General features: G+C 60.3%; 43 protein-coding genes and 1 pseudogene. 22 read left to right on the forward strand and 22 right to left on the reverse strand.

Annotation, left to right across the window (positions count from 1 at the left end; all coding sequences use genetic code 11):
- Positions 1 to 161: 161 nt before the first annotated feature.
- Positions 162 to 1,361: a tyrosine--tRNA ligase gene (tyrS, locus tag AACW30_RS18450; RefSeq protein ID WP_005791998.1), complete on the reverse strand. Its 1,200-nt coding sequence runs from the start codon at positions 1,359 to 1,361 to the stop codon at positions 162 to 164.
- 209 nt (positions 1,362 to 1,570) lie between these two features.
- Between tyrS and AACW30_RS18455 the strand changes: the two genes are divergently transcribed.
- Together AACW30_RS18455 and AACW30_RS18460 are read left to right on the forward strand one after the other, a co-directional pair.
- Entirely contained in the window at positions 1,571 to 2,983 is a 1,413-nt protein-coding gene (locus AACW30_RS18455) for a peptidoglycan DD-metalloendopeptidase family protein (protein ID WP_179676595.1), read from the forward strand.
- Between the two features lie 3 nt (positions 2,984 to 2,986).
- On the forward strand, positions 2,987 to 4,078 hold the full coding sequence (locus tag AACW30_RS18460; protein WP_200625581.1) for an anhydro-N-acetylmuramic acid kinase: 1,092 nt from the start codon (positions 2,987 to 2,989) through the stop codon (positions 4,076 to 4,078).
- A gap of 65 nt (positions 4,079 to 4,143) precedes the next feature.
- Here the strand turns inward: AACW30_RS18460 and erpA are convergent, their stop codons facing one another.
- Positions 4,144 to 4,494, reverse strand: a complete 351-nt coding sequence (gene erpA, locus AACW30_RS18465; protein ID WP_003176443.1) for an iron-sulfur cluster insertion protein ErpA — start codon at positions 4,492 to 4,494, stop codon at positions 4,144 to 4,146.
- A 165-nt stretch (positions 4,495 to 4,659) separates the two neighbouring features.
- Positions 4,660 to 5,694 (reverse strand): N-acetyl-gamma-glutamyl-phosphate reductase, encoded by a 1,035-nt coding sequence (argC, locus tag AACW30_RS18470; protein ID WP_200625582.1) that lies wholly within the window; start codon positions 5,692 to 5,694, stop codon positions 4,660 to 4,662.
- Positions 5,695 to 5,830: 136 nt separating this feature from the next.
- On the opposite strand from argC, the gene hemJ reads away from it, so the two are divergent.
- From hemJ to coq7, 6 genes are all read left to right on the forward strand, one after another.
- Complete coding sequence (hemJ, locus tag AACW30_RS18475) at positions 5,831 to 6,259, forward strand: protoporphyrinogen oxidase HemJ (RefSeq protein ID WP_119737710.1); 429 nt, start codon at positions 5,831 to 5,833, stop codon at positions 6,257 to 6,259.
- A gap of 24 nt (positions 6,260 to 6,283) precedes the next feature.
- On the forward strand, positions 6,284 to 7,246 hold the full coding sequence (locus AACW30_RS18480; protein ID WP_169367715.1) for an NAD(P)H-dependent flavin oxidoreductase: 963 nt from the start codon (positions 6,284 to 6,286) through the stop codon (positions 7,244 to 7,246).
- A gap of 71 nt (positions 7,247 to 7,317) precedes the next feature.
- A complete protein-coding gene (locus AACW30_RS18485) occupies positions 7,318 to 8,283 on the forward strand; it encodes a DUF805 domain-containing protein (RefSeq protein WP_200625583.1) in 966 nt (321 codons plus the stop codon).
- 62 nt (positions 8,284 to 8,345) lie between these two features.
- Positions 8,346 to 9,134 carry an SDR family NAD(P)-dependent oxidoreductase gene (locus AACW30_RS18490; RefSeq protein WP_119737706.1) on the forward strand — a complete coding sequence of 263 codons (789 nt, stop codon included), beginning with the start codon at positions 8,346 to 8,348 and terminating at the stop codon, positions 9,132 to 9,134.
- 45 nt (positions 9,135 to 9,179) lie between these two features.
- Positions 9,180 to 9,518, forward strand: a complete 339-nt coding sequence (locus tag AACW30_RS18495) for a histidine triad nucleotide-binding protein (protein WP_106575496.1) — start codon at positions 9,180 to 9,182, stop codon at positions 9,516 to 9,518.
- Positions 9,519 to 9,635: 117 nt separating this feature from the next.
- Positions 9,636 to 10,283, forward strand: coding sequence for a 2-polyprenyl-3-methyl-6-methoxy-1,4-benzoquinone monooxygenase (gene coq7 / locus AACW30_RS18500; protein ID WP_124418579.1), 648 nt, complete (start codon positions 9,636 to 9,638; stop codon positions 10,281 to 10,283).
- Positions 10,284 to 10,349: 66 nt separating this feature from the next.
- Here coq7 and AACW30_RS18505 read toward each other — a convergent pair whose 3' ends face one another.
- Positions 10,350 to 10,772: an OsmC family protein gene (locus AACW30_RS18505; protein WP_005792019.1), complete on the reverse strand. Its 423-nt coding sequence runs from the start codon at positions 10,770 to 10,772 to the stop codon at positions 10,350 to 10,352.
- Between the two features lie 250 nt (positions 10,773 to 11,022).
- Here AACW30_RS18505 and crp point away from each other — a divergent pair, with 250 nt between their 5' ends.
- Positions 11,023 to 11,667: a cAMP-activated global transcriptional regulator CRP gene (crp, locus tag AACW30_RS18510; protein ID WP_106575498.1), complete on the forward strand. Its 645-nt coding sequence runs from the start codon at positions 11,023 to 11,025 to the stop codon at positions 11,665 to 11,667.
- Here crp and AACW30_RS18515 read toward each other — a convergent pair.
- The 4 genes from AACW30_RS18515 to AACW30_RS18530 all read right to left on the reverse strand — a co-directional run bounded on the left by AACW30_RS18515 (position 11,664) and on the right by AACW30_RS18530 (position 15,002).
- On the reverse strand, positions 11,664 to 12,359 hold the full coding sequence (locus AACW30_RS18515) for a lipoate--protein ligase family protein (protein ID WP_124418580.1): 696 nt from the start codon (positions 12,357 to 12,359) through the stop codon (positions 11,664 to 11,666). The two genes, crp and AACW30_RS18515, sit on opposite strands and share 4 nt — an antisense overlap.
- Positions 12,360 to 12,516: 157 nt before the next feature.
- Positions 12,517 to 13,353, reverse strand: a complete 837-nt coding sequence (trpC, locus tag AACW30_RS18520) for an indole-3-glycerol phosphate synthase TrpC (protein ID WP_200625584.1) — start codon at positions 13,351 to 13,353, stop codon at positions 12,517 to 12,519.
- Entirely contained in the window at positions 13,350 to 14,399 is a 1,050-nt protein-coding gene (gene trpD, locus AACW30_RS18525) for an anthranilate phosphoribosyltransferase (protein ID WP_200625585.1), read from the reverse strand. Before trpD ends, trpC begins: the two co-directional genes overlap by 4 nt.
- A 9-nt stretch (positions 14,400 to 14,408) precedes the next feature.
- On the reverse strand, positions 14,409 to 15,002 hold the full coding sequence (locus tag AACW30_RS18530) for an aminodeoxychorismate/anthranilate synthase component II (RefSeq protein WP_094951420.1): 594 nt from the start codon (positions 15,000 to 15,002) through the stop codon (positions 14,409 to 14,411).
- A 421-nt stretch (positions 15,003 to 15,423) separates the two neighbouring features.
- On the opposite strand from AACW30_RS18530, the gene estP reads away from it, so the two are divergent.
- Positions 15,424 to 17,346: an esterase EstP gene (estP, locus tag AACW30_RS18535; protein ID WP_200625586.1), complete on the forward strand. Its 1,923-nt coding sequence runs from the start codon at positions 15,424 to 15,426 to the stop codon at positions 17,344 to 17,346.
- A gap of 136 nt (positions 17,347 to 17,482) precedes the next feature.
- On the opposite strand, the gene trpE is transcribed toward estP, so the two are convergent.
- The 10 genes from trpE to AACW30_RS18585 form a co-directional block, all read right to left on the reverse strand.
- Positions 17,483 to 18,964 carry an anthranilate synthase component I gene (gene trpE, locus AACW30_RS18540; RefSeq protein WP_106575504.1) on the reverse strand — a complete coding sequence of 494 codons (1,482 nt, stop codon included), beginning with the start codon at positions 18,962 to 18,964 and terminating at the stop codon, positions 17,483 to 17,485.
- 68 nt (positions 18,965 to 19,032) lie between these two features.
- Entirely contained in the window at positions 19,033 to 19,851 is an 819-nt protein-coding gene (locus AACW30_RS18545; protein ID WP_200625587.1) for a phosphoglycolate phosphatase, read from the reverse strand.
- Complete coding sequence (gene rpe / locus AACW30_RS18550) at positions 19,848 to 20,522, reverse strand: ribulose-phosphate 3-epimerase (RefSeq protein WP_106575506.1); 675 nt, start codon at positions 20,520 to 20,522, stop codon at positions 19,848 to 19,850. Before rpe ends, AACW30_RS18545 begins: the two co-directional genes overlap by 4 nt.
- A gap of 84 nt (positions 20,523 to 20,606) precedes the next feature.
- Positions 20,607 to 21,755, reverse strand: coding sequence for an iron-containing alcohol dehydrogenase (locus AACW30_RS18555; RefSeq protein ID WP_106575507.1), 1,149 nt, complete (start codon positions 21,753 to 21,755; stop codon positions 20,607 to 20,609).
- A 215-nt stretch (positions 21,756 to 21,970) separates the two neighbouring features.
- Entirely contained in the window at positions 21,971 to 22,795 is an 825-nt protein-coding gene (locus tag AACW30_RS18560; protein ID WP_028618151.1) for an ABC transporter permease, read from the reverse strand.
- A 12-nt stretch (positions 22,796 to 22,807) separates the two neighbouring features.
- A complete protein-coding gene (locus AACW30_RS18565; RefSeq protein ID WP_106575508.1) occupies positions 22,808 to 24,040 on the reverse strand; it encodes an ABC transporter permease in 1,233 nt (410 codons plus the stop codon).
- A gap of 195 nt (positions 24,041 to 24,235) precedes the next feature.
- Entirely contained in the window at positions 24,236 to 25,276 is a 1,041-nt protein-coding gene (locus AACW30_RS18570; protein ID WP_119737694.1) for an ABC transporter substrate-binding protein, read from the reverse strand.
- A gap of 43 nt (positions 25,277 to 25,319) precedes the next feature.
- Positions 25,320 to 26,432, reverse strand: a complete 1,113-nt coding sequence (locus AACW30_RS18575; protein WP_106575510.1) for an ABC transporter ATP-binding protein — start codon at positions 26,430 to 26,432, stop codon at positions 25,320 to 25,322.
- A gap of 269 nt (positions 26,433 to 26,701) precedes the next feature.
- Positions 26,702 to 27,331, reverse strand: a complete 630-nt coding sequence (locus AACW30_RS18580) for a response regulator (RefSeq protein ID WP_106575511.1) — start codon at positions 27,329 to 27,331, stop codon at positions 26,702 to 26,704.
- A gap of 18 nt (positions 27,332 to 27,349) precedes the next feature.
- Positions 27,350 to 29,344, reverse strand: coding sequence for a PAS domain-containing sensor histidine kinase (locus AACW30_RS18585; RefSeq protein WP_200625588.1), 1,995 nt, complete (start codon positions 29,342 to 29,344; stop codon positions 27,350 to 27,352).
- A 77-nt stretch (positions 29,345 to 29,421) separates the two neighbouring features.
- On the opposite strand from AACW30_RS18585, the gene AACW30_RS18590 reads away from it, so the two are divergent.
- On the forward strand, positions 29,422 to 30,396 hold the full coding sequence (locus AACW30_RS18590) for an alpha/beta hydrolase family protein (RefSeq protein ID WP_200625589.1): 975 nt from the start codon (positions 29,422 to 29,424) through the stop codon (positions 30,394 to 30,396).
- 145 nt (positions 30,397 to 30,541) lie between these two features.
- Here AACW30_RS18590 and AACW30_RS18595 read toward each other — a convergent pair whose 3' ends face one another.
- Genes AACW30_RS18595 through AACW30_RS18605 form a run of 3 tightly spaced genes read right to left on the reverse strand, consistent with a single transcriptional unit; the run spans position 30,542 to position 33,007 of the window.
- Positions 30,542 to 31,309 (reverse strand): TerB family tellurite resistance protein, encoded by a 768-nt coding sequence (locus tag AACW30_RS18595; protein ID WP_200625590.1) that lies wholly within the window; start codon positions 31,307 to 31,309, stop codon positions 30,542 to 30,544.
- Position 31,310: 1 nt separating this feature from the next.
- A complete protein-coding gene (murU, locus tag AACW30_RS18600) occupies positions 31,311 to 31,985 on the reverse strand; it encodes an N-acetylmuramate alpha-1-phosphate uridylyltransferase MurU (protein WP_200625591.1) in 675 nt (224 codons plus the stop codon).
- A complete protein-coding gene (locus AACW30_RS18605) occupies positions 31,982 to 33,007 on the reverse strand; it encodes an aminoglycoside phosphotransferase family protein (protein ID WP_106575516.1) in 1,026 nt (341 codons plus the stop codon). Before AACW30_RS18605 ends, murU begins: the two co-directional genes overlap by 4 nt.
- A gap of 130 nt (positions 33,008 to 33,137) precedes the next feature.
- Between AACW30_RS18605 and AACW30_RS18610 the strand changes: the two genes are divergently transcribed.
- From AACW30_RS18610 to AACW30_RS18660, 11 genes are all read left to right on the forward strand, one after another.
- Positions 33,138 to 35,948: an LPS-assembly protein LptD gene (locus AACW30_RS18610; RefSeq protein ID WP_200625592.1), complete on the forward strand. Its 2,811-nt coding sequence runs from the start codon at positions 33,138 to 33,140 to the stop codon at positions 35,946 to 35,948.
- Positions 35,923 to 37,263: a peptidylprolyl isomerase gene (locus AACW30_RS18615; protein WP_119737679.1), complete on the forward strand. Its 1,341-nt coding sequence runs from the start codon at positions 35,923 to 35,925 to the stop codon at positions 37,261 to 37,263. The genes AACW30_RS18610 and AACW30_RS18615 overlap by 26 nt, the downstream gene beginning before the upstream one ends.
- Positions 37,260 to 38,249 (forward strand): 4-hydroxythreonine-4-phosphate dehydrogenase PdxA, encoded by a 990-nt coding sequence (gene pdxA / locus AACW30_RS18620; RefSeq protein WP_200625593.1) that lies wholly within the window; start codon positions 37,260 to 37,262, stop codon positions 38,247 to 38,249. The genes AACW30_RS18615 and pdxA overlap by 4 nt, the downstream gene beginning before the upstream one ends.
- Positions 38,246 to 39,058 (forward strand): 16S rRNA (adenine(1518)-N(6)/adenine(1519)-N(6))-dimethyltransferase RsmA, encoded by an 813-nt coding sequence (rsmA, locus tag AACW30_RS18625; protein WP_106575520.1) that lies wholly within the window; start codon positions 38,246 to 38,248, stop codon positions 39,056 to 39,058. Before pdxA ends, rsmA begins: the two co-directional genes overlap by 4 nt.
- Before the next feature lie 231 nt (positions 39,059 to 39,289).
- On the forward strand, positions 39,290 to 39,670 hold the full coding sequence (gene apaG / locus AACW30_RS18630; protein WP_106575521.1) for a Co2+/Mg2+ efflux protein ApaG: 381 nt from the start codon (positions 39,290 to 39,292) through the stop codon (positions 39,668 to 39,670).
- Positions 39,670 to 40,518 (forward strand): symmetrical bis(5'-nucleosyl)-tetraphosphatase, encoded by an 849-nt coding sequence (locus AACW30_RS18635; protein WP_124418588.1) that lies wholly within the window; start codon positions 39,670 to 39,672, stop codon positions 40,516 to 40,518. The genes apaG and AACW30_RS18635 overlap by 1 nt, the downstream gene beginning before the upstream one ends.
- Before the next feature lie 9 nt (positions 40,519 to 40,527).
- Positions 40,528 to 40,857, forward strand: a complete 330-nt coding sequence (glpE, locus tag AACW30_RS18640) for a thiosulfate sulfurtransferase GlpE (RefSeq protein ID WP_106575523.1) — start codon at positions 40,528 to 40,530, stop codon at positions 40,855 to 40,857.
- 285 nt (positions 40,858 to 41,142) lie between these two features.
- A complete protein-coding gene (locus tag AACW30_RS18645; RefSeq protein ID WP_003194732.1) occupies positions 41,143 to 43,065 on the forward strand; it encodes a PrkA family serine protein kinase in 1,923 nt (640 codons plus the stop codon).
- A 113-nt stretch (positions 43,066 to 43,178) separates the two neighbouring features.
- On the forward strand, positions 43,179 to 44,450 hold the full coding sequence (locus tag AACW30_RS18650) for a YeaH/YhbH family protein (RefSeq protein ID WP_106575524.1): 1,272 nt from the start codon (positions 43,179 to 43,181) through the stop codon (positions 44,448 to 44,450).
- Positions 44,447 to 46,012: a SpoVR family protein gene (locus tag AACW30_RS18655; protein ID WP_106575525.1), complete on the forward strand. Its 1,566-nt coding sequence runs from the start codon at positions 44,447 to 44,449 to the stop codon at positions 46,010 to 46,012. The genes AACW30_RS18650 and AACW30_RS18655 overlap by 4 nt, the downstream gene beginning before the upstream one ends.
- A 63-nt stretch (positions 46,013 to 46,075) precedes the next feature.
- Positions 46,076 to 47,305, forward strand: a complete 1,230-nt coding sequence (locus AACW30_RS18660; protein ID WP_200625594.1) for a multifunctional CCA addition/repair protein — start codon at positions 46,076 to 46,078, stop codon at positions 47,303 to 47,305.
- Positions 47,306 to 47,494: 189 nt separating this feature from the next.
- Here AACW30_RS18660 and AACW30_RS18665 read toward each other — a convergent pair.
- Positions 47,495 to 47,582: pseudogene (locus tag AACW30_RS18665) on the reverse strand (2-amino-4-hydroxy-6-hydroxymethyldihydropteridine diphosphokinase); the annotation flags it as partial.

A 47,582-nucleotide genomic window follows, 5' to 3' on the forward strand; every position in this document is an offset into this window, starting at 1 on the left:
CACTGCTCTACCAACTCCTTCTGGGCTTCGATGAACTGAAGCAACTCGCTGTCGAATTCTGCGTAACTCTTTGTTTACCAAGGAGTTTTCCGTTTCGACTGCGCCGGAAGTGGGGCGAATTATAGACAGATATAAAACGCCGTCAACACTTAATTTCAGGTTTATTCGGATTTAAGCGTAATACGCGCAAATGCCTTCTTACCGGCCTGGCAAACGTGGGTAGCGCCCAGCTCGTATATAAAGGTGCGATCAACAACCTCACCATCTATACGCACGCCACCGGAACCCAACAGGTCACGCGCAACCGCCGAGTTCTTCACCAAGCCAGCTTTGTTAAGCACTGCAGCGATCGGCATCGCTTCAGCAGCAGTCAGCTCGATCTCCGGCAGATCATCCGGCAACTCGCCATCCTTCATGCGATTGCCTGCCGCACGGTGAGCACTTGCCGCAGCCTCTTCGCCATGAAAGCGCGCCACAATCTCTTCGGCCAACTTGATCTTCACGTCACGCGGATTGGCACCCGCCTCGACGTCAGCACGCAGCGCATTGATCTCATCCATCGAGCGGAAACTCAACAGCTCAAAGTAACGCCACATCAACGCGTCCGGAATTGAAACCAGCTTGCCGTACATCACACCCGGCGCTTCCTGAATACCTACATAGTTACCCAAGGACTTGGACATCTTCTTGACGCCATCCAACCCCTCCAGCAACGGCATGGTCAGAATGCACTGCGCCTCTTGCCCATACGCACGCTGCAACTCACGACCCATCAGCAGGTTGAACTTCTGATCGGTGCCCCCCAACTCAACGTCCGCGCGCAACGCCACCGAGTCATACCCTTGAACCAGTGGGTACAGGAACTCGTGAATCGCGATCGGCTGATTAGTGGAGTAGCGCTTGTCGAAGTCATCGCGCTCAAGCATGCGCGCCACGGTGTACTGGGATGTCAGGCGGATAAAGTCAGCCGGCCCCATCTTGTCCATCCAGGTGGAGTTGAAGGCCACCTCAGTCTTGGCCGGATCCAGAATCTTGAACACCTGAGTCTTATAGGTCTCGGCATTGTCGAGAACCTGCTCACGGGTCAGCGGCGGGCGCGTTGCGCTCTTGCCGCTTGGATCACCGATCATCCCGGTAAAGTCACCTATAAGGAAGATGACTTGATGCCCCAGCTCCTGGAACTGACGCAGCTTATTAATAAGCACGGTGTGACCCAGGTGCAGATCCGGCGCCGTTGGATCGAAGCCAGCCTTAATACGCAGGGGTTGGCCACGCTTGAGCTTTTCGATCAGCTCGGCCTCGACCAACAGTTCTTCCGCACCACGTTTTATCAGCGCTAGCTGCTCTTCAACCGACTTCATAACAGACCCGCAAGGCTCAGATTCAAAAGGGAACCAACCATACAAGATCAGGGACTAATTACAAGTTTTGCCCTGCGCACGGACACCGTTCAGCAAGCCCAGCGTTCGCAAGCTTGCGCCACAGATGATTTGGTTATATTTTATACAGTTATTTCATCTTCATCATGTCATTCATCTTTTCCATTTCATCTTCAAAGTCAAAATTACTTATGACCACAGAACCGTCTAAAGCGCCGCCGCTTTACCCGAAGACCCACCTGCTCGCCGCAAGTGGTATCGCCGCTCTTCTCAGCCTGGCACTCCTGGTATTCCCTTCCAGTGACGTAGAAGCCAAACGAACATCCCTGAGCCTTGACCTGGAAAGTCCAGTTGAACAACTGACACAAGATCAAGACGCTGCTGAAGCGCAACAAGCCACAAATGCACCAACCGAATCACCCTTTGCGCAGATAGAAAGCACTCCCGAAGACACTCAACAAGCCACTCAAGAGCCGCCTGCGGCCGTTGCGGACAAGAACCCCCTGCACCGCGAAGTGATCGTGGCCAAAGGCGACACTCTCTCAACGCTGTTCGAGAAAGTGGGCCTGCCCGCCTCTACTGTTAATGAGGTGTTGGCGAGCGATAAACAAGCCAAACAATTCACTCAGCTCAAGCACGGGCAGAAGCTTCAGTTCGAGCTGGCACCCAACGGTCAGCTGAACAACCTGCACAGCAATGTCAGCGACCTCGAAAGCATCTCGCTGACCAAAGGCGCCAAAGGCTTTGCCTTCAACCGCATCACCACCAAACCGGTGATGCGCTCCGCCTACATACATGGCGTGATCAACAGCTCGCTGTCGCAATCGGCCGCCCGCGCCGGCTTGTCCCACAGCATGACCATGGACATGGCCAGTGTGTTTGGCTACGACATCGACTTCGCTCAGGACATTCGCCAAGGCGACGAATTCGACGTGATCTACGAGCAGAAAGTCGCCAACGGCAAAGTGGTCGGCACCGGCGCCATCCTTTCGGCGCGTTTCACCAACCGTGGCAAGACCTACACCGCCGTTCGCTATACCAACAAACAAGGCAATACCAGCTACTACACGGCTGATGGCAACAGCATGCGCAAGGCGTTCATCCGCACGCCGGTAGATTTCGCTCGCATCAGCTCGCGTTTCTCCATGGGCCGCAAACACCCGATCCTGAACAAGATCCGCGCTCACAAAGGCGTCGACTATGCCGCCCCGCGTGGCACGCCGATCAAAGCAGCCGGCGATGGCAAGGTGTTGCTGGCCGGACGTCGCGGTGGCTACGGCAATACCGTGATCATCCAGCACGGCAACACCTACCGCACGCTGTATGGCCACATGCAAGGGTTCGCCAAAGGCGTGTCCACAGGCAGTAACGTCAAGCAAGGCCAGGTGATCGGCTACATCGGCACCACTGGCCTGTCCACTGGCCCGCACTTGCACTATGAATTCCAGGTGAATGGCGTTCACGTCGATCCATTGGGCCAGAAGCTGCCGATGGCCGACCCGATCGCCAAAGCCGAACGCGCACGCTTCCTGCAGCAAAGCCAGCCGCTGATGGCCCGCATGGACCAGGAGCGCTCTACCCTGCTGGCCTCGGCGAAGCGCTAAGGTATGCCGCGCTATATAGGTGTGATGTCCGGAACCAGCCTTGATGGCCTGGATATCGCCCTGATCGAACAAGACCCGGCGATCAACTTGATCGCCACGCACTACATCCCGATGCCCGAGACCCTGCGCGCCGAGTTGCTAAGCCTGTGCGCCAGCGGCCCGGATGAGATCGCACGTTCAGCGATGGCCCAGCGACATTGGGTAACGCTCGCCGCCGAGGGCATCCACGCCTTGCTGCAACAGCAGAACCTCAAGCCGGAAGACATTCGCGCCATTGGCAGCCACGGGCAGACGATCCGCCATGAACCGGCCCGTGGCTTTACCGTTCAGATCGGTAACCCTGCGCTGCTCACCGAGCTGACAGGCATCACCGTGGTCAGCGACTTCCGCAGCCGCGACGTCGCCGCCGGCGGCCAGGGCGCGCCGCTCGTGCCAGCGTTTCATGAGGCGTTGTTCGGTGAGCGTGCCGGCAACCGTGCCGTATTAAACGTAGGCGGGTTCAGCAACCTTAGCCTGATCGAGACCGGCAAGCCGGTAGCCGGCTTCGACTGCGGCCCCGGAAACGTCTTGCTGGATGCCTGGATTCACCAACGGCGCGGCGAGCACTTTGACCGCGACGGGCAGTGGGCCGCCAGTGGCAAGGTTGAGCCTCAGTTGCTCAGCCGCCTACTCAGCGACCCCTTCTTCCTCACCAAAGGCCCGAAAAGTACCGGACGTGAAGTCTTCAACCTGAGCTGGCTGCAGCAACACCTCGGCACATTACCCGCGTTTAAGCCTCAGGACGTACAGGCAACCCTGCTTGAACTGACGGCGCTGACCATCGTTGAATCCCTGCAAACCGCACAGTCCGCGACTGAAACGCTGCTGGTCTGTGGTGGCGGCGCGCATAACGCCACGCTGATGAACCGTCTGACGGCGCTGCTGCCGTCCACCCAGGTCAGCAGCACCGCCACTTATGGCGTCGATCCCGACTGGGTCGAAGCCATGGCCTTCGCCTGGCTGGCCCATTGCTGCCTTGAAGGCATTGCCGCCAACCGCCCCAGCGTCACCGGCGCACGTGGGCTGCGGGTACTGGGCGCGATTTACCCGGCCTGACTCCCAGACAGCAAAACGCCGCTTAGCCTTTCAAAGCCAAGCGGCGTTTTTTTATCTGCTATGGATCAGATCGAGAACGAAGACCCGCACCCACACGTCGTGGTGGCATTCGGGTTCTTGATCACGAAACGCGAACCTTCCAGACCTTCCTGGTAATCCACCTCGGCACCTGCCAGGTATTGGAAGCTCATCGGGTCCACGACCAGGCTAACGCCTTCGCGCTCGACGATAGTGTCATCATCGGCCACATCTTCATCGAAGGTAAAACCGTACTGAAACCCTGAACAACCGCCGCCCGTAACAAATACGCGCAGCTTCAAGCGATCATTACCCTCTTCATCGACCAGGCTCTTCACCTTGTGCGCAGCACCGTGGGTGAATTGCAAAGCCGTGGGGGTGAAGGACTCAACGCTCATGCTGATAATCTCCCGGCGTACCGCCGCCATATGCGTAATGGCGGGCATTATCCGCTTCTCCTAGAAAAGCGGTCAACTATTGTTACGGTATATCAATCTGCGTTGCCGCCATTAAAAACACAAAAGGCCCGATCAACGGGCCTTTTGCACAGCAGCAGGCAAGCCTTACGGCAGCATGCCCGCGTGGGACAGGCCCAGCTTTTCATCCAGGCCAAACAGGATGTTCAGGTTCTGCACCGCCTGGCCCGAGGCGCCCTTGACCAGGTTGTCGATGACCGACAACACCACCACCAGGTCGCCATCCTGCGGACGGTGCACGGCAATACGGCAGACGTTGGCACCACGCACGCTGCGGGTTTCCGGATGGCTGCCAGCTGGCATTACATCGACGAACGGTTCGTTGGCATAACGCTTTTCAAACAGCGCTTGCAGATCTACCGAACGATCGACCACGGTTGCGTACAGCGTGGAGTGAATGCCACGAATCATCGGCGTCAGGTGCGGCACGAACGTCAGACCGACCTCCTTGCCAGCGGCACGCCGCAGCCCTTGACGAATTTCCGGCAAGTGGCGGTGCCCTTTTACCGCATAGGCTTTCATGCTTTCGGACGTTTCGGAGTACAGCGAACCCACAGCTGCCCCACGACCGGCGCCGCTCACACCCGACTTGCAGTCTGCGATCAGGCGCGAAGTGTCCGCCAGCCCGGCTTCGAGCAATGGCAGGAAACCCAGCTGCGTGGCAGTCGGGTAGCAACCCGGCACCGCGATCAGGCGTGCTTGCCTGATCTGCTCGCGATTGACTTCAGGCAGGCCGTATACCGCCTCTTCCAGCAATTGAGGCGCGCCGTGCGGCTGGCCGTACCATTTGGCCCATTCGTCAGCATCCTGCAGACGGAAATCGGCTGACAGATCGATGACCTTGGTCCCCGACGCCAGCAGTTCACCGGCCAGTGCATGCGCCACCCCGTGAGGCGTTGCGAAAAACACCACGTCACAGGCGCCAAGGGTCTTGATGTCCGGCACGCTGAACGCCAGGCCGTCGTAGTGGCCTCGCAGGTTGGGGTACATATCGGCCACGGCCAGTCCGGCCTCGGATCGGGAAGTGATAACCACCACCTCAGCTTGCGGATGCTGAGCCAACAGACGCAGCAATTCGACACCGGTGTAACCCGTGCCGCCGACGATACCGACCTTGACCATAAACCTGCCCTCAACGAACCCACTGGAAAGCCGCCGATAATAGGGGCCACATCGCCCTGCGACAACCGTCAACGTGACGTACGGGCGCATGAGCCACTACTATCTTCAGTTACCGTGAACCTGGGAATAACTAGAAATGCTCTATCTATGGATCAAAGCCTTCCACATCGTCGCTATCGTCTGCTGGTTTGCCGGGCTGTTCTACCTGCCCCGCCTGTTCGTCTATCACGCCCAAAGTGAAGACACCGTCAGCAAAGAACGCTTCAGCGTCATGGAGCGCAAGCTCTACCGCGGCATCATGGGCCCGGCGATGATCGCCACGCTGATATTCGGCGGCTGGCTGATCTACCTCAACCCTGCCATCTTTCAATCCGGTGCCTGGATCCACGCCAAACTGACCCTGGTCGTGCTGCTCATCGGTTACCACCATATGTGCGGCGCACAGGTAAAACGCTTTGCCCGTGGCGAAAACACCCGCAGCCATGTCTTTTATCGCTGGTTCAATGAAGTACCGGTTCTGATATTGCTGGCTATCGTAATTTTGGTCGTGGTCAAACCGTTCTAACTTCAATCACTCGGGGTACCTCCAATGTCGCTGCCCGCTTTGCTTGAACAACGTCTGCGCCTGCCCGTGGTGGCTGCGCCGATGTTCCTGATTTCCAACCCACAACTGGTACTGGCCTGCTGTCGCAATGGCGTGGTCGGGAGTTTCCCGGCACTGAACCAACGTGAAAGCAGCGGCTTCAAGGCCTGGCTGGAAGAAATCGAAGCGGGCCTGGCGCAGCTGGATAACCCCGCGCCGTATGCCGTCAACCTGATCGTGCACAACAGCAACCCCCGCCTGGAGGCCGATCTGGCGATCTGTGTGGCGCACAAAGTGCCGATCGTCATCACCAGCCTGGGTGCGGTGAAAGAACTGGTCGATGCCGTGCACAGCTACGGCGGTCTGGTGTTTCACGACGTCACCACCCGGCGCCACGCCGAGAAAGCCGCAGAGGCTGGTGTTGACGGCCTGATCGCCGTGGCTGCAGGCGCCGGGGGCCATGCCGGCACCTGGAGTCCGTTCGCGCTGATCGCCGAGATCCGGCAGTTCTTCGACAAAACCCTGCTGTTGGCAGGCTGCCTCAACCATGGCCACGAGATCCTTGCCGCCCAACTGTTGGGCGCAGACCTCGCCTACTTCGGCACACGCTTTATCGGCACCACTGAAAGCCATGCCCCGGATGCGTATAAAGAGATGCTGCTCACATCGCGTGCCGCCGACATCGTGCACACTCCCGCAGTGTCCGGCGTGCCCGCCAGCTTTATGCGCCAGAGCCTGGAAAACGCCGGTTTCGACCTCGCAGCCTTACAGGGCAAAGGCGAAGTCAACTTCGGCTCCAAGCTCAAGCCGTTGAGCGACGAGGCCAAGGCATGGAAAACGGTGTGGTCTGCGGGCCAGGGCGTCGGTGAGATTGACGATCTGCCCGGCGTCGATGAACTGATTGCCCGCCTGGATGCCGAATACCGCAAGGCCCGCGAACAGGCGACACAACTGCGCTGGCCACGCTGATACACTCGCCAGGCCTGCCGATTGAAGCGGGCCGGCAACTCCCCTCCTTTACCAGTGACAAGGATGCCCGCATGAGCGACAACCGTTTCAAGATCGTGTTTGACGGAGCCTTGCTCCCGGGTGTCGAAAGCACCACGGCCAAACTCAACCTCGCCGAGTTGTTCAAGAGCGATGTCGAGTCGATCGAAAAGCTCTTCACCGGACGCCCCGTTGCGCTCAAGCGTGACCTGTCGCGCGCGGATGCAGAGACCTACCTGACTGCGCTGAAAAACGCCGGTGTTGATGCCCGCATCGAAGATGAGCAGCCCGTGGCGTTCAGCCTGGCCGAAACCCATGAAACGCAGACCAGCGCTGCTGATTTTTCGCGCGCCGCCGCCTCGCCTTACGCGCCACCCCGTGCAGCCGTGGGGGATAGCACCGAGGAATTCGCAACGCTCAAGGTTTTCACCATTCACGGGCGTATCGGTCGCCTGCGCTACCTGGCCTGGACGTTGGTATTGACCGTCGCCATGCTGGTCGCCGCGGGCATTATCAGCACCGCCAGTTTCGCCGTCGCCACCGCCTCGCCAATAGCCGGCGCTATTCTCGGCTCGCTGCTGGGTTTCGCGCTGTTTGTTGCACTGGTCTGGATCAGCGTGCAAATCGGCGTGCAACGCCTGCACGATCTGGGCTGGTCTGGCTGGCTGTACTTCCTGAACCTGGTGCCCTTGGTGAACAGCGTTTTCCCGCTGTTGCTGCTGGTGCTGCCCGGTAATCCAGGTGCCAACCAATACGGCCCTCCGCCACCACGCAACTCTACTGCGGTGAAGGTGCTGGCTGCCATGTGGCTGGCGTTCATTCCGGTGATGCTCGCCATCCTGGTCACGCTGGGCATGAACGGTTACCTGAATCAATTCGAAGCCAATATGAGCAATAGCTACGAAAGCAGCTCCATCAATGCCGATGACGACACCGATCAAAGCGTCATCGTCGATGAAGAAGACGGCGCGCAAAGTGCTGACGACGCAGCCGAACCTGTAGACTCTCCAGAACAGTGAGAAACGCCCGGCGCCTGTGATGCCTCTGTCACAGGCCCGGCGGCGTTGCGATGGAGAAAGGCATGACCCGTTACGCTCTGATCACCGGTGCCTCCAGCGGCATCGGCCTGGCCTTGGCCGAAGCATTGGCCCGTCGCGGCCGCAGCTTGATTCTGGTGGCCCGCCAGCGTGATCAGTTGGAAAGCATTGCAATCGAATTGACTCAACGCTTTGGCGTCGAGGTGTTGTTTCGCGCCTGCGATCTGGGCGAGCCGCTGCGCCTGTCCGGGTTCCTGCTGGAGCTTGAAGAGGGCGAGCGGCAGATCGACCTGCTGGTCAACTGCGCCGGCATCGGCACCAGCGGACCGTTCCTGGCCCAGGACTGGATGACCGAACAAGACCTGATCGAAGTCAACATCCTGGCCCTGACCCGTATGTGCCATGCCCTGGGCAATGCCATGGCGCTGCATGGCGGCGGGCAGATTCTTAACGTTGCTTCGGTCGCCGCGTTTCAGCCGGGCCCATGGATGAGCAGCTATTACGCCAGCAAGGCGTATGTACTGCACTTCTCCGAAGGGCTGCGCGAAGAGTTGAAGAGTTGTGGCATCAAGGTCTCGGTGCTGTGCCCCGGCCCCACGCGCACAGCCTTTTTTGGTACCGCGCAAATGGACACCGCCAAACTCGACCGCAGCCAACAACTGATGAGCCCGGAAGAAGTCGCGCTTTATACCGTGCGAGCCTTGGAAAGAAACAAAGCCATCATCATTCCCGGGCGGCGCAACCGTTGGCTGGCGTTCAGCCCGCGCCTGAGCCCCCGCTGGCTGACCCGCAAGATTGCCGGCGCGATCAACAAGGCCTATTGCCCACGTTGACGGCCTGGGTACACTCCCCTGCACTTTCACAATGGAGAAACAGCTGTGGATACTCTGTTCACCAAGATCATCAACAGGGAAATACCGGCGAAGATCATCTATGAAGATGACCAGGTCCTCGCTTTCCACGATATTGCCCCGATGGCGCCCGTGCATTTTCTGGTCATTCCAAAAAAGCCGATCCGCACCCTCAATGACCTCACCGAAGACGATAAAGCCCTGGCCGGCCATATTCTGTTTACCGCTCAGCGTCTGGCTGTTGAACAGGGCTGCGAGAAAGGCTTTCGCGTGGTGATGAACTGCAATGAAGAAGGCGGGCAGACCGTTTATCACATTCATATGCACGTGCTGGGGCAGCGCCAGATGAACTGGCCACCGGGCTGATCAGCCTTCCTGCAGAGGTCGCGGCCCAGTGCTGCGACTTCATGCCCTTGACTCAACGCAAACGCTTCGCCCTCTCTTGCGGTAAACTGGCCGCCGAGATTCTTCCCGGAGGTCAGCATGACTACCCAACGTCACTACTCGCCGATTGACCGTCTGTTGCTGCAAGCCGACATGGCCATGCGCACGCTGTTGCCGTTCAGCGGCCAACCGTACCGCCCATCGCCCGCAATCGTGCAGCCGGATTCGCAGATGAGCGAGACCGACACCCGCCACGTCGTCGGTCTGATGCGCATCAACCATACCGGCGAAGTCTGTGCCCAGGCGCTGTACCAGGGCCAGGCGCTGACCGCCAAGCTGCCGCAGGTGCGCGCGGCGATGGAACATGCCGCCGAGGAAGAAATCGACCACCTGGCCTGGTGTGAGCAGCGCATTCGTCAGTTGGGCAGCCATACGAGCGTGCTGAACCCACTGTTTTATGGTTTGTCGTTTGGTATCGGCGCTGCTGCCGGCCTGATCAGTGACAAGGTCAGCCTTGGCTTTGTCGCAGCGACGGAACATCAGGTGTGCAAACATTTGGATGAACACCTGGAACAGCTGCCGGCCGAAGACGAAAAGTCCCGGGCCATTCTCGAGCAGATGCGCATCGATGAAGAACACCACGCAGAAAGCGCATTGGATGCGGGCGGCTTTCGCTTCCCGGCGCCGGTGCGGTTTGGCATGAGCCTGTTGGCCAAAGTCATGACCAAGAGCACCTATCGCATCTAAGTGCATTGAATCTGACCCACAAAAAAGGGCGCCACACAGGCGCCCTTTTCTTTTACCGCTTGGCGATCAACCCAACTCGATGATTTCATAATCATGAGTGATTGCCACACCGGCCGCGCCCAGCATGATCGACGCCGAGCAATACTTCTCGGCCGACAGCTCGATGGCACGCTTGACCTGGGCTTCTTTCAGCGCCCGGCCCTTCACCACGAAATGCATGTGGATCTTGGTGAACACCTTCGGGTCTTCAGTGGCGCGCTCGGCTTCCAGGAAGGCTTCGCAGCTTTCCACGGCCTGGCGGGATTTCTTCAGGATGCTGACCACGTCGAAATTGCTGCAACCGCCGACACCCAGCAGGAGCATTTCCATCGGACGTACGCCCAGGTTACGGCCACCGGCTTCCGGCGGGCCATCCATGACCACCACATGGCCACTGCCCGACTCACCGAGGAACATGGCTTCGCCCGCCCATTGGATGCGTGCCTTCATCGCCCAGACTCCACTGCTAAAAAAGGGTCGCCAGCTTAGCACAGGGCCTTGGAACCGCAGCGTCCTGCCTTCAAAGCGATCAATGACAGCGTTTGCTCGGTAAATTCCTTAATCGAGGCAGAATGTGTCTGGTAAGCTGGCGCCAATTCAATGGCGCATTGCCATCCTTTGTACAGCGTGTATCAATGCCGACATCGCTGGATAAAAAAATAAATCCAACCACACCGTGCAGTCTTTCCGGGATACAACCATGGTTGCTCTTACTCCCACACCCAAGATCAAGAATCTCGACAAGCTGCTGATGCATTGCCAGCGCCGGCGTTATCCGGCCAAGCACAACATCATCTGCGCGGGCGAACGTTCCGAAACGCTGTTCTTCATCATCAAAGGCTCGGTCACTATCCTGATCGAGGATGAAGACGGTCGCGAGATGATCATCGCCTACCTCAATACCGGTGATTTCTTCGGGGAGCTGGGGCTGTTCGAGCAAGCCGGCAAAGAGCAGGAACGCAGCGCCTGGGTGCGAGCCAAGATTGAATGCGACGTTGCCGAAATCAGTTACGCGAAATTCCGCGAATTGGCCCAGCATGATCCCGACATCCTTTACGCCCTGAGCGGCCAGATTGCCCAGCGCCTGCGCGACACCACACGCAAAGTCGGTGATCTGGCATTCTTTGACGTCACCGGCCGCGTGGCCCGTTGCCTGCTGGAGCTGTGCAAGCAACCGGATGCCATGACCCATCCGGACGGCATGCAGATCAAAGTCACGCGCCAGGAAATCGGGCGCATTGTCGGCTGCTCACGGGAAATGGTCGGTCGCGTACTCAAGGACCTGGAAGAGCGCAACCTGGTGCACGTCAAAGGCAAGACCATGGTGGTGTTCGGTACGCGTTAACCCGCCAGGAAGCCGGCCAGCATCTGACGGTACAAGGTATCCAGCCGGCTGATCGCATCCGGCGCGGGAAAGGCTTCATGCAGTGCGATATGACTGTCGGCACGTACACGCTGGTCGAGGCCGCAGGCTTCATTGAAACGGTTGACCGCTGCAATCAATTCCTCGCGATCGTCATCCAGCAACAGGGCACCGTGCACCAACCCCACCGGGCGGCCGCCGCTCTGTCGCCAGCGCTGGGCGGTGCCCACCATCTTGCGACCGTTGAGGTTGACGTTGTAACGACCGTCGCAAAACGCACCGTCGATTTCACCGACGGACGCGTCACCGCCCAACTCAATCAATAAGTCGCAGATCGGCTGGCACAAACGCTGGTAACCGGTTTCGATGCGCCCTTGATCACCTTCGCTGCGTGGCGGCGCGTACACCAGGGCGATATTGACGGTAGCGCCAGACTGCGGCACCGGCTCACCGCCGGTTTCACGCAGCAACACCGGCCAACCGGCATCGGCTGATACGCGGCTCGCGGCTTCAAACGCGGGCAAGCGGCTCAAGCGACGCGGCATGACCAGCGCTTGGTCGCTGGGCTGCCAGAACAGCAGCCCGAACGCTCGCTCGCCAGCGCAAACGGCCGCCAACAGGTCTTGTTCGGCAGCGAGGCCTGCTTCTACGGTCATCGATAGGGGTTGAATCATCAAACACCTACTTCTCTGAATAGACACAAAACTAATGTGGGAGCTGGCTTGCCTGCGATACAGGCACCTCGGTGTATCAGTTACACCCTGGTGATGCTATCGCAGGCAAGCCAGCTCCCACACAAGCCCGCCCCCACATTGTTGACCGCATTCCAAATCAGTCTAATGTGGAGCCGCTGACCGCCACGCCACGCTCAGGGAAGAACAAACGCTGCAGTTCCGCCCCCGGGTTCTCGGCGCGCATAAAGGTTTCGCCCACCAGGAACGAGTACACACCGCTGATTTCCATCAGTTCCACATCGGCGCGGTTAACGATGCCACTCTCGGTGATCACCAGACGGTCGCGCGGAATTCGCGGCAACAGGTCCAGCGTGTTTTCCAGGCTGACTTCAAAAGTGTGCAGGTTGCGGTTATTGACCCCCACCAACGGTGTATCGAGGGTTTTCAGTGCACGTTCCAGCTCATCACCATCGTGGACTTCCACCAGCACATCCAGGCCAACACTTTTGGCCACGGCTGCCAACTCGGCCATCTTCACGTCATCCAGTGCAGAGACGATCAGCAGCACGCAGTCGGCGCCCAAGGCACGGGCTTCGACGATTTGGTATGGGTCGACCATGAAGTCTTTGCGGATCACCGGCAACTTGCACGCCGCGCGGGCCTGTTGCAGGAACAGGTCGCAGCCCTGGAAGTAGTCGATGTCGGTCAGGACCGACAGGCAGGTTGCGCCGCCCTTCTCGTAGCTCTTGGCAATCTCTTCAGGAATAAAGAGCTCGCGAATCACGCCCTTGCTGGGTGAGGCTTTTTTGATCTCGGCAATGACCGCGGGCTGCTTGTCCTTGGCCCGCTTTATCAGGGCATTGGCAAAACCACGCGGCGCATCGGCGATCTTCGCCTGAGCTTCCAACTCGGCCAGGCTGACGCGGGCGCGACGCTCGGCGACTTCTTCAGCCTTGCGGGCCAGGATTTTTTCCAGAACGGTCGGAACACTCATCCTTCATTCTCCATCTTGAACACCGCAGTAAAGGCACCCAGTTCTTCGAGCTTCTCGCGAGCGAGCCCGGTGTGCAATGCATCATGTGCGAGGGCCACGCCCTCTTTGAGACTGTAGGCGTGATCGGCGGCATACAGTGCCGCGCCGGCATTGAGCACGATCATTTCGGCAGCTTTCTGGCCGTTTTCGGTTTTGCGACGCCCCAGGGCATCCCGAATCAATTCAAGCGAGGCGGCCGGGCTTTCCACCGACAGGCCATGCAGGCTCTGGCTTTTCATGCCGAGGTCTTCGGGCTCGACCCAGTACTCGGTGACTTGGTCGTTCTTCAGTTCCGCCACAAAGGTCGGGGCTGCCAGGCTGAACTCGTCCAAACCGTCTTTGGAATGCACCACCAGCACGTGCTTGCTGCCCAGGCGTTGCAACACCTCGGCCAAGGGGCGGCACAGCGCCTGACTGAACACACCCACCACCTGATGTTTCACACCGGCCGGATTCGTAAGCGGGCCGAGCATGTTGAACAGGGTGCGCAGGCCAAGGTCCTTGCGCGGGCCGGCGGCGTGTTTCATCGCACCGTGGTGGGATTGAGCAAACATGAAGCCAATGCCGACGCTGTCGATGCAGCGCGCCACTTGTACCGGCGTCAGGTTCAGGTAGATCCCGGCCGCTTCCAGCAAGTCGGCACTGCCGCTCTTGCCAGACACCGCGCGGTTACCGTGCTTGGCCACGGTGCAACCGGCCGCCGCGACCACAAAGGAGGAAGCCGTCGACACGTTGAAGATATTCGCACCGTCACCGCCAGTGCCGACCACATCGACCACGCCGTCGAGGGTCTTGAGTTCGACCTTGTCGGCCAGCTCTCGCATCACCGACACAGCGCCGACGATTTCGTCGATGCTTTCGCTCTTCATGCGCATCGCCATCATGAACGCGCCGATCTGCGCCTCGGTGCATTGGCCGGTCATGATCTCGCGCATCACATCGCTCATTTCAGCGGTGCTCAGGTCCAGATGGCCGACGATACGGCTCAGGGCAGTCTTGATATCCATGGAAAGTCCTTAGCGCGTGCCGCCGCTCTGCTTGAGAAAGTTAGCGAACAGCTCGTAGCCCTGCTCGGTCAGGATCGACTCGGGGTGAAATTGCACCCCTTCGATATTCAGTGTCTTGTGGCGCAGGCCCATGATCTCATCGACCGAACCGTCTTCCAGCTGGGTCCAGGCGGTAAGCTCCAGGCACTCGGGCAGGGTCTCACGCTTGACCACCAGCGAGTGGTAGCGGGTGACCGTTACCGGCAGGTTCAGGCCGTGGAATACGCCCAGGTCTTTATGGAACACCGGGCTGGTTTTGCCATGCATCACCTGGCGCGCGCGAACCACATCACCGCCAAAGGCCTGGCCAATGGACTGGTGGCCCAGGCACACGCCCAGGATCGGCAACTTGCCAGCGAAATATTTGATCGCTTCCAGCGACACACCGGCTTCGGTCGGCGTGCAAGGGCCTGGCGAAACCACGATGCGCTCCGGATTCAGGGCGGCGATTTCGGCGACCGTCAGTTCGTCATTGCGCACGACCTTGACCTCGGCACCGAGCTCGCCCAGGTACTGCACAACGTTGTAGGTAAAGGAGTCGTAGTTATCAATCATCAGCAACATGTGGTTCAAACCTCTTGAATTCACTGATTTCGAATGACCGCCTTCCGAGAGTGACCCGCTGCCAGACGCACGTTCCGGTTGCCAGGGTTAGCCGGCAAGGGGCGTCAAAACAACGGGTGAAGAAGGCAAATCGGTACAGGTCCGGCCAAGCCGGCAGAGAAAAATGTCAGGCGCGCCAACGCCAACGGGCGTGTGCCTTGACTACTCGCATCAAGAGTTTGCTGATGATCAACACGGGGAGGGTCTCATTCATACGTTCAGGCACAGTAACGTAGCCTCGCCAGCGGTGCAATATGGAGCCGCGAATACGGGGTAAACACGACGAAATCTTTATAGGAAAAAACTGTTTTCTTCACAGAGAACCCTCACTACATTGCTAGTGTTTCGCTTCCGATACAAAAACAACTAAATGGAATTTTGCATGTTCAGACCTCCGTTTTTCGCACCGCTTGCCGGCTGCCTCTTATCACTGGCCTGCGCGCAGGCGTTCGCAGCCTCCTCACCCTATTCAACCATGGTCGTTTTCGGCGACAGCCTGGCCGATGCCGGTCAGTTCCCGGATGGTTCAAATGGCGCCACGCTGCGCTTTACCAACCGCACCGGCCCGACCTTCCAGGGCGATTACGGCCTGGTTTCGTCGACTTTGCTCGGTTCCCGGCTGGGTGTTGCGCCAAACGACCTGAATGCCTCCACCTCGCCGGTTCGCGCGGCGCAAGGCTTGCCCGACGGCAACAACTGGGCAGTCGGGGGCTACCGTACCGACAACATCCTGGATTCCATTACCTCGGTCTCCAACGCGGCGATTCCGCCTGGCAACCCCGGTGGCGGTACGGTGTTGCGCAGTCGCCAGGGTTATCTGCCGGCAAACGGCGGGCGAGCCGACCCCAACGCGCTGTATTTCCTGTCCGGTGGCGGCAATGACTTCCTGCAAGGCCGCGTCCTCAGCCCAGGCCAGGCTGTTGCTGCCGGCGGGCGCCTGGCCGACAGTGCCCAAGTGCTGCAACAGGCCGGCGCGCGCTACATCATGGTGTGGATGCTGCCCGACCTGGGCCTGACTCCAGCCATCAACGGCACGCCGCTGCAGGCGTCGAGTTCGGCCCTGAGCAACCTCTTCAACCAGTCACTGGTGCAGCGCCTGTCTCAGATCGATGCGCAGATCATCCCGTTGAATATTCCGCTGCTGCTCAATGAAGCCTTCGCCAACCCGGCCCGCTTTGGCCTGGCGACCGGACAAAACCTCACCGGTACCTGTTTCAGCGGCAACAGCTGCACCGCCAACCCGACCTACGGCATTGGCGGCACCAGTCCGGACCCGACCAAGCTGATCTACAACGACTCGGTCCACCCCACCATCGCCGGGCAACGCTTGATCGCCGACTACGCCTATTCACTGCTTGCGGCGCCGTGGGAACTGACCTTGCTGCCGGAGATGGCCCAAGGCACGTTGCGCGCCCATCAGGACGAACTGCGCAACCAATGGCAGGCGGACAACGGCAATTGGCAAGCCGTTGGCCAATGGCGTGCCATCGTGGCCGGTGGCGGCCAGCGCCTGAACTTCGATGATCAAAACAGCTCGGCCAGCGGCGACGGCAGTGGCTACAACCTGAATGTCGGGGGCAGCTACCGGCTCGACGAAAACTGGCGCGTAGGCGTGGCAGCCGGCCTGTATCGGCAGACGCTTGAAGCCGGCGCCAGCGATTCGGACTACAAGCTCAACAGCTACATGGGCACCGCCTTCGCCCAATACCAGCAAAACCATTGGTGGGCGGACGCGGCGTTGACCGGCGGCAAACTGGACTTCGACAGCCTCAAGCGCAAGTTCGCCCTGGGCGTCAGCGAAGGCTCCGAAAAAGGCGACACCGACGGCTGGCTCTGGGCCCTCAGCGGCCGCGTGGGTTACGACATTGCCGGCGCCGGCAGCGACTGGCACCTGTCACCGTTCGTCAGCGCCGACTATGCACGGGTCGAGGTCGATGGCTATTCGGAAAAGGACAGCCGCTCCACCGCACTGACTTTTGACGATCAACAACGCGACTCCAAGCGCCTGGGCGTCGGCTTGCAGGGCAGCTATCGCGTCACGCCGCAAACCCAGGTGTTTGGCGAAGTAGCCCACGAGCATGAGTTCGAAAACGACACACAGAGAGTGAAGATGTCGCTCAACAGCGTGCCAGGGATCGATTTCAAGCTGGACGGCTACACGCCACGCAGCAATTCGGATCGCTTGAGTGTGGGCGTCAGCCACAAGCTGACGCAGGAGCTGGCGTTACGGGCGGCGTATAACGTGAGCAAGGATGACAATTTGACCCAGCAAGGGGTGAGTGTGGGGGTGAGTCTGGATTTCTAAACTGCTTGTAAGATCAGCGAAAAACCAATGTGGGAGCGGGCTTGCTCGCGAAGGCGGTGTATCAGCGACACATCCAGTGACTGACACTCTGCCTTCGCGAGCAAGCCCGCTCCCACAGTTGGATCTACATCTGGCTTTAGTTTTGCGGGGTTTGCTCAGCCAACGCCACCGCCCGGAACATCGCACGGCGCTTGTTCAGGGTTTCTTCCCATTCCAGCGCCGGCACCGAGTCGGCGACGATCCCGCCACCCGCCTGCACATGCAGCTCACCGTCCTTGATCACCGCCGTACGAATCGCAATCGCGGTGTCCATGTTGCCGTTCCAGGCGAAATACCCCACGGCGCCGCCGTACACACCACGTTTGACTGGTTCGAGTTCGTCGATAATCTCCATCGCGCGAATCTTCGGCGCGCCCGACAAGGTGCCGGCCGGCAGAATCGCGCGCAGCGCGTCCATGGCGGTCAGGCCTTCCTTCAGCTCGCCGGTAACGTTGGAGACAATGTGCATCACGTTGGAATAGCGCTCGATGACCATCTTCTCGGTGAGCTTTACCGAGCCGATTTCCGAGACGCGGCCGGTGTCATTGCGGCCCAGGTCGATGAGCATCAAGTGCTCGGCGATTTCCTTGTCGTCGCTCAGCAGGTCTTCTTCCAGCGCCAGGTCGGCCTCTTCGGTCGCGCCGCGTGGGCGAGTGCCGGCGATTGGGCGCACGGTGATCAGGTTGTCTTCGACGCGCACCAGCACTTCCGGCGAACTGCCCACCACGTGGAAGTCGCCGAAGTTGAAGAAGTACATGTACGGCGTCGGGTTGAAGCAACGCAGCGCGCGGTACAGGTCAATCGGTGCGGCCTTGAAGTCGATGGACATGCGTTGCGACGGCACTACCTGCATGCAGTCACCGGCGAGGATGTATTCCTTGATGGTATCCACCGCGCGCTCATAGTCATCCTGAGTAAAGCTGGAGCGGAACACCGGGTCGGCAGCCGGTGGACGGCTGAGGTCCAGGCCACGGCGCGGGGTGATCGGCTGGCGCAGTTTTTCCAGCAAGGCTTCAAGGCTGGCCTGGCCTTGCTCGAAGGCATCGGCCTGGGAAGGATCCGCCAGCACAATCGCGTGCATTTTGCCGGCGAGGTTGTCGAACACCACCACCGCGTCGGAGACCATCAGCAGAATGTCCGGCACGCCCAGCGGGTCCGGGTTCGGGCATTTGCCCAGGCGTTTTTCCACGTAGCGGACGCAGTCGTAGCCGAAGTAACCCACCAGGCCACCGTTGAAGCGCGGCAGGCCGGCGATGGTCGGCACGTTGTAGCGCGCCTTGAAGGCCTCGACGAAGGCCAGCGGGTCTTCAACGTCGTGGCTTTCGATCTCGACGCCATCGAGCGTGATGCTCACATGATGGTCGTGCACCCGCAGCACCGTGCGACACGGCAGGCCGATGATCGAGTAACGGCCCCACTTCTCCCCGCCTTGTACCGATTCCAGCAGGTAGGAGTTGGGCTCGTCGGCCAGTTTCAGGTAGATCGACAGCGGCGTATCGAAGTCGGCCAGGGTTTCGCAGGCCAACGGGATACGGTTATAGCCAGCAGCGGCCAAACGCAGGAATTCTTCGCGGATCATGAGGTGCCTCGTGGCTTGAGGGTCAAACGGTCAGGTGTGCAAACGTGCCGCAGCGCGGCCAGGATCAGTCAGGCGCGCCAACGCCAGCGGGCCAGGGCCTTGATGACTTTCATCCAGAGTTTGCGAGTGACCACCACGATGGGGTTTCCAGAAGGGGTTGATTCGATGTCGGGCAACGTTATCTCAGCGCCCGCTCCCAAGCAACCGGGGATTAACAGACGCAGGTCATCAATCACCAGCGCCGGCGCTTCTTCGGCAATCGGTCGGCCATGGTTATAGCCGTAACTGAGCGCCACGCACTGTACGCCCGCAGCTTTGGCGGCCAGCACATCACTGCGCGAGTCACCGACAAACAACGACTGGGAGGCCGGGATATTGGCCATTTTCATCACGAAGAACAGCGCCGCCGGGTCGGGTTTCTTCTGCGGCAACGTATCGCCACCGATGATCCAGCGGAAGTAACGGCCGATCTTCATGTGATCCAACAACGGCGCGACAAAACGCTCCGGCTTGTTGGTGATCAGGGCCATTTCCACGCCCTGCTTGTGCAGCCACTTGAGCGTGTCGCGTACGCCGGGGTAAACCACGCTCAGCTCGTGGCCGTTTTCATAGGCCGCGTTGAACAACTCCAGGGCGTGCTCAGCCTCCACATCATCGACACCTTCGGCATCGATGTTGTTGGCCAAGGCCCGGCGCACCAGCATCTGCACGCCATTGCCGACCCACATGCGTACCGACTCGATCCCTGCAGGCTTGCGCCCCAGCTTGAGCAGCATCTGGTCCACCGCCGCTGCCAGGTCCGGCACCGAGTCGATCAAGGTACCGTCCAGATCGAACATCACCAGCCGTGGCAGCTTGCCGGGGAACAGCTGCTCAAAGCCGCTCATGGACGCGCCAGCGCCAGTTCGGCGCGCATCGTGTCGATGACGGCCTGGTAGTCCGGCGCATTGAAGATCGCCGAACCGGCCACAAAGGTGTCGGCGCCGGCGGCAGCGATTTCACGGATATTGTTGACGTTGACCCCACCGTCGATTTCCAGGCGGATGTCACGGCCCGACGCATCGATCAGCGCGCGGGCTTCACGCAGTTTGTTCAGGGTGCCGGGAATGAATTTCTGCCCGCCAAAGCCTGGGTTGACGCTCATCAGCAAGACCATGTCGACCTTGTCCATCACGTACTCAAGCACGCTCAACGGCGTGGCCGGGTTGAACACCAGGCCCGCCTTGCAGCCGCCTTCGCGGATCAGTTGCAAGGTGCGGTCGACGTGCAGCGTGGCTTCCGGGTGGAAGGTGATGTAGGTCGCGCCGGCCTCGATGAAGTCACCGACGATACGGTCCACCGGGCTGACCATCAGGTGCGCATCGATCGGCGCAGTGATGCCGTACTTACGCAGCGCCGCGCAGACCATCGGGCCGATGGTCAGGTTGGGCACGTAGTGATTGTCCATGACATCGAAGTGCACGAAGTCGGCGCCGGCGGCCAACACCTTGTCCACTTCTTCACCCAGGCGGGCGAAATCGGCGGAGAGAATCGATGGAGCGATAACGAAGGGCTGCATGACGCACCTTTTTTGAGCTAAATCACGATGGCGCGCATTGTATACCTCATGCTTTGCTGCGCGCACCGTGACCTAACTCAACGGTTAGTAAGCCGCCCGGTAGATTTTCTCGATATCCGCCGCGCTGAGCTTGCGCGGGTTGTTGCGCATCAAGCGTTCAATGCCCGCTGCTTCCGTGGCCATGGCAGGGATCGCGTCCTCGGGAACCCCGAAGCTGCGCAGGCCTGCCGGGATCTCCACTGCAGCGCACAGTCGCGTCATCGCCTCGACGGCCTGGTCGGCGGCATCGTTGACACTCAAGCTGCTGACATTCACGCCCATGGCCTGGGCAATGTCCTGCATGCGCTCCACACACGCCAACTTGTTCCAGTGCATCACATAGGGCAGCAACAGCGCGTTGCTCACGCCGTGGGCGATATTGAAACGCCCGCCCAGCGGGTACGCCAGGGCGTGCACGGCGCCGACCCCGGCATTGCCGAAGGCCATGCCGGCCATCAGGCTGGCGGTGGCCATGTCGTCGCGGGCCTGCAGATTGGCCGGGTTGGCGTAGGCTTTGGGCAGCGCGTTGGCGATCAGCTTGATCGCGCCAATCGCCAGGGCGTCGGTGATCGGCGAGGCATTCAGCGACAGGTAGGATTCGATGGCATGCACCAACGCATCCACGCCACTGGCGGCGGTGACGCTGCGCGGGCATGTGAGGGTCATTTGCGGGCTGATCAGCGCGACATCCGGCAGCAGATAATCGCTGACAATGCCCTTTTTCAGCTGTGCCGCCTTGTCGGAGAGGATCGCCACATTGGTCACCTCCGAGCCGGTGCCGGCCGTGGTCGGGATGGCAATCAGCGGCGGGCCTTTGCGCGGCACCTGGTCGACGCCGAACAAATCCGCCAGCGCGCCGTGGTAACCGGCATAGGCCGCGACGCTCTTGGCAATGTCGATGGCACTGCCACCGCCCACGCCGATCAAGCCGTCATGCCCGCCTTCGCGGTACACGCGCATGCAGTCTTCGACGATGGCGATTTCCGGGTCGGGCAGCACGCGGTCGAAAATTTCATAGGTACGCTCGCCCACGTGTTCGAGCGCCAGCGCCACGGTGCCGGACTTGACCAGCGCGGCGTCGGTGACAATCAGCGGGTTATCTACATCCAGACGCGTGAGCTCAAAGGCCAGCTGTTCGATGGCGCCAGCGCCGGTCAGCAGTTTGTGGGCGATCTTGAATGAGGAAGTACTCATGTGCGCGGCCTCTTATTAATGATGGGCTGGCACAAGAGTAGCTGGGTATTTTGGGTTGCCTAGCATTCAGGGTCTGAATGGTTATTCCCGACTCAACACATAACCAATGTGGGAGCGGGCTTGCTCGCGAATGCGGTAGGTCAGTCAGTGTATGTGTTACTGATCGACCGCATTCGCGAGCAAGCCCGCTCCCACATTTTGATCTCCTCTGGGCTTTAGACCTGGGCGGTACGCAGTTTTTCGCTACGGCCGCGCAGCCATTCAAGCGTCAGCAACAGCAGCACCGAGAAGGCAATCAACAGCGTGGCCGCTGCGGCAATCGTCGGGCTGAGGTTTTCGCGGATGCCGCTGAACATCTGCCGCGGCAAGGTCGCTTGCTCAGGGCCGGCAAGAAACAGCGTCACTACGACCTCGTCAAACGAGGTGGAAAAGGCAAACAGCGCCCCGGAAATCACCCCCGGCGCGATCAACGGCAAGGTGACCCGGCGAAACGCGGTCAGCGGCGAAGCGCCCAGGCTGGCCGCCGCCCGCACCAGATTATGGTTGAAGCCCTGCAACGTCGCCGACACGGTAATGATCACAAACGGCACGCCCAGCACCGCGTGCACCACAATCAACGAGAAGAAGCTGTTGCCCAGCCCCAACGGCGCAAAGAACAAGTAACTGGCCACACCGATGATCACCACCGGCACCACCATCGGCGAAATCACCAGGGCCATCACCAGCGCCTTGCCGGGGAAATTGCCGCGCGTCAGGCCAATCGCCGCCAGCGTGCCGAAGACCATGGCCAGCACCGTGGCGGCCGGGGCGACGATGATGCTGTTCTTCAGCGCGCGCATCCATTCGGCCGAGGCGAAGAAATCCTGATACCAGTGCAGCGAGAAGCCTTGCAGCGGGTACACCAGGAAACTGCCGCTGTTGAACGACAGCGGGATAATCACCAACACCGGCAAAATCAGGAACAGCAGGATCAAGCCGCACAGGATCCGCAAGCTGTAGAACCACACCCGCTCCACCGGTGACATATAAGGGCTCAGCATCGCAAGGTCTCCTCAGCTCAGGCGCAGGCGACTGGCGCCCACCAACCGGTTATAGATCAAGTACAGCACCACGGTCGCCAGCAGCAACAAACCGCCCAAGGCCGTGGCCATGCCCCAGTTGATGCTGGTGTTGGTGTAGAACGCGACGAAGTAGCTGACCATCTGGTCGTTCGGGCTGCCGAGCAGCGCCGGGGTGATGTAGTAACCAATCGCCAGGATGAACACCAGCAGGCAACCGGCGCCCACCCCGGCGTAGGTCTGCGGGAAGTACACGCGCCAGAAGCTGGCGAACGGGTGGCAACCCAGAGAAATCGCCGCGCGCATGTAGGTGGGCGAGATGCCTTTCATCACGCTGTAGATCGGCAGAATCATGAACGGCAACAGGATGTGCACCATCGAGATGTACACCCCGGTACGGTTGAACACCAACTCCAAAGGCTGATCGATCAGGCCCATGCCCATGAGTGCGCTGTTGATCAGCCCGCCGGACTGCAGCAACACGATCCACGCCGCCACCCGCACCAGAATCGAGGTCCAGAACGGCAGCAGCACCAGGATCATCAGCAGGTTGCTTTTACGGGCCGGCAGGTTGGCCAGCAGGTAGGCCAATGGATACGCCAGCAGCAGGCAGACGAAGGTGATCACCAGGCCCATCCAGAACGTGCGGGCAAAGATGTCCAGGTAGATCGCCTGATCAGGCGTGGCCGGGGCCACTTCGCCGAGGTCGTCGATGCGGTGATCGACCGCCGCCAGCAGGTAGTACGGCGTAAGGCTGCTGGTGTTGCGCCGGATCGCCTGCCAGTACGCCGGATCGCCCCAGCGTTCGTCGAGGCCTTCCAGCGCTTCTTTATAAGAGCCAGGCGCTTCGGTAAAAGGCAGCGCCCGCGCGGTTTTGGTCAGCAGGCTACGGTAGCCGGCCAGTTCCATGTTCAAGCGTTTGGACAGGTCGCCCAAGGTCTGGTTTTTGCGCGCTTCGCCCAGGTCTTCGCTGAGCGCCTGGTAGACCGGCTCACCCGGCAGACCACGACCGTCCCAGGTCTTGACCGCCACCACGGTACGCGGCAAACCGCCTACCACTTCCGGGTTGCCGACGCTTTTGTAGAGCAGCGCAACAATCGGCACCAGAAACACCAGCAGCAAAAACAGCACCAGCGGCGCAATCAAGGCCTGGGCCTTCCAGCGGTTGAGCCGCTCGGCACGCGCCAGGCGCTGCTTGAGGGTGGGGCTGGGAATGGCGATAACCATGGCAAACTCCGGAACTTGAAATGAAAGCACTCTGCCCAACACAGCGAATCTCACATGGGAACGGGCTTGTGTGGGAGCGGGCTTGCTCGCGAATGCGGTGGATCAGTCGCCTCAAGTGTTGACTGTCACACTGCATTCGCGAGCAAGCCCGCTCCCACACTTACCGGTTCCCACAGGATTTAGCGGTGTTGCTGGTTACTTGGCCGCCCACGAATTGAAGCGCTGCTCCAACTGCTCGCCGTTATCCGCCCAGAAGCTCACGTCGATCTGCACCTGGTTGGCGATGTTTTCCGGCGTGGTCGGCATGTCTTTGAGCACATCCTTGGCCAGCAACGGCACGGCCTGGGTGTTGGCCGGGCCGTAGGCGATGTTTTCCGAGTAGGTCTTCTGCTGCTGCGGCTGTACCGAGAAGGCGATGAACTTCTTCGCCGCTTCGGCGCGGTCCTTGGCCAGACCCTTGGGAATGGCCCAGGCATCGAAGTCGTAGATGCCGCCGTTCCACACCACTTTCAGGTTGCTTTCTTTTTGCACGGCAGCAATGCGGCCGTTGTAGGCCGAGCTCATCACCACGTCACCCGAGGCGAGGTACTGCGGCGGTTGTGCACCGGCCTCCCACCACTGGATCGACGGCTTGAGCTCGTCGAGCTTTTTGAACGCGCGGTCCTGGCCGTCTTTGCCGGCCAGCACTTTGTACACGTCCTTCGGCGCCACGCCGTCGGCCATCAAGGCGAATTCCAGGGTGTATTTGGCGCCTTTGCGCAGGCCGCGCTTGCCCGGGAATTTCTTGGTGTCCCAGAAATCCGCCCAGCTGGTCGGTGCAGTGGTCAGCTTGTCGGCGTTGTACGCCAGCACGGTGGACCACACAAAGAAGCCCACACCGCACGGCTGGATCGCGCCCTTCACGTAGTCCGCGCTATTGCCGAACAGCTTGGGGTCGAGCGGTTCGAACATGTCTTCGTCGCAGCCACGGGACAGTTCCGGCGATTCCACCTCGACCAAGTCCCAGGACACGCTCTTGGTGTCGACCATGGCTTTGACCTTGGCCATTTCACCGTTGTACTCACCGGCGACGATCTTGCCGTTGCCCGCGCTTTCCCACGGTGCGTAGAAGGCTTTGACCTGGGCCGCCTTGTTCGCGCCGCCAAAGGACACGACCGTCAGGTCCGGGCCTGCCATGGCCTGTGTCGCGCCCATCAAGCCGATGACCAGGGCGGAATATTTAAGGGATCTCAACATTGTTGTTCTCTCCACGTGCAGGGTTGGTGAAGCCATGGGGCGATTAATTCGCCTCTAGAAGTGGGTCGAGCGCGCGAACGTGCTCGACTTGCCAGCCAATCGGTACCACGTCGCCGACCGCCAGGGCTGGGTCCAGCTCGGCAATCGGTTGTTTCACAAAAAAATCGGTCTTGCCGCAGACTTCCAGGCGCACACGCACGTGGTCGCCCAGGTAGATGAACTCGGCCACGCGCCCGGAGAAGCGGTTCACGCAGGATTCGCTGGAGCCATTGAGGCTGACGCGCTCCGGGCGCACCGACAACGTCACCGGGCCGCCGAGCTGGCCGACATTCACCGCCAGCGCCTCGACCTTTTCACCGCGCGCCAGCTCCACCACGCAACGCTCGCCTGTGTGGCTGTGCAGGCGGCCATTGAGGCGATTGTTCTCGCCAATGAAGTTGGCCACAAAGGTGTTTTTCGGTTCTTCGTACAAGGTGCGCGGCGCGGCAATCTGCTGGATCTCGCCCTGGTGGAACACCGCCACGCGGTCGGACATGGTCAGCGCTTCGCCCTGGTCGTGGGTCACGTACACCACGGTGACGCCCAGGCGCTGGTGCAGGTGCTTGATCTCCATCTGCATGTGTTCGCGCAGTTGCTTGTCGAGGGCGCCGAGGGGTTCGTCCATCAACACCAGTTGAGGTTCGAACACCAGCGCTCGCGCCAAGGCCACGCGCTGTTGCTGGCCGCCGGAGAGTTGCGCCGGGTAACGCTGGGCGAAGGCATCGAGCTGGACCATGCTCAGCACCCGTTTGACCCGCTCGCTGACGTCGGTCTTGCTCAAGCCACGCACCGACAGTGGAAAGGCCAGGTTCTCGGCGACGGTCATGTGCGGGAACAGCGCGTAGTTCTGGAACACCATGCCGATGTCGCGTTTATGCGGCGGCACGTTGTTGATGGAGCGCCCGGCCAGCAGGATTTCCCCTGCAGTCGGGGTCTCGAAACCGGCGAGCATCATCAGGCTGGTGGTCTTGCCTGAACCGGACGGCCCGAGCAGGGTGAGGAACTCGCCCTTGCGAATCTCCAGGTTGAGGTCTTTGACGATCAGGTTCTCGCCGTCGTAGCTCTTCTGCACGCCACGAAAGCTGACCAGCACATCATTTGAATCCACCTCGCTCATACCCACACCTTTTGTTTTGGACGGCTGTGGCACAAGCGTAGTCCAGGCGCGAGGCCCCGGAAATCGGGGGCCAGGAGAGATTTGCATCAGCAGGATGGAAGGTTCGGGGTAGGGATTGCCCTACACCGATGGCGGGGATGGGACAGGGCCGCTACAAGGGGCTGGCTACAAGCGGCAAGAATGGGCGCGGCGGTATTTTCGCGGTGTCGTTATTGGGCATGCCGCCTGCCACCGATCATTCTCACGCTGCGCGTGGAAATCATCATGGGTCACAACAGTTTGTGTTCCATGGCGTACTTCACCAACTCAGCCAATGAGGTGATGTTGAGCTTTTGCATCAAACGCGCCTTGTGGGTGCTGATGGTCTTGCTGCTCAGCGCCAACTGCTGGGCGATGTCATTGACGTTAGCGCCTTGGGCCAGGCGCTCGAACACCGAGAATTCACGCTCCGACAGCAGCGAATGCAGCGGCCGCGCGTCGGTGAGGCCGACCTCAAAGACCATGCGGTCGGCCAGGTCCGGGTCGATGTAACGCCCGCCCGCCGCGACTTTGCGAATCGCCGTCAGCAGCAGCGCCGGATCACTGTCCTTGGTGGCGTACCCGGCCGCGCCGACTTTCAAGGCGCGGGCGGCCATCTGCGCTTCATCGTGCATCGACAGCACCAGAATCGCCGGCGGATTGTGCAGCGCGCGGATACGCGCAATCGCTTCCAGGCCGTTCACGCCGGGCATCGAGATATCCAGCAACACCACCTCGCACGCGACATGGCGCAAGGTCTCCAGCAATTGCTCGCCATTGCTGGCCTCGCCGACCACCAGCAGGTCTTTGGCCAGGCCGATCAATTGCTTGATGCCTTCACGGACGATGGTGTGGTCTTCGGCTACCAATACGCGAATCACAGGGGCTTCCTCTTGTGGTTATGCATCCAACGGCACCGTGACACTCAAGGTGGTGCCCTCCCCCGGTTCGCTGTGCAGGCTCAGTTGCCCGCCCATCATCAGCACGCGCTCGCGCATACCGACGACGCCAAAGGAGACCGGGCGACCCTGGGTTTCGACGAACCCGACGCCGTCATCGCTGATGGTCAGCCGCAGGTCGGCGCCCTCCACGCTCAAGGTCAGCTCGACAGTATGCGCCTGGGCATGGCGCATCACATTGGTCAGCGCCTCCTGCAGGATGCGGAACAGGCCGATGGCCTTGGCATCGCTCAGGGCCGGCAGGTTTTCCGGGACTTGTACCAGGCAGGGAATGTGGGTGCGGGCCTCGAAGCGCCGGGCTTGCCATTCGATGGCCGAAGCGATGCCGGCGTCAAGAATCGGCGGGCGCAGCGCGGTCGCCACATCGCGTACGAGCTGGAACAACTGCGCGATCAGGCGCTTCATGCTGTTCAAGCGCTCGTTCAGGCCTGGGTCCAGTTGGGCATAGGCCAGCTCGCACATCGAGGTTTCCAGCTTGAGTACCGTGAGCATCTGCCCGAGTTCGTCGTGCACCTCACGGGCGATACGCGCCTTTTCTTCTTCGCGCACGGTTTCCAGGTGGGCCGACAGCTCGCGCAGTTGTGTTTCGCTTTGCTGCAAGGCGGCCACATAACGGCGGCGCTCGGTGACGTCATTCAGGTAGACCACCAGGTATTCGGCATCGGCAAAGCGCAGGAAACTCAACGACACGTCGGCCGGCAGGATGCTGCCGTCGGCGCGCACGCAATCGGTCGCGAAGGTTTGCGGGCCTTCCTCGCTGGCACGCGCGCGCTTCCACACATTGAGCCAGCGGTCCATGTTCAGGGTCGGGTCGAAATCGATCAGCGGTCGCTCGATCAGCGCGCCCGGCCCATAGCCCAGCATGGTTTCGGCGGCGCGGTTGGCGTAACGCACATGGCTGTCCCAATTGACCCACAGGATGCCGACGGTGCTTTGATCGATGGAGAATTGCGTCAGCCGCAAGGCCTCGGCGCCGGCAGCGCGTGCGGCACTTTCTTCACGGGCAGCCAGCAGGTGGTGTTCGAGCACGCGCTGGTGGCGGCGTTGCCAGAACACCACTGCGAGGCTGGCGAGCAAAAACATCGCCAACAGCAGGCTGAGGTTTTGCCACAGGCCCGGCGATTGCGTCAGTTGCGGGTATTTAGGTTGCAGCCAGCGGCTGTGCAATTGGTCGAGGTCGCGGGCCGGTATCGCGCGCAACGCGCTTTGCATGATGCCCGCCAGTTCCGGCCATTCGCGGCGGGTGGCCACGCGCAGCAATTGCGGCAGGCCGATGTCGCCGACCACCGTCAGCCCGGCAAACTCGGCCTCACCGGCCAAGCGGCTCAATTGCGCCTCATCCACCACGGCATAACGCGCCTGCTGGCTCACCAGCAATTGCAGGGCCTGGCGCTCCATGGGCACGCCTTGCAGGTTGAGGTTGGGATAATTGCTGCGCAGGTAATCGGCCACCGTGCTGGGCATGCGTACGGCAACGCGAGAAAGCTCGTCGAGTTTTTCCAGCTCTACCGCGCCGCCGCCTTCGCGGATGCCGACGATATGCTGGGGCACGCGCATATAAGGGTCGCTGAATAACCACAGGCGCAAGCCGGCCGGTGTTTGCTGCAGGCCGGGGGCGATATCCACCTCGCCGTCGCGCACAGCAGCGTCCAATTGCTCCTGGCTGGGGAAGTTGCGCCAGGTCAGCTCGATGTTCAGCGCCTTGGCCAACCATTGCATCAGCTCGACATTGGCCCCGGACAAGCGCTGCAGGCGCCGATCGTATTGCGCGTACGGCGCCTGCAATACCAGGCCCACGCGCAGCTCCGGATGCTGGGCCAGCCACTCACGCTGCTGCGCATTGAGCGGCGCCTGCGGTATGGCAGGCGCGGGCGCAGCATTCGCCATCAAGGCAAAGCACAAACCGCCGATAACCAGCAGACAGCGAAAACCCATGATCCACGTCTCACATCACTGACAAATACTGACCAACCCATTAGGCTGCTGGAATCACTTCTGGCCGGGAATTAACGATGCCCTTTATCCACCGTTCGGCACTGCCAGCATTGTGCCTGTCGCTGCTATTTACCAGCGCCTTTTCTGTGCAGGCCGCCGACGCGCCTGCACCCGCCGCCGAAAAACCGGCTGAACGCCAACCTCTGCCCGAGCGCAGCCAGGAAGAAGCCAGCGCCCTGGAGCGTCAGGTTCCGCAACAGGAACAGCAACAATTGCAGGCCGGCAGCGATTCATTCCTGGCCCTGTGGAAGCCGGCCAACAGCGCCGAGCCCGAAGGCGTGGTGATTATCGTGCCGGGCGCCGGGGAAAGCGCTGACTGGCCGCAAGCAATCGCACCGTTGCGGCGCAAATTACCCGACGCCAACTGGGCCACGCTGAGCCTGTCGCTGCCGGACGTGAACGTCGACACCTTGCCGCCGCGCGTCCTGGAATCGCCCAAGGCCGCCGTCGATACCAGCAGCAAAGACGGCAGCACCGCGGCCAAACCCATCGAACAAGCCGCCAGCGCCGAAGCCGAAGGCACCGACCCTGCGGTAGTGCCGGGCGCCGATGAACAAGACAAGACCGACGCCAAACGCATCTTCGACCGCATCGATGCCGCCGTTGCCTTTGCCCAGACCCAGAGCGCACGCAGCGTGGTGCTGCTCGGCCACGGCACGGGCGCCTGGTGGGCGGCGCGTTACTTGAGCGAGAAACAACCGTCCCAGGTGCAAAAGCTGGTGATGGTGGCAGGCAAGACGCCGGCGGCCAGGCAGCCAGACCTGCAACAATTGGCCCCGGCGTTGAAGGTGCCAACGGCGGATGTTTTCTACCAGGACGGCGCTCAGGAGCGCAAAAACGCACTGGCCCGCATCCAGGCCGCCAAGCGTGGGAAGAATGCCGGCTATAAACAGGTGTCACTCAAGACCTTGCCCGGCAACAGTTCGGCTGAGCAGGAACAGTTGTATCGGCGGGTTCGCGGGTGGTTGAACCCGCAGACTGCTGCTGAGTAACCTTGATCTGATAACCCAATCAACTGTGGAAACTGGCTTGCCTGCGATAGCGGGCTGTCAGTGACAACTGTTTAGCTGACACACCGCTATCGCCGGCAAGCCAGCGCCCACACGAATGGAGTTGGCAACTCAGGATTTGTGCTGGTTAGCGAAAATCCCGGCGCTCGCGAATCAACGCGTAAGCGTTATGCAGCTCACGGGTTCGCTCGGTCGCTTCGCGCACCTGTGCGGCGCTGGCGCCAGTGCCGGCAATCTTGTCCGGGTGGTGGCGACTGAGCAGGCGGCGATAGGCGCGTTTGATCACACTCGGTTCGCTGGTGGACGTGACCCCCAGAATCCGCATCGCGTCCTGATAGGCGCCCGCGCGATTGGCCAACGGCTTGCGCTCCTGCACGTAATCGGCAGCCAGCGCCTGCAGCTGCTGAGGCGTCCAGCCGAGCCACTTGCCCCACAGGTCGATCAAGTCGCGCTCGGCGTTATCCACCTTGCCGTCCGCCCAGGCCATGCGCCAACAGGCGCGCAGTAAACCCTCTGCGGCATGGGGCTGGGCCTTGAGCACGCGCAGGTAATGGCGCACTCGGTCGGAACCGGACTTGCCTCGATTGAACGCGCTGATCGCCCGGCGCTGGGCCGACTCGGTCATGTCCAGCGCACACATCTCCTGGCGCGCCTGCTGGATATGCCCATCCACCACGCGGCCATTGCTCTTGGCCAGGCGCCCCAACAGCACGAACAGCAGTTCGTCATTGCGCAACGCCGGGCGCCCGCCCAGGCGCTCGCGCAGTTGCGCCCAACTTTGCAGCTGAAGGCGGCGATCCAGCGTCTGCCCCAGCAATGCTCCCAACAAGGCCCCCGGAATACTGGCAATGGCAAAGCCAGCCCCGGCACCGATCAGTGTCCCTGGCCACAACATCTTATTGCCCCGCAGTCAGCAAGGTTTCAACCTGCGCCAGACGCTCCAGCGTGCCGACATCAATCCAGTGTCCCGTCATGTGTTCCCCCGTTACCAGACCTTTGGCCATGGCCGTGCGCAGCAGCGGCGCCAGCTTGAAGGCACCGGCACTGCAACCCGCGAACAATTGAGGGTCGAGCACTGAAATGCCACTGAAGGTCAGGTTATCGGCACCGGGCGCCGCATCATGAAGCAACCCTTGATCCAGGTAGAAATCGCCGCCGGAGGGGTGATGCGCCGGGTTATCCACCATCACCAGATGCGCCAGCCCCTGAAGTGGCCGGCGCAATTGGGTGAAGTCGTAGTCGGTCCAGATATCGCCATTGACCACCAGGAAGGGCTCGTCACCCAGCAACGGCAATGCCTGGAAAATCCCGCCGCCGGTTTCCAGCGGCTCGCCTTCGGCCGAATACTGGATGCGCAGGCCAAACTGCGCACCGTCGCCCAAGTAGCTTTCGATCTGCTGGCCGAGCCACGCATGGTTGATCACGATTTCGCTGAAGCCGGCCTTGGCCAGCGCCTCAAGGTGATACTCGATCAACCGCTTGCCGCCCGCCAGCACCAGGGGTTTGGGCGTGTGCAAGGTCAACGGGCGCATGCGCTCACCCTTGCCGGCCGCCAGGATCATGGCTTTCATACGCTCGCCTCGACAGGTTGGCGCAGGCTGGCAAGCAGTTCGCCCAACTCGGCCAGCTCAGGACGGTCTGCCAGCACCGCTTCTATATAAGCAAAGAAGCGCGGCACGTCCGCCAGGTAGCGTGGCTTGCCGTCGCGATGGCAGATACGCGCGAAAATACCGATCACCTTGAGGTGACGCTGCACGCCCATCAAGTCACTGGCACGCTGGAATTCTTCGAAATCGGCCTGTACCGGAATGCCCAACTGCCCGGCACGCTCCCAATAGCCCCGTTGCCACGCGCGTACGCGCGCTTTCGGCCAACTGAGGAAGGCATCCTTGAACAAGCACGTGATGTCGTAGGTGACCGGGCCGTAGACGGCGTCCTGGAAATCCAACACACCGGGGTTCGGTTCGCTGATCATCAGGTTGCGCGGCATATAGTCGCGATGCACCAGCACTTTAGGCTGGGCCAGGGCGCTGTCGATCAAGTGATCGCTGACGCGCTGCCACAAGGCCTGCTGCTGGGTATCCAACTCGATACCCAAGTGCCGGCGAACGTACCATTCCGGAAACAGTTCCAGCTCGCGGCGCAACAAGGCGACGTCATAGCTGGGCAGCGGCGCGTCCATCGGCAATTGCTGAAAAGCCAGCAATGCATCGATGGCATCGGCGAACAATGGATCGGCGTTTTGCTCGTCAATCACGTCCAGATAGGTTTTTTTGCCCAGGTCATTAAGCAAAAGAAAGCCGCGCGGCAAATCTTCTGCATAAATTTTTGGCACATTTATTCCTGATTTCGCCAGCAAATCAGCGATATCGACGAAAGGTTTGCAGTTTTCCTGGGGGGGTGGCGCATCCATTACGACGAAACTTTGCCCACCGCCTTCCCACCGGAAGTAACGCCTGAAACTCGCGTCGCTGCTGGCCGCGGTCAATGTGGCCGGGGGTACGGCGCCCCAGTCCTGAGCGTTGAAAAGGATCGGCAACTGCTCATCCAGCCAGACTTTCAGCTGTTGTAAACGTAGATCTTGCTCGGGCATTACAAGGGTCTCCGACGGCGCTAGCCGTCAAGCGGGTCATGCTTTATTATCACGCATCTTTTTCAGACCATCGAGAGGCGTGCGGCCCACACCGCGGGCAGATGGCACGCAGGAAGCCCGGACTAATAAGATGGCATTGAAATCCCCCGCGTTTCGTAGAAAATTTCCGTTGCTGGTAACCGGCAGTCTGCTGGCCATGCAACCTTTCGCCACCTCATTCGTGGTCGCCGCGGAACAGTATGACTGCTCAGTCTCTGCTTCGGGTGCCTGGGATTGCGCGCCGAAAACCGCCGCAGCCCCGTTGCCACCACGCCCGGTGCATGACGGCGCAGCCGTCAGCTCGGCCGGCAGCACGGCGCAAGCCAATGCTGACGGCAGCGCCGAGGCCGAACCGAAGACCGCTCTGGTCACCGAAGCCAAGGGCCGTGGCCTGCGTTCGCGCAGCGCCGACTACAGCCACCTGGACTGGGTGCCTCGCGAGAAGCTGACCGCAGCCCAACTGGCTGAAACCGGTCCTTATTGCTCCGGCGCGTACATCGAACCGGTTCGTCCTGGCATGAACGACAAGACGAACAAGAGCGATGCGCCGACCTTCATCGGTGCCAAGGCCTCGCGTTATGAGCAGGAACAACAGGTCGCGACCCTGGCCGGTGACGTTGTCATGCGTCAGGGCAGCATGCAGCTGGAGGCTCAGGAAGCCAGCCTGTATCAGGCCGAGAACCGTGGCGAGCTGAACGGCAACGTGCGTCTGCGCGACAACGGCGCCCTGATCGTGGGCGACCATGCCCAGGTCCAGCTCGACACCGGTGCCGCCCAGATCGACAACGCCGAATACGTGCTGCACAAATCGCGTATCCGCGGTAACGCGCTGTACGCCAAGCGTGCCGAGAACGCGATCATCCGTCTCAAGGACGGTACGTACACCACCTGCGAGCCGGACAGCAACGCCTGGCAGCTCAAAGGCAACAACATCACGTTGAACCCGGCCACCGGCTTCGGTACGGCGACCAACGCGACGTTGCGGGTCAAGAACATTCCGATCCTGTACACCCCGTATATCTATTTCCCGATCGACGACCGTCGTCAATCCGGCTTCCTGCCGCCAAGCTTCAGCACCGGCAGCGAAACCGGCTTTACCCTGGTTACGCCGTACTACTTCAACCTGGCACCGAACTACGATGCCACGTTGTATCCGCAGTACATGACCAAGCGCGGCATGATGGTGGAAGGCGAATTCCGCTACCTCACCAAGTCCAGCGAAGGTCAGTTCGGCGGCGCGTACCTGAACGATGACAGCGACGAGCGTAAAGGTCAGAGCGACTACGAAAAAGACCGTTACATGGTCAACTGGCAGCACAAGGGCGGTCTGGATTCACGTGTAGCGACGCAGGTCGACTACACCAACATCAGCGACCCTTACTTCTTCCAGGATCTGAAGACCTACCAAGAAGGTGTTCAGCCGCGAGACTACGTCAACCAACAGGGTTCCGTAGCTTATCGTGGCGACGATTTCCAGGCGCGCCTGAACCTTCAGGCCTACCAGCTGGCGACGATCTCTCAGATCACTCCGTATGACCGGTTGCCGCAGATCACCTTCAACGGGATGCTGCCATACCACCCGGGTGGCGTGAACTTCACCTACGAGACGGAAGCTGTCCGGTTTGAACGTAGCCTGGAAAAGGGCACCTTCACCGATGAAGATGGCCTGGTTTCGAATCGACTCGACACATTCGTCACAGGCCTGACCCGTGCAAACGGTACTCGTCTGAACGTTGCGCCGGCTGTTGAATACCCGATGAACTGGACCTACGGCTTCATTACGCCGAAGCTCAAGTATGTCTACACCAAGTACGATCTTGACCTGGACAGCACAGGCAAAGACCAGATCATCGCGCAACAGGCGGCAGCGACGGCGGCCAATCCCTATGCCGGCGGCGTGTTCAAGAGCTCTCAAGATCGCGCCATTCCAGTTGCCAGTATCGACAGCGGCCTGTACTTCGACCGCAACACGAACTGGTTCGGCAAAGACTATCGCCAAACCTTGGAACCACGTGCCTACTATCTCTATGTGCCTAACAAGGACCAGAGCGATATCCCGGTATTTGACACCAGTGAATACTCGTTCAGTTACGGCTCACTGTTCCGCGATAACCGCTTCAGCGGCTCCGACCGGATCGGCGACGAGAACAAGCTGTCGTTGGGCGTAACCAGTCGCTGGATCGAAGACAACGGTTTCGAGCGTCAGCGCGTGTCCGTGGGCCAGGCGGTGTACTTCAAGGATCGACAGGTTCAACTTCCAGGCGTCCTTGCGTCCGACCGTGCAGATGCACAGTCTGACGTTTCCCCTATCGCTCTGGAATACGAATACCGCTACAACCGCGACTGGCGCGCAACCGCCGACTACAACTGGGATACCGAGGAGCACAGCGTTCGTTCCGGCAGCGCGATGCTTCACTACCAGCCAGAAGACAACCCGAACAAGATCATCAACGTCGGTTACCGCTACCGCAACGACCAAGTGGTCTACAACCAGCTGACCGGCAAATGGCAGTTTGGTGGCGACTACGGCACCGAGGGGCAGCCGAACTTCATCAAGGATTACTACAAAATCCAGCAACACGATTTCTCGATGATGTGGCCGATCGTTCCGCAGTGGAACCTGATCACCCGCTGGCAGTATGACTATGCCCGCAACCGTACCCTGGAAGCCTTTGGTGGTTTCGAGTACGACAACTGCTGCTGGAAACTGCGCGTCATCAACCGTTACTGGGTTTCCAACGACGAATACAGCCAGATCGCCCCGCTGAACGAAAAGGGTGACCACGGGCTCTTCTTCCAGATCGTCCTTAAAGGACTCGGCGGCCTGACCGGCGCCAAGGTAGAGAGCTTCCTCGACAAAGGCATTCAAGGTTATCGTGAACGTGAAGATCAAGCTTTCTGATTGTCTGCGCCCACTCGTGCTGGGCGCACTGTTCCTGGGGACCGCTTCGGCACACGCTGCGGTTCAACCGCTGGACAAGGTTGTGGCCATCGTCGATAACGACGTGATCATGCAGAGCCAACTCGACCAACGGGTCAAGGAAGTTCAGCAAACCATCGCCAAGCGTGGCGGCGGCGTACCACCTACCAGCGTGCTGGACCCACAGGTTCTGGAGCGCCTGATTGTCGAAAACCTGCAACTGCAGATCGGCGATCGTTCCGGCATCCGTATTTCGGACGAAGAGCTGAACCAGGCGGTCGGTACTATCGCTCAACGCAACAACATGAGCGTTGACCAGTTCCGCGCGGCACTGGCTCACGACGGTTTGTCCTATGAGGACGCCCGTGACCAGATCCGCCGTGAAATGATCATCAGCCGTGTGCGTCAGCGCCGTGTGGCCGAGCGTGTGCAGGTGTCCGAGCAGGAAGTGAAGAACTTCCTGGCATCGGACCTGGGCAAGATGCAGCTCTCCGAAGAACTGCACCTGGCCAACATCCTGATCCCGACGCCTGACAGCGCCAACGCCGAACAGCTCAATGCTGCCGCCGCAAAAACCCAGGCTGTTTATGACCGCCTGAAAGCCGGTGCTGACTTTGCCCAGACGGCAATTGCCGTGTCCGGCAGTGACAACGCTCTGGACGGCGGTGACATGGGCTGGCGTAAAGCTGCTCAACTGCCACCTCCGTTCGACCGTGAGCTGAGTGCGATGAACGTGGGTGACATTACCCAGCCAGCACGTACGCCAGGCGGCTTTATCATCCTCAAGTTGCTCGGCAAGCGCGGCGGCGAGACCTCGCTGAAAGACGAAGTGCACGTTCGTCACATCCTGGTCAAACCAAGCGAGATCCGCACCGAAGCGCAAACCAAGGAACTGGCCCAGAAGATCTATGACCGCATCGAAGGCGGTGAAGACTTCGCCACGCTGGCCAAGAGTTTCTCGGAAGACCCGGGTTCGGCCCTCAACGGTGGCGATCTGAACTGGATCGACCCGAAAGCGCTGGTGCCTGAGTTCCAGGACGTGATGGCCAAGACCCCGCAAGGCGTTCTGTCCAAGCCGTTCAAGACCCAATATGGCTGGCATGTACTGGAAGTCCTTGGCCGTCGCGCCACTGACAACACCACGCAGGCCCGCGAGCAGCAAGCACTGACCGTGTTGCGTAACCGCAAATACGATGAAGAGCTGCAAACCTGGTTGCGTCAGATCCGTGACGAAGCCTACGTGGAAAACAAGCTGCCAGGCGCCGAGCAAACAGGCACCGACCAGGCAGCACAGTGAAACCCCAGCGTTTCGCGGTAACACCCGGCGAGCCGGCCGGCATTGGTCCTGACCTGTGCCTGCTGCTCGCCTCGCACCCTCAGCCACACCCCCTGATTGCCATTACCAGCCGTGACCTGCTCCTTGAGCGGGCCGCGCAGCTGGGTGTGGCCGTTAACCTGCTGGACGTGTCACCGGGCAACTGGCCCGACCTGCCGGCACCTGCGGGCAGCCTGTACGTTTGGGACACTCCGCTTGCCGCCAAGGTGGTTGCCGGGCAACTGAACAAGGCCAATGCGGCCTTTGTACTGGAAACCCTGACGCGCGCCGGTCAAGGCTGCATCGACGGCGACTTCGCCGGCATGATCACCGCGCCGGTACACAAAGGCGTGATCAACGAATCCGGCATCGCCTTTTCCGGCCACACCGAATTCCTCGCCGAGCTGACCCATACCGCTCAAGTGGTGATGATGCTGGCCACACGCGGCCTGCGCGTTGCACTGGTAACGACGCATTTGCCGTTGCGTGATGTGGCCGATGCGATCACCGCCGAGCGCCTGGAGCGCGTCACGCGCATCCTGCACGCTGACCTGCAACAGAAATTCGGCATTGCCCAACCGCGCATCCTGGTCTGTGGGCTCAACCCGCACGCCGGTGAAGGCGGCCATTTGGGCCATGAAGAAATCGACATCATCGAACCGACATTAGAGCGTCTGCGCCAAGAAGGCATGGACCTGCGTGGCCCACTGCCTGCAGACACTCTGTTTACCCCCAAGTATCTGGAGCACTGCGACGCAGTGCTGGCGATGTACCATGACCAGGGGCTGCCCGTGCTGAAATACAAAGGCTTCGGCGCCGCAGTCAACGTGACACTGGGCCTGCCGATCATCCGTACTTCCGTGGACCATGGCACTGCCCTGGACCTGGCGGGCAGCGGCAAGATCGATACCGGCAGCCTGCACGTGGCCCTGGAAACCGCCTATCAGATGGCCGAGACCCGTATATGACTGAGCATTACCAACACCGGGCGCGCAAGCGCTTCGGGCAAAACTTCCTGCACGACGCTGGCGTAATCGACCGCATCCTGCGCTCCATCCACGCCAAGCCGGAAGACCGCCTGCTGGAAATCGGCCCGGGCCAGGGCGCCTTGACCCAAGGCCTGTTGGCCAGTGGCGGGCAACTGGACGTGGTGGAGCTGGACAAGGACTTGATCCCGATCCTCAACCAGCAGTTTGCCGACAAACCCAATTTCAACCTGCACCAGGGCGATGCGCTGAAGTTCGACTTCAACAGCCTCAACGCTGCGCCCAGCAGCCTGCGGGTGGTGGGCAACCTGCCGTACAACATCTCCACGCCGCTGATTTTTCACCTGCTGAACAACGCAGGAATCATCCGCGACATGCACTTCATGCTGCAAAAAGAAGTGGTTGAGCGTTTGGCGGCGGGCCCTGGTGGTGGTGATTGGGGCCGTCTGTCGATCATGGTTCAGTACCACTGCCGCGTAGAGCACCTGTTCAACGTTGGCCCTGGCGCGTTCAACCCGCCGCCGAAGGTCGACTCGGCCATCGTGCGCCTGGTGCCTCACGCCGTGCTGCCGCACCCGGCCAAGGATCACAAACTGCTGGAGCGCGTGGTACGCGAGGCGTTCAACCAACGCCGCAAAACCCTGCGCAACACGCTCAAGGCCCTGCTCAGCAATGCCGAAATCGAAGCCGCCGGCGTCGATGGCAGCCTGCGCCCCGAGCAACTGGACCTGGCCGCGTTTGTGCGCCTGGCTGATCAGCTTGCGATCCAGCCCGCGCCGACCGTGGAATAAGCTGTAACTCGATACAAATGTGGGAGCGGGCTTGTCCGCGATGGCGGTGCATCAGTTACACATTCAGTGACTGACACTGCGCATTCGCGGGCAAGCCCGTTCCCACATTTGCTCAGCGTTATACCGATAACGCTTGCCAGCTGCCCGACACATGTCTGGCCTAGTGCCCTCCTCATGGCCTAGACTGATCCGCATCTGCTGTCCTCCGCTTTTGCTTTTAAGGCCTCTTGCATGTCCGATCCTCGCTACCAGATCGACGTCAGCGTCGTCACCCGCTTCCTGGCGGACCAATCGCAACCCGAACACAACCGTTTCGCCTTTGCCTACACCATCACGGTGAAGAACAACGGGCAGGTGCCGGCCAAGCTGCTGTCGCGCCACTGGGTAATCACCGACGGTGACGGCCAGGTCGAGGAAGTGCGCGGCGCCGGCGTGGTTGGCCAGCAACCGTTGATCGACATCGGCGCCAGCCATACGTATAGCAGTGGCACAGTGATGACCTCCAAAGTCGGCACCATGCAGGGCACTTATCAGATGAAAGCCACTGACGGCAAACTGTTCGACGCTGTCATCGCGCCCTTCCGCCTCGCCGTGCCGGGAGCCCTGCACTGATGACGACGTACGCGGTCGGCGACCTGCAAGGCTGCCTGGAACCCCTCAAGTGCTTGCTGGAGCGAGTTGCCTTCAACCCGGCGAGCGACCGCCTGTGGTTAGTGGGTGACCTGGTCAATCGTGGGCCCGAATCCCTGCAAACCCTGCGCTACTTATATAGCCTGCGTGATTCCCTGGTCTGCGTCCTGGGCAACCACGACCTGCACCTGCTGGCGGCCGGCAATAACATCGAGCGCTTGAAAAAAGGCGACACGCTGCGCGAGATCCTCGAAGCGCCGGATCGCACCGAGCTGCTGGAGTGGCTGCGTCGGCAAAAGCTCATGCATTACGACGAAGGCCGCAACATGGCTTTGGTCCATGCGGGCATCCCGCCCCAGTGGACGGTGAAAAAAGCCCTCAAGTGCGCTGCCGAAGTCGAGAGCGCCCTGGCCGATGACAACCTCTACACCGCCTTTCTTGACGGCATGTACGGCAATGAGCCGGTCAAGTGGGACAACGACCTTACCGGCGTGGCCCGCCTGCGCGTGATCACCAACTACTTCACCCGCATGCGCTTTTGCACCGCCGAAGGCAAGCTGGACCTCAAGAGCAAGGAAGGCGCCGACACCGCCCTGCCCGGCTACAAACCCTGGTTCGCCCACAAGGAGCGCAAGACCCGTGACACGAAGATCATCTTCGGCCACTGGGCGGCCCTGGAAGGCAAATGTGATGAACCCGGCGTGTTCGCCCTCGACACCGGCTGCGTGTGGGGCGGCGCCATGACCCTGATGAACATCGACACCGGCGAGCGCCTGAGCTGCCAGTGCGAATCCCCCCTTTCTGTGACACAGCCGGCCGCCAAGCCATAGGAGCCCGCCATGAGCGAATTCAAACGTATCCCTCCCGAACAAGCCCAGGCGCTGCGCGAGCAAGGCGCGGTGGTGGTCGACATCCGCGATCAGCCGACGTATGCCGCCGCGCACATCAGCGGTGCGCAACATTTGGATAACACCAACATTGCCGACTTCATCCGTGCCGCCGACCTCGACGCGCCGGTGATCGTCGCCTGCTACCACGGCAACTCCAGCCAGAGCGCGGCCGCCTACCTGATCAGCCAGGGCTTCTCTGACGTGTATAGCCTGGACGGCGGCTTTGAGCTGTGGCGTGCGACCTATCCTGCAGAAATTGCCTCAGGCGATTCGCAATAATTTTTTTCACACCCCGCTACCCCGCGTGACGCTTGGGCTCGCGCCGTTTCTGACGAACGGCGCAGCCAAACTAATTACGTATCCCACCTTGACCTCCCGGATTCCGAACTATCCTTAAGCGCAGGCCATCCGAATCAGGGGAGAGCCGGTACACCGGCGTGCGGGTCATCGGTAGCGTTTCAGGGTGTTTGGGGGGAAAACGGCCATTGGTTGATCACCAATGACTGCCAGCATCGACTGATTGACCCGGCGTCGGCTCCACGTATCGAGCGAGGTGACGACGTCATGAGTATCTTTAGCCACTTCCAACAACGCTTCGCGTCCACACAGCAGGAAGAACTCACGCTGCAAGAGTATCTCGAGCTGTGCAAGCAGGACCGCAGTACCTACGCGTCTGCCGCCGAACGTCTGCTATTGGCGATTGGTGAGCCGGAGCTGGTGGAAACCGCGAATAATTCGCGCCTGTCGCGAATATTTTCCAACAAGGTGATCCGCCGCTATCCGGCCTTTGAAGACTTCCACGGCATGGAAGAATGCATCGACCAGATCGTCTCCTACTTCCGCCACGCCGCCCAAGGCCTGGAAGAGAAGAAACAAATCCTCTACCTGCTCGGCCCCGTCGGCGGCGGTAAGTCGTCTCTGGCTGAAAAGCTCAAACAGCTGATCGAGAAGGTGCCCTTCTACGCGATCAAGGGCTCGCCGGTCTTCGAGTCGCCTCTGGGCCTGTTCAACGCCACGGAAGATGGCGCGATCCTCGAGGAAGACTTTGGCATTCCACGGCGCTACCTCAACACCATCATGTCGCCTTGGGCCACCAAGCGCCTGGCCGAGTTTGGCGGTGACATCAGCCAGTTCCGCGTGGTGAAACTCTACCCGTCGATCCTCAATCAGATCGGCGTGGCAAAAACCGAACCGGGCGATGAGAACAACCAGGACATCTCGGCGCTGGTGGGTAAGGTCGATATCCGCAAACTCGAAGAATTCCCGCAGAACGACGCCGACGCCTATAGCTACTCGGGCGCGCTGTGCCGGGCCAACCAGGGCCTGATGGAATTCGTGGAGATGTTCAAGGCGCCGATCAAGGTGCTGCACCCACTGCTGACCGCCACCCAGGAAGGCAACTACAACAGTACCGAAGGCCTGGGCGCGATCCCGTTCACCGGGATTCTGCTGGCCCACTCCAACGAATCGGAATGGCACACCTTCCGCAACAACAAGAACAACGAAGCCTTCATCGACCGGATCTACATCGTCAAGGTGCCCTACTGCCTGCGCGTCAGCGATGAGATCAAGATCTACGACAAGCTGTTGTTCAACAGCTCGCTGGCCAAGGCGCATTGCGCGCCCGATACCTTGAAGATGCTCGCCCAGTTCACCGTGCTGTCACGCCTCAAAGAGCCGGAGAACTCGAATATCTACTCGAAGATGCGCGTGTACGACGGCGAAAACCTCAAGGACACCGACCCCAAGGCCAAGTCGATTCAGGAATACCGCGACACCGCAGGCGTGGACGAGGGCATGAACGGCCTATCCACTCGTTTCGCGTTCAAGATCCTGTCCAAGGTCTTCAACTTCGACCCGCACGAAATCGCGGCCAACCCGGTGCATCTGCTCTACGTGCTGGAACAGCAGATCGAACAGGAGCAATTCCAGGCCGAAACCCGCGAGCGCTACCTGCGCTTCCTCAAGGAATACCTGGCGCCGCGCTATATCGAGTTCATCGGCAAGGAAATCCAGACCGCCTACCTGGAGTCCTACAGCGAATACGGCCAGAACATCTTCGACCGCTACGTGCTGTATGCGGACTTCTGGATTCAGGACCAGGAATACCGCGATCCGGAAACCGGCGAAATCCTCAATCGCGTTGCCCTCAACGAGGAGCTGGAGAAGATCGAAAAACCCGCCGGCATCAGCAATCCGAAGGATTTCCGCAACGAAATCGTCAACTTCGTGCTGCGCGCCCGCGCCAACAACAACGGCAAGAACCCAACCTGGCTCAGCTACGAGAAGCTTCGGGTGGTCATCGAGAAGAAAATGTTCTCGAACACCGAGGATCTGCTGCCGGTCATCAGCTTCAACGCCAAGGCCAGCAAGGAGGACCAGCAAAAACACAACGACTTCGTCACTCGAATGGTCGAGCGTGGCTACACCGACAAACAGGTACGGCTGCTCTCCGAGTGGTACCTGCGGGTTCGTAAATCACAGTAAGGCAGCGACAGGCGTGTACTGCCGGGCCTTTGGCCTGGCAGCTGACCGCTTGTCTCTAAGCTTCCAGCTCGCGGCTTGAAGCTTGTAACGTGAAGCTGCCCGGAGGGCTCCCCATGAGCTATGTGATCGACCGACGCCTCAATGGCAAGAACAAGAGCACGGTAAACCGCCAGCGTTTCCTGCGGCGTTACCGTGACCACATCAAAAAGGCCGTTGAAGAGGCCGTCAGCCGCCGCTCCATCACCGACATGGAGCATGGCGAGCAAATCAGTATTCCCGGACGCGACATTGACGAACCGGTGCTGCACCACGGTCGCGGCGGCAAGCAGACCGTCGTGCACCCCGGCAACAAGGAGTTCACCACCGGCGAACATATCCAGCGCCCCCAAGGCGGTGGCGGCGGTAAAGGCCCAGGCAAGGCGGGCAATTCCGGCGAAGGCATGGACGAGTTTGTGTTCCAGATCACCCAGGAGGAATTCCTGGAGTTCATGTTCGAAGACCTGGAGCTGCCCAACCTGGTCAAACGCAACCTGACCGGCACCGACACCTTCAAGACCGTTCGCGCCGGCATCAGCAACGAAGGCAACCCGTCCAGGATCAACATCATCCGCACCTTGCGCTCGGCCCATGCCCGGCGTATCGCGCTGTCAGGCAGCAGCCGCGCCAAATTGAAACAAGCGAAGGAAGAGTTGGCGCGCTTAAAACGCGAAGAACCAGACAACTTCGGCGATATCCAGGCCATCGAGGCAGAAATAGAGAAACTCAGCGCGCGCATTCACCGCGTGCCTTTCCTCGACACCTTCGACTTGAAATACAACCTGCTGGTCAAACAACCCAACCCCAGCTCCAAGGCCGTGATGTTTTGCCTGATGGACGTGTCCGGTTCGATGACCCAGGCGACCAAGGACATCGCCAAGCGCTTTTTCATCCTGCTGTACCTGTTTCTCAAGCGGAACTACGACAAGATCGACGTGGTGTTCATCCGCCATCACACCAGCGCCCGGGAAGTGGATGAAGAGGAGTTTTTCTACTCGCGGGAAACCGGCGGCACCATCGTGTCCAGTGCGTTGAAGTTGATGCAGGAGATCATGGCCGAGCGCTATCCGGCCAATGAATGGAATATCTACGCGGCTCAGGCGTCCGACGGCGACAACTGGAACGACGACTCGCCGATCTGCCGCGATATCCTGATCAACCAGATCATGCCGTTTGTGCAGTACTACACGTACGTCGAAATTACTCCCCGTGAGCACCAAGCCCTGTGGTTCGAATATGAGCGTATCGGTGAAGCCTTTGCCGACACTTTCGCCCAACAGCAACTGGTCTCGGCCGGCGATATCTACCCGGTCTTCCGTGAACTCTTCCAGCGCAGGTTAGTGACATGACCGCCAAAAAAGAGCATAAGCGCCAACCCATTTCCACCGGCTCCGAGTGGACCTTTGAACTGATCCAGGCCTATGACCGGGAAATCAGCCGTATCGCGGCGGGTTATGCCCTGGACACCTACCCCAACCAGATCGAAGTGATTACCGCCGAACAGATGATGGATGCCTACGCCTCAGTCGGCATGCCCTTGGGTTATCACCATTGGTCCTACGGCAAACACTTCCTGAGTACGGAGAAGTCCTACACACGCGGCCAGATGGGCCTGGCCTACGAGATCGTCATCAACTCCGACCCGTGCATCGCCTACCTGATGGAAGAAAACACCATCTGCATGCAGGCGTTGGTGGTTGCCCATGCGTGCTACGGGCACAACAGCTTTTTCAAGGGCAATTACCTGTTCCGCACCTGGACCGATGCCAGTTCGATCATCGATTACCTGGTGTTCGCCAAGCAGTACATCATGCAATGCGAGGAACGCCACGGCATCGACGCGGTTGAGGACCTGCTCGACTCCTGCCATGCGCTGATGAACTACGGCGTTGACCGCTACAAACGCCCGTACCCGATTTCTGCCGAGGAAGAACGCCTGCGCCAGAAGGAGCGCGAGGAGCACCTGCAGAAGCAGATCAACGACCTGTGGCGCACCATTCCGAAGAAAACCGGGAAAAACAGCGATAAAGACAATGCACGCTTCCCCGCCGAACCTCAGGAAAACATCCTGTATTTCCTGGAAAAACACGCGCCGCTGCTGGAGCCGTGGCAGCGCGAAATCGTGCGTATTGTGCGCAAAATCGCCCAATATTTTTATCCACAGCGCCAGACCCAGGTGATGAACGAAGGCTGGGCGACGTTCTGGCACTACACCTTGATGAATGACCTGTACGACGAAGGCCTCGTCACTGACGGCTTCATGATGGAGTTCCTCACCTCCCATACCAGCGTGGTGTTCCAACCCGGCTTCGACAGCCCGTACTACAGCGGCATCAACCCCTATGCACTGGGCTTTGCCATGTACCGCGACATCCGGCGCATGTGCGAACACCCCACCGAAGAGGATCGCCGCTGGTTCCCGGAAATCGCCGGCAGCGATTGGTTGTCGACCATCAAGTTCGCCATGAGCAGCTTCAAGGACGAGAGCTTCATCCTGCAGTACCTGTCACCCCAAGTGATTCGCGACCTCAAACTGTTCAGCATCATGGACGACGACCTCAAGGACGACCTGCTGGTGCCGGCCATTCACGACGAGCCCGGCTACCGCACCATCCGCGAGACATTGGCGGCGCAATACAACCTGGGCAACCGCGAGCCCAATGTGCAGATCTACAGCATCGATGTGCGCGGCGACCGCTCGCTGACCCTGCGTCATCAGCAGCACGACCGCAAACCCTTGGGCGAATCCACTGAGGAGGTACTCAAGCACCTGCATCGGTTGTGGGGCTTCGATATTCACCTGGAAACCCTGCAGGGCGACCAGGTGATGAAGACTCACCATGTGCCACCGCGCAGCGATCACAGCGACAACGACTACGGCCGCCTGGACCTGGCCGTCGTTCATCTCTGAAACAGCAAAGCCTCCATTGGTCAGGCACAGGCGGTATCCTGTGCCGCTAATGGAGGCTTTTTCATGAAAATCTACACAGTCGGCGGCGCGGTGCGTGATCGCCTGCTCGGCATCGAGGTCACCGACATCGACCGCGTGGTCGTCGGCGCAACCACTGAAGAAATGCTCGCCAAGGGCTACAAGCCGGTGGGTGCTGACTTCCCGGTATTCCTGGACCCGAAAAACGGCGACGAGTACGCCCTGGCTCGCACCGAGCGCAAGAGTGGCCGGGGTTATGGCGGCTTTGTGTTTCATGCCAGCCCCGAGGTCACGCTGGAAGAAGACCTGATTCGTCGCGACCTGACCATCAACGCCATGGCGGAGGACGGTGACGGCAACCTGACCGATCCGTACCACGGCCAGCGCGACCTGCAGGCGCGCATTCTGCGTCACGTTTCCCCGGCGTTCGCCGAAGATCCACTGCGTGTACTGCGTGTTGCGCGCTTCGCAGCGCGTTATGCCCATCTGGGTTTCACGGTAGCGCCTGAGACGCTCGGCCTGATGCGCCAACTCAGCGAGTCCGGCGAATTGGAAGCCCTGACGCCCGAGCGTAGCTGGAAGGAAATCTCCCGGGCCTTGATGGAAGATCAACCTCAGGTGTTCATCCAGGTGCTGCGCGACTGCCATGCGCTGAAAACCCTGATGCCGGAAGTGGACGCGTTGTTCGGCGTGCCGCAGCCGGAGGCCCATCACCCCGAGATCGACACCGGCCTGCACACCTTGAGCGTGCTGGAACAGGCCGCCCTGCACAAACAACCCCTCACCGTGCGCTGGGCCTGCCTGCTGCATGACGTGGGAAAGGGCCTGACGGCTGTGGATAAGTTGCCGCAGCATATTGCTCATGAACAGACAGGCTTGAAGCTGATCAAGGCGGTCAACGAACGCTTCAAGGTGCCAAAGGATTGCCAGGAGTTGGCACTGCTGGTGGGCCAATATCACACTCATGGCCACCGCGCTCTGGAACTCAAGGCCTCGACATTGCTGGAACTGCTGCAGAGTTTTGACGTGTATCGCCGGCCTCAGCGGTTTGAGGAGTTCGTGGTGAGCTGTGAAATGGATGCACGCGGCCGCAAGGGCCTTGAGCAACGAAGTTATCCACAGGCGGATTATTTGCGCGGCGCGGCCAAGGTTGCGCGCGAAGTCGCGGTGGCGCCCCTGCTGGAGAAAGGCTTCAAGGGACCTGCGCTGGGCGAGGCGCTCAAGCGCGAGCGGCTCAAGGCGCTGAAAGCCTACAAGGCACACTACAACGTGTAGCAAGCAAGCTTTGTGGCGAGCGGGCTTGCCCCGCGTTGGGCTGCACAGCAGCCCCAGTAAAGGCGTTGAAATTTGCTGGTAAAACTCAGCGCCTGTTGTGGGGCTGCTACGCAGCCCGACGCGGGGCAAGCCCGCTCGCCACTGGGATTTGCGAGCCGGCGTCCACCTTTGAATCCGGGCAGACGGGCGTTACAGGAGATTTTTCGGGGTGAGTGGCTGGTTTTGCCATTCAAACGCGACAGGTGCCAGCACCTGGTCGATCTGCGCATCGCGCCAC

The sequence above is a fragment of the Pseudomonas sp. MF6747 genome (genome assembly GCF_963890955.1).
GTDB lineage: Bacteria > Pseudomonadota > Gammaproteobacteria > Pseudomonadales > Pseudomonadaceae > Aquipseudomonas.

Bases quoted from the DNA above. Each gene is read 5' to 3' on its own strand.
- tyrS (WP_005791998.1), bottom strand. From the start codon at position 1,361: ATGAAGTCGGTTGAAGAGCAGCTAGCGCTGATAAAACGTGGTGCGGAA.
- AACW30_RS18455 (WP_179676595.1), top strand. From the start codon at position 1,571: ATGACCACAGAACCGTCTAAAGCGCCGCCGCTTTACCCGAAGACCCAC.
- AACW30_RS18460 (WP_200625581.1), top strand. From the start codon at position 2,987: ATGCCGCGCTATATAGGTGTGATGTCCGGAACCAGCCTTGATGGCCTG.
- erpA (WP_003176443.1), bottom strand. From the start codon at position 4,494: ATGAGCGTTGAGTCCTTCACCCCCACGGCTTTGCAATTCACCCACGGT.
- argC (WP_200625582.1), bottom strand. From the start codon at position 5,694: ATGGTCAAGGTCGGTATCGTCGGCGGCACGGGTTACACCGGTGTCGAA.
- hemJ (WP_119737710.1), top strand. From the start codon at position 5,831: ATGCTCTATCTATGGATCAAAGCCTTCCACATCGTCGCTATCGTCTGC.
- AACW30_RS18480 (WP_169367715.1), top strand. From the start codon at position 6,284: ATGTCGCTGCCCGCTTTGCTTGAACAACGTCTGCGCCTGCCCGTGGTG.
- AACW30_RS18485 (WP_200625583.1), top strand. From the start codon at position 7,318: ATGAGCGACAACCGTTTCAAGATCGTGTTTGACGGAGCCTTGCTCCCG.
- AACW30_RS18490 (WP_119737706.1), top strand. From the start codon at position 8,346: ATGACCCGTTACGCTCTGATCACCGGTGCCTCCAGCGGCATCGGCCTG.
- coq7 (WP_124418579.1), top strand. From the start codon at position 9,636: ATGACTACCCAACGTCACTACTCGCCGATTGACCGTCTGTTGCTGCAA.
- AACW30_RS18505 (WP_005792019.1), bottom strand. From the start codon at position 10,772: ATGAAGGCACGCATCCAATGGGCGGGCGAAGCCATGTTCCTCGGTGAG.
- crp (WP_106575498.1), top strand. From the start codon at position 11,023: ATGGTTGCTCTTACTCCCACACCCAAGATCAAGAATCTCGACAAGCTG.
- AACW30_RS18515 (WP_124418580.1), bottom strand. From the start codon at position 12,359: ATGATTCAACCCCTATCGATGACCGTAGAAGCAGGCCTCGCTGCCGAA.
- trpC (WP_200625584.1), bottom strand. From the start codon at position 13,353: ATGAGTGTTCCGACCGTTCTGGAAAAAATCCTGGCCCGCAAGGCTGAA.
- trpD (WP_200625585.1), bottom strand. From the start codon at position 14,399: ATGGATATCAAGACTGCCCTGAGCCGTATCGTCGGCCATCTGGACCTG.
- AACW30_RS18530 (WP_094951420.1), bottom strand. From the start codon at position 15,002: ATGTTGCTGATGATTGATAACTACGACTCCTTTACCTACAACGTTGTG.
- estP (WP_200625586.1), top strand. From the start codon at position 15,424: ATGTTCAGACCTCCGTTTTTCGCACCGCTTGCCGGCTGCCTCTTATCA.
- trpE (WP_106575504.1), bottom strand. From the start codon at position 18,964: ATGATCCGCGAAGAATTCCTGCGTTTGGCCGCTGCTGGCTATAACCGT.
- AACW30_RS18545 (WP_200625587.1), bottom strand. From the start codon at position 19,851: ATGAGCGGCTTTGAGCAGCTGTTCCCCGGCAAGCTGCCACGGCTGGTG.
- rpe (WP_106575506.1), bottom strand. From the start codon at position 20,522: ATGCAGCCCTTCGTTATCGCTCCATCGATTCTCTCCGCCGATTTCGCC.
- AACW30_RS18555 (WP_106575507.1), bottom strand. From the start codon at position 21,755: ATGAGTACTTCCTCATTCAAGATCGCCCACAAACTGCTGACCGGCGCT.
- AACW30_RS18560 (WP_028618151.1), bottom strand. From the start codon at position 22,795: ATGCTGAGCCCTTATATGTCACCGGTGGAGCGGGTGTGGTTCTACAGC.
- AACW30_RS18565 (WP_106575508.1), bottom strand. From the start codon at position 24,040: ATGGTTATCGCCATTCCCAGCCCCACCCTCAAGCAGCGCCTGGCGCGT.
- AACW30_RS18570 (WP_119737694.1), bottom strand. From the start codon at position 25,276: ATGTTGAGATCCCTTAAATATTCCGCCCTGGTCATCGGCTTGATGGGC.
- AACW30_RS18575 (WP_106575510.1), bottom strand. From the start codon at position 26,432: ATGAGCGAGGTGGATTCAAATGATGTGCTGGTCAGCTTTCGTGGCGTG.
- AACW30_RS18585 (WP_200625588.1), bottom strand. From the start codon at position 29,344: ATGGGTTTTCGCTGTCTGCTGGTTATCGGCGGTTTGTGCTTTGCCTTG.
- AACW30_RS18590 (WP_200625589.1), top strand. From the start codon at position 29,422: ATGCCCTTTATCCACCGTTCGGCACTGCCAGCATTGTGCCTGTCGCTG.
- AACW30_RS18595 (WP_200625590.1), bottom strand. From the start codon at position 31,309: ATGTTGTGGCCAGGGACACTGATCGGTGCCGGGGCTGGCTTTGCCATT.
- murU (WP_200625591.1), bottom strand. From the start codon at position 31,985: ATGAAAGCCATGATCCTGGCGGCCGGCAAGGGTGAGCGCATGCGCCCG.
- AACW30_RS18605 (WP_106575516.1), bottom strand. From the start codon at position 33,007: ATGCCCGAGCAAGATCTACGTTTACAACAGCTGAAAGTCTGGCTGGAT.
- AACW30_RS18610 (WP_200625592.1), top strand. From the start codon at position 33,138: ATGGCATTGAAATCCCCCGCGTTTCGTAGAAAATTTCCGTTGCTGGTA.
- rsmA (WP_106575520.1), top strand. From the start codon at position 38,246: ATGACTGAGCATTACCAACACCGGGCGCGCAAGCGCTTCGGGCAAAAC.
- apaG (WP_106575521.1), top strand. From the start codon at position 39,290: ATGTCCGATCCTCGCTACCAGATCGACGTCAGCGTCGTCACCCGCTTC.
- AACW30_RS18635 (WP_124418588.1), top strand. From the start codon at position 39,670: ATGACGACGTACGCGGTCGGCGACCTGCAAGGCTGCCTGGAACCCCTC.
- glpE (WP_106575523.1), top strand. From the start codon at position 40,528: ATGAGCGAATTCAAACGTATCCCTCCCGAACAAGCCCAGGCGCTGCGC.
- AACW30_RS18645 (WP_003194732.1), top strand. From the start codon at position 41,143: ATGAGTATCTTTAGCCACTTCCAACAACGCTTCGCGTCCACACAGCAG.
- AACW30_RS18650 (WP_106575524.1), top strand. From the start codon at position 43,179: ATGAGCTATGTGATCGACCGACGCCTCAATGGCAAGAACAAGAGCACG.
- AACW30_RS18655 (WP_106575525.1), top strand. From the start codon at position 44,447: ATGACCGCCAAAAAAGAGCATAAGCGCCAACCCATTTCCACCGGCTCC.
- AACW30_RS18660 (WP_200625594.1), top strand. From the start codon at position 46,076: ATGAAAATCTACACAGTCGGCGGCGCGGTGCGTGATCGCCTGCTCGGC.